Genomic DNA, 55125 nt, shown 5'->3' on the forward strand with positions numbered 1-55125 from the left:
CGGCACCATCGCCACGGCGTTCCATGAGCGCTATTCCACCGACGAGCAGATGAAGGGCATGGTGGCCACCATTCCTCAAGGGCGAGCCGGCGCGCCGCAGGATTGCGTCGGCGCCTATCTGTTCCTCGCTTCCGCGCTGTTGAGCGGCTACATCACCGGCCAGGTGATCGAGGTGAATGGCGGCCAGTTGATGCCTTGATCCGCGATCTGCATACTCCCGTCGCAAAAACCGGAATGGAGACAAGGGCGATGTACGGACTGATCGGCAAGATGCGGGCGACGCGCGGCCAACGCGACGCGGTCATGGACGTGCTGCGCGCCAGCACCGGCGCCCTGCCCGGCTGCCTGAGCTACATCATCGCCACCGACCCGGCCGACGCCGACGCGATCTGGGTGACCGAAGTGTGGACCGATCAGGCAAGCCACAAGGCATCCCTGCAACTGCCGGAAGTCCAGGCGGCGATTGCCAAGGCGCGCCCCTTCATCGCCGGCTTCGAATTCCAGGTCGAAACTCACCCCGTCGGCGGTTTCGGCCTGACCGACGGCAAAACCGGCTGACACCTGCGCGCCGACAGAAATTCGGCATTTAATGCGCCAGCGCAAAATCGGCGCTAAAGCCGATCACGGAAGAATTGTGCTATTTTCACCTCGATGTCGGCCTGAACAGCGGCACGGTCGACATCTTGTGCGTCCTCACACACCTCTGGCGCTTGCTTCATCAGCGCCACCGGACAGATGTCCGTGAGGACGAAATGCCCACCCGGCACGTATTGAACCCGCGGAGGTTGGGGAAGTCCTGCCACAAGGGCACGCGTATTTTCTTCCCCCAACCTGCTCTGCTTCGGCCGAAACAGCAGAACCGGCATCTTCACGGCCACCAGGCCATCCCGTTCGAACAGCACGCCAAACGGATCGAGCAAGGCAAGCGCCTTCAAGGGAAGGCGAGGCGGCGGAAGATCGGCTGATTGAACTCGTTTCGGCGGGGCCGTGTTGCTGTCGCCGCTGGGGCCTGGATTGCATGATTGGACGTCGTCCGGATGCATTGCGCAATAGGCGGCGAGGTGCCTGAAGTTGGGCACTCCGCCCGCAAGTTCCAACGCGACCGCTCCACCGAGCGAGAAGCCGAGCATGCCCAGCTTGGCTGGGTTGGCATGAGCCTTGAAGCGAGGATCGGCCATCATCGCTTCAAGCGCTGCCATGATCTGAAGAGGCCTGCCTGAAAGGCGGGTCTTTCCGTGTGACGGCGAGACCACAATAAATCCCTGCCGGGCGAGATAGGCTGCGAGACCTCGCAAGACGAGGGGACCACCACCGGTCCGGCCGCCGCCATGTGAGAGCAGAAGGACCGGAAATTCGCCATCGGCAATCGCCGCATTGCGACTGGCGGAAACGGTGAAAGGGCCTGCCTGCCACGGCACTTCTTCCGCGCGCGTCGGATACCAGACGAAGGTATCGAACGGCTCTTCGGCTGGAACAGAAATGCGTGCAATCCCGGCGTGGAACGGGACCGGCTGCGCCCACGCCATCGAGACAGAAAAGACGATCAGGAAAGAGACTATGAAGGAAAGTGCGCGCATGGCCGTCTCCGAAGACAGGTTGACAGAATAAAAATTCCCAAGATTCCGACGGTTGCAGGCGGCCAAGGCTACGGCGCCTGCACTATGCTGCCGCTGCCTCTTACCTGCGAACGCCGCATGGTCGGATGCCCGTACAGCTCGACATCACCGCTGCCGGAAATCGAGACGTCCGCGTCCGCCTGTGCGGTAATTTGCGCATCGCCGCTGCCGCGAATCTCGATCCGTGCGGATTGGGCGATCAGGTTCTTGAGCCTCCCGCTACCCGAACCGGAGATCTCCAGACCGACAGTCTGTGCGACGCCAGTGGCGGTGACACTGCCGCTTCCCCGGATACTCAGCCGCAGTTCAGGTTGATTGATCTGCGACAGAGCAAGTTCTCCGCTGCCGAGCACTTTCCAATCGGTTATCGCCGGCCCCGACAGGCTGACATCGAGCCGGGACGCAAACCAGCCCGGTTCACAATCGAGACCGAGCCTGCCGCTTTCCATCCGCACATGGTCGAGCAGAGCCGAATCGCCGCTGACGACAGCCTCGGCCTTGTCTCCCGGCTGGTAGTGGACCGCAGCCGGCAGATCGATCGTCATGCTGTCGCTGGCGCTGAAAGGCAAGGTAACCTCTCGTCTGGTGGACGTGGCCGCTCCGCAGGTAGACTGGCCGGCAATCCACCACCCTCCGGCATCGGCCCAACCCGGCCAGGAAAGCCCGACGCCCAGCGTCAGAAAGACGACGGCGCCAATCAGTCCTGCTGTCGCGACGAATGCCAATTTTCCAGTCATTGTCCGGTTCCTTCAACGTGATGACACAACGCTCAAACGCGGTCATGGCCCGGTTGAGCCAGGCGGGAATGCAGCCGGGCATAATGCCCGAGGACGCGTATGCCCGCGCCCAGCCCCAGCAGCAGCAAAGCGCCGCCGCCCAGAAGGCAACTTACCAGTCCGGCACCGATGAAGAGGCGCCCCAAGGTCGCCGTGAACGTGCCGCCACCGTCGAACAGCAGAGTGGTGAGGATGATCTTGAGGCCGAGCGCGCCGACGGCGACAAGCGCGATGGCAAGGCCGAGCGCAATGACGATCGTGACGATAAGCAGCGGCAGCAGGAAAAGGATGTCGACGACGGCAAGGCCAGCCAGAGCGAGCATCGCCGCCAACAGGTTCGACACGCTCCAATGGGCTTCGAAGCGACGCAGCCCAGCCTCGGCTCGCAACTCGCGGGCGAGCCTGGCCGGGTTGCCCAATGCAGACGCGACCTCCGCTTCGCTGCGGCCCGACGCTTCGGACTCGGCGAAATGGGCGGCATAGTCGCCAACAATATCCTCGATCTCCTGAGGCGGCAGACCGGCGAGCCCCAGTCTCAGCGTGCGCAAGAAAGCATCCCTGGTCATGGCAAATCCTCAAGAAGTTTATCGACTGCGCCCGCGAAGGAGCGCCAGTCGCGGCGATGAGCTTCGAAAGCCGTCCGGCCCAGAGGCGTGAGCCGGTAATATTTGCGCGGCGGCCCGCTGCTCGACTCGACGATACGGGTGGCGACCAGGCCGTCGTTCTGCATCCGCCGCATCAGCGGATAGATCGTGCCTTCCCCCATGCTCACGGCGGCAACCAGCGTGCTGGCGATTTCATAGCCGTAGCTTTCACCTCGCGACAGCACGGCCAGGACGCACAGATCGAGGGCGCCTTTTCGCAACTGAACTTGGATAGAGTCGGTCATGGCAGGTCTCGAATGCAAGATGTGTATATAGCACGCTACCTGTTTATGCAAGGTAGTGAATTCAGCCGTGACTATCGAGCAATCTTGGTGCGGTAGCTGCTTGCCGCAAAATCCCAAAACCCGCTACGAACGAGTCTTATGATTTCTCCGGCAACGGGCTTCGCATTCTTCCTGCATGAGTCTAAGACGCGAGTATGGATTCCTCGCCAGACCAGCCGCCGACCGTTGAGCGCATGGCGCGAATACACAAGGGCTGGCAGTGGCTGGCCCTCCTGGTGCTCTCGATCCTCCTCGCCGGCGCGCTGGAACTCGCCGCCTTGCCGGCGGCGCTGCTGATCGGACCTATGCTGGCTGCGATCCTGGCCGGCACCAATGGTGCCACGGTGCGCGTGCCGGTTCCTCTGTTCGGTTCCGCGCAGGCGATCGTCGGCTGCCTTGTCGCCAGTTCGATCTCCACCGACATCTTTGCCGTCTTCTACAAGGAATGGCCCCTCTTCCTCGGCGTCGTGCTGGCAACCGTCGCGGCCTCCAGCCTGCTCGGCTGGCTGATCAGCCGCTGGCGCATCCTGCCCGGCACCACTGCCGTCTGGGGCTCGTCACCGGGCGCGGCCACCGCCATGGTGCTGATGGCCGGCGCCTTCGGCGCGGACCAGCGCCTCGTCGCCTTCATGCAATATCTGCGCGTCATCTTCGTCTCGATGACGGCAGCTCTCATCGCGCGCATGTGGGTCGACACATCGGGTATCGAGATTCCGCCCATCGTCTGGTTTCCACCGATCGATCCGCAAGCCTTCGCCGCCACCATCGGCATCGCGCTTGTCGGCGGCCTGATGGGAAAGCTGTTCAGGCTGCCGTCGCCTTTCTTTCTCGGCACCTTCATCTTCGGCGCGGTGATTCACCTCGGCCTTGGCGTGCCTATGCAATTGCCGAACTGGCTGCTGGCCCTCAGCTACGCGATGGTCGGCTGGTCGATCGGGCTGAACTTCACGCGGCCCATCCTGCGTCACGCGGCGCGGGCGCTGCCGCAGATCATCGGCTCGATCATCGCGCTGATCGCCTTTTGCGGCGGCCTCGGCTTCATGATCAGCCATGTGCTTGGTGTCGATCCGCTGACCGCCTATCTCGCGACCAGCCCCGGCGGCATGGACAGCGTCGCCATCATCGCCGCCGCCGCGCAGAACGTCGACATCTCCTTCGTCATGGCGCTGCAATCCGCCCGCTTCCTGGTCGTGCTGCTGGTCGGGCCGAGCGTGGCGCGCCTGGTGGCGCGAGCGGTCAAGGAATAGGCAAAGCCGCCTCGCCTGAACTCTCCTAGGCTGCCCTCGGATGATGGCAGGCGACAAAATGGGCTTTGTCCACGAGGGAAAGAACAGGGCGTTGGTTGCGGCAGACCGAAGTCGCCGCCCCGCAGCGTGTATGGAAGCGGCAGCCCGACGGCGGATCGAACGGGCTTGGCGGATCGCCCTTCAGCACGATCCGCTGGCCCGGACGATTGTCGACATCGGGAACCGGCACCGCCGAGCGAAGCGCCGCGGTGTAGTGATGCCGCGGCGCTGAAAAGACCGCGTCGACGGGCCCGGTTTCAACGATCGAACCCATATACATCACCGCCACCCGCGACGAGAACTGCCTGACCACCGAGAGGTCGTGGGCGATGAACACATAGGTCAGGCTGAACTCGTCGCGCAGGTCGCAAAGCAGGTTGATGATCTGCGCCTGGATCGACACATCCAGCGCCGACACCGGTTCGTCGGCAACGATCAGGCGCGGCTTCAGCGCCAGGGCGCGGGCGATGCCGATCCGCTGACGCTGCCCGCCCGAAAATTCATGCGGGAAACGCTGCGCGTGTTCCGGAAGCAATTCGACACGGACAAGCAGCTCCTCGACGCGGTCCATCATTTCCGATCGCGAAAGCTTTTCGTGCACGCGGAACGGGTCCGCCAGCAGATCGCCGACGCGCCTGCGCGGATTGAGCGAGGCAGCGGGATCCTGAAACACCATCTGCATCTGGCGGCGTAGCGGGCGAAGCTGCCTTTGCGAGGCACTGGTGATGTCCCTGCCTTCGAATTCCAGCACCCCGGAAGTGATTTCGGTGAGCCGGACAAGGCAGCGTCCCAGCGTCGACTTTCCGCAGCCCGACTCGCCGACGATGCCAAGCGTCTCGCCGGGGAAGATGTCGAGCGAGACCTGCTCCACGGCATGGACGATCCGCCTTTGCGCCGGAAAGGGCGAACGCCCCACACGATAGCGTTTCGACAGATCGCTGGTGCGCACGAGCGGTTGCGGCCTGGGCTCGGTCATGCCGGTATCCTGCCGGTCAGGGTTCGGCGCAGATCCTGGCGGCTGTCCCGTGGAAGGAAACAGGCCGACCGGTGCCCTCCCGCTCCGCCGAGCGAAGGCTGCGCGGCGCAGGCTTCGTGCCGGAACGTGCATCGCGGCCCGAAGGCGCAACCTTGCGGCATCTGGCTCAGTTTCGGCGGGCTGCCGGGAATGGCCGTCAGCCGCGCGGGACGCGGACCGTGCATTGGCGGGATCGAGCCGAACAGGCCCCATGCATAGGGGTGAAGCGGCTCGCGGAAGAGCTGCCCCTTGCCGCCTTCCTCGACCACGCGCCCGGCATACATCACCAGCACGCGATCGGCGACTTCAGCGACCACGCCGAGGTCATGGGTGACCAGGATCACGGCGGATCCGAACGTATCGCGCAATCGTCCGATCAGCTCCAGGATTTGCGCCTGCACCGTCACGTCGAGCGCCGTCGTCGGCTCGTCGGCAATCAGCAGCGCCGGATTGCATGACAGCGCCATGGCGATCACGGCACGCTGGCGCATGCCGCCGGAGAGCTGGTGCGGGTAGCGGTCGACGGCACTTTCAGGGCTGGGCAGGCCAACCGCATCGAGCAGTTCCACCGACCGCTTGCGCGCGGCCGAGCGCGACACGCTCTCATGCGCCCGGATCTGCTCGACGATCTGGTCGCCGATCGTATGGACAGGCGTCAGCGCCGTCATCGGATCCTGGAAGATCATTGCGATCTGCCGGCCGCGGATGGCGTCGAGCGCACGGCGCTTCAGCCCCAGCAACTCCTGGCCAAGAAAGCGGACCGACCCGGTGACGACGGCATTGGGGCTGCTGATCAGCCCCAGAATGGCAAGCAGGGTCTGGCTCTTGCCCGAGCCGCTTTCACCGACGACACCGACGATCTCGCGCCGCTCGATCGAAAACGAGACGCCGCTGACGGCAGGCACCACGCCACCCTCCGTGCGGAACGAGACGCAAAGGTTCTCGACGACCAGCAGCGGCGCATCAGTGGGCATCTCTAACCCTCGGATCGATGAAGACAAAGGCGACGTCGACGATGAAATTGGCCATGACCACGAAGAACGAGGCATAGATGACGGTCGCCAGGATCATCGGCAGATCGAGCGTCTGTAAGGCTCCGTAGGTGAGTTTGCCGACCCCTTGCAGGCCGAAGACCACCTCCGTCAGCAAGGCGCCTCCCCCGACCAGGGCGCCGAAATCGAGCCCGAACATGGTGACGAAGGCGACGAGCGAGGTTCTGAGCCCGTGGCTGAGCAGCACCCGCCGCTCGCCGATGCCCTTGGCGCGCGCCGTGCGGATGAAATCCTCCTGCATGGTCTCGATCATGCTGGCTCGCAGCACCCGGCCGTAAAGTCCGATGTAGAGCGTGGCCAGCGTGAACCAGGGAATGATCAGCGCCTTGAACCAGCCCCAGGGGTCTTCGGTGAAGGCGATATAGCCCAGCGGCGGCACCCACGAGAACAGCCAGGTGTCATGCCAGCGGCTCTGCGTGACCAGATTGGCGACCTCGCCAAGCCAGAAGACCGGTATCGATACGCCGATCAGGCTGAGGATCATCAGTGTCCGGTCTAGCCACGTGCCTCGCGTCGCCCCGGCGACCACACCGACGGTCAGCCCGCCGAGAACCCACAAGACAGCGGCGCCAAGCACCAGCGACAAGGTGACCGGGATCGCCTCGAGCACCGTTGGAACGACCTTCTGGCCGCGATTGACGAAGGAGGTGAGGTCGCGGCTGATGAAAAGCCGCTCCATCATCAGCGCGTACTGGACAGGCAGCGGCCGGTCGAGGCCGAAATCGTGCCGCACCTGCGCCAGTGTCTCCTGCGAGGCGTTGCGCCCGGCAATGCGCGCCGACGGGTCGGCGCCCGGGGTGGCGAAAAAGATCAGGAAGGCAACGACGCTGATGCCGAACATCACCAGCACCATCTGCCCCAGCCGGGAAACGAGCGCCGCCAGCATCAGGCGACCCTGATCGAGGATTTCGGATCGAGCGCGTCGCGTACTCCATCACCCAATATGTTCAGCGCCAGCACCGAGATCACGATTGCCAGCCCCGGCGCCAGGGCGACGATCGGGCGTGAATAGAGCAACCCCTGCCCGTCCTGGATGATCGTCCCCCAGCTGGCATCGGGCGGCTGGACGCCGATGGACAGGAAGGACAGCGAGGATTCGGTCATCATGTTCAGCGCTAGGATGAGCGGCACGAAGACGATGACCCGGGTAATGACATTGGGCAGGATATCGTAGAGCAGGATGCGCCAGGGCGAGGCGCCGATGCCGATTGCCGCGGTGACGAACTCGGCCTGCATCAGCGACAGGACGTGGCCACGGATGGGCCTGGCGACGTAGGGCACATACACGATGCCGATGATGAAGATCGGCAGCCAGAGACTGCCGGAGCGGATTTCGATCGGCCCGATGGTGATGCTCTGCGTGATCAGCACGATCGACAGCGAAATCGCCAGCAGGAAGATCGGAAACGCCCACAGAACATCGAGAATGCGCGACAGCAAGGTGTCGACCAGACCACCGAAAAAGCCGGAAACGACGCCGAGCAATGTCGCCAGGCCGAGGCATATCAGCGCCGCGGCGCCGGCGATCAGCAGCGAATTGCGGCCGCCGTAAAGCAGCCGGGCAGCGACGTCGCGGCCCTGATTGTCGGCACCCAGCATATAGGGTCCGAAATCCCAGGTCGGTCCGAGCGGCGTGAAGCCCAGGCCGAGACCTTCGGTCGAAGGTTCCAGCACTTGCCTGGTCTCGCCATGGATGACGACCTCGCCGTTGAGATTGGTGGCGAAGGGATCGGTCTCGGCCACATAGCGGGCATAGAGAGGCGCCGCCAGCGAGGCGGCGGTGATCAGCACCAGCACGCCGAACGCCATGATGGCGGCCCGATCCGCCCTGAGCTTGCGCCACGCCGTGCGCCATGGCCCCTCGGCGCCCCGGTGGCTCCGAACCAGCGCTTGCCCGGCACTCAGATTGTCCATGATCGTGTGAATTTCAGCGGCTTGGACTGCAAAAGCTCGGACTCGAAAAGTGCACCGATCAGCGGGAAAAGCAACCGCGGCGGAAGATTGCGCACCGTTCCGCCGCGGATCGGATTGGCCGGATCACTCAACCCATGACTGGCTCATGATCCAGTAGAATTGCGGGCTGAAGACGAAATTCTTCAGCCGCGGCGAGATCAGGTCGATGCGCTTCGGTGTGAAAAGCACCGCTACGGGTGCCGCGTCGGTGACCGCCTTGTCGACGGCCGTCCACAATTCCGCGCCCTTGGCCGGGTCCGCGATCGTGGCGGTCTGGGCTTCTACCATCTTCTGATCGATCGCCTTGTCGCAGAAGCCTGAAATGTTGACCGAGGCATCCGAACCGGGGTTGAACGAAGCGCAGCTGAACAGGACCTGCAGGAAGTTCGAGGGCGCCGGATAGTCCTGGAACCATTGCGAGACCGAAATCTGCACCTTGTTGTTGGTGTTCTGGATGTAGGTGAACTGGATGTTCTGCGAGATCGGCTTGACCGAGGTCTTGTAGCCCAGCCCGTTCAGCACATCCTGGAGATAGACACCGATCGACTTCGACACTGCTGTGTCCTCGGTGATGATCGTCACCTCCTGGCCCGCGGTGCCGGAGGCGGCAACCAGCGCCTTGGCCTTCTCCAGGTCAGGCGCCGACCATTTCTCGCCGGGATTGGCGGTGAACGGGCAATAGGGCGCGTAGGATGGGAAATTCGGAGGCAGGATCTGGCAGGACGGCTGCGCCAGATTGCTGCCGCCGAACAGCTTGACGACGGCCGCCCGGTCAATGGCGTAGTTGACCGCCTGCCGGACACGGATGTCGTTGAACGGCGCCAGATTGGTATTCATCGGCGCATACCACATCGCCGTCAGCGGATGCACGGACACCTGCTTGGCATATTTGGTACCCAGTTCCGCCAGCCGGTCGGCCGGCGGAGGGTCGAACATCCAGTCGGCCTGGCCGTTCTCCACCGCGGTGACCGCCGCCTCGTCGGTGAGCCCGAAGCCATAGTCTATCTCGTCGGGATAGCCGGCCGGCTGTGCCTCCTTGCTCCATTCCTTGAAATGCGGATTGCGCACCATCTTGAGCAGGCTGTTGGGGTCATAGCTGGCGATCATATAGGGTCCGGTGCCCGGGATGGGCACGGTGCCGGCGTCCTTCAGCGGCGCCTCGGCGGGCAGGATCGCCGCATGCGGAATGGAGATCTTCTGCAGGAAATCGGGATCGGGCGCCACCAGATTGAAGGTTACGGTGCTCGCCGCCTCATCGGCGACGACGCCCCCTTCGAGCGTGCAGGTCGCCGGCGTCTTGAGACATTTGTCGGCGCCGACGATGCCGTTGTAGAGCGTGCCCGTCGTCGGACCGCTGATCTTGAACATGCGCTGGAACGACGCCACCACATCGGCCGTGGTCAGGTCCGACCCGTCCGAGAACTTGATGCCCTTGCGCAGCGTGAAGACGTATTTCTTGCCGCCGTCATCCGGCTTGGGGAGGCTTTCGGCCAGATCGGCGACCACCTCGAAGCCGGTCTTGTCGCCGGTCTTGCGGAAGGTCACCAGCCCGTCATAGAGGATGTAATTGATCTGGAAATATTGCAGCGTGTAGTTGATATGCGGGTCGATCGTACCGGCAGCGGCGTTGGCTAGGAGCTTGAGCGTTCCGCCAGCCTTGCCTTCCTGCGCGGCGGCGCCGGTCAGAGGCGCCATCAGCGTGAGGCCGGCCAGGCCGACACCGGCCATCATTGCACTGAAAACCTTCCGGGATCGCATTGTCTTGCTCCTCTAGGGAAGTGGGTGATTGCAACCGCGACGGATGCCAAGTGACAAGCGCCGGCGGACCGTAATCCATCGCACATAGCCTATGGCGCGACAAACCAGCCGGGATAGCTGTGAATTAAGATAGTTTTGGACCTCCAAACCCGTCGGAGCCAGCAAGCTGCGATCGCGCCCTGCTTATTTGTTGAGCATTCCGCGAATATGCCCGTTTGACAAACATTAGCGGGTGAGTAAGCTTTTGCTCATGCAGGGCCTGTCCGGCGATTTCGAAAGTGAATTTCATACGGGAATGCGAGTCGATGCCGCGATGGCGGCAGCGATGCGCGTGCTTGCGCCCGCCGGGTTCACCTCGCTGATCTACGACTATACGCCTGTCCCGGTCAGCCATGACGGCGAGTTGATCACGCCGTCTCTGATGGCGCTCGCCAATGTGCCGTCCGACATGCAGGATCTCTGGTGCAAGGGTGGCTACTATCAGCTCGATCCGGTGCAGGAGGCGGCGCTCGCAGTGTCACGGCCGTTCCTGTGGTCGCACAGGGGGCCTCAGAGCCCGGTCATGCGGCGCGTCCTGCAGCGCAAGCACGATCCGGTAATAAGCTACCTCCTGGACACCAAGATGACATGCGGCGTGACGGTGCCGATCCGCTTCGACGGCGGCGATCTCGCCACCTTCACCGCCATCCGCCTCGATCCGGAGCCGGATTTCGAAGTCGAGGCACAGATGCTTCTGCCCGGCATTGGCGACCTCGGACACCTGTTCCACGATTCCGTCTATGCCGGCTTCGATCAGCGCACCAGGACAAGCCAGTATTTCCACCTGACTTCGAGGGAACGCCAGTGCCTGAGCATGGCGGCTTGCGGGTTGACGGCCAAGCAGATCGCCCATGAAATCTGCCGCAGCGTGCCGACCGCGACGCTGCATCTCAACGCCGCAAGCCGCAAGCTCGGCGCCCGCAACCGCTTCCACGCCATCGCCTTGGCGGCTCACTACCGGTTGCTCGGACCGATCAGTCAGGGCCAAAACCTGTCCCGGCAGCACCGTCAAAACTAACGTTATTGCTAGCTGGTCGCCTGCCGGTCCGCCTCTGTACCCTTCACCGCGAATAACGTCGGAGACCGCTGATCGGCGGTCGCCGCCGAGCCAGCGGAGGGACTAATGAACGATCTTGCAGTAGCGGAAGGTTTCAGCGCCTACGGGCCCTACAAGACCTGGTACCGCGTGACGGGAGACCTGGGCTCGGGCAAGCTGCCGCTGGTTGTTGCCCATGGCGGGCCCGGCTGCACCCATGATTATGTCGACAGCTTCAAGGACATTGCCGGCTTCGGCCGCGCGGTGGTCCACTACGATCAGATCGGCAACGGGCGCTCCACGCATCTGCCGGACAAGGGCGGCGACTTCTGGACGGTCGAATTCTTCCTCGGCGAACTGGATGCGCTGCTCGCTCATCTCGGCATCCAGCGTTACGCCCTGCTCGGACAATCCTGGGGCGGCATGCTCGCCGCCGAGCACGCGGTGCGCCGCCCGCCCGGCCTCAAGGCGCTGGTGCTCGCCAACTCGCTTGCATCGATGAAGCTGTGGGTCGAAGGCGCGGGTCAGTTGCGCGCAGAGCTGCCGGCGGCGGCGCGGCAGGCTCTCGACCGGCACGAAGCCGACGGCACGATGGACCATCCGGATTACCTCGCGGCGACCCGGGCATTCTACGACCGGCACGTCTGCCGCGTCACCCCATGGCCGGCCGAGGTGGCGCGCACCTTCGCCGCCATCGACGCCGACCCCACTGTCTATCACACCATGAACGGCCCCAACGAATTCCACGTCGTCGGCACCATGCGCGACTGGACGATCATCGACCGGCTGCCAACAATCGAAGCGCCGACACTGGCCTTTCGCGGCTTTCATGATGAAGCCACGCCAGCCTGCGTCCAGCCCTTCCTCGACCGTATTCCTACGGTTGAAGGCCATGTCTTCCCGCAATCGAGCCACATGCCGCATGTCGAGGAAAGGCAGGATTGCATGGCTGTGACCGAGGCATTCCTTGCCCGCCATGACTGACCGCCGTTCGCGCGATGGCGCGAACAACGCAGGAGATCGACTATTTCTTCGCCGCCAGGTTCAGGTAATCACCAGGCTGGAGATGAGATCGCCGTCCAGCGTGAAGGTCATGTCGCCCTCACCGTTGAAGCCATTGCCCTTCACGGCAATGCGGACCTGATAGGTGTCGTCCACAGCTGCGCGATCTCTGCGCGCCCGTTGAAGGTGCGGCCCCAGTCGCTCAGCAACGCATCCGCCGTGAACGTGTCGAGAAACGCCGCGGTGTCACCTTCATTGGTGGCCTCGACGAAGCGTCGGATGGGATCGGGCGGGGTCATCAATCCAGCCTGTGCATCAGGTCGTCATCCAGCCAGCGGGCGAAGAAATAGACCAGTTGCTTGTGCCACCATGGCCAGTCATGGCTGACATCGCCGCCCCAATAATCGACCCAGGCGGGAATGGACTTTTCGCGCAGCACCTGTTCCAGCGCCCGCGTCTCGACCAGCATCCGTTCTTCCCACGCCCCCTGCCCGCAGCAGAAGATCAGCCTCAGCGCCTTCAGCCGGCCAAGCAGTTTCTGATCGACGATGCCAGGCAGATAGTCGAGTGGCGAGTTGAGGAAGATGTTGCCGTCGAGCGCCTCTCCGAAGAAGTCCCGTGTCGAATAGACCCCCGACAGCGCGATGACGCCGCTGCTCAGTTCCGGAAAGCGGAAGACGAAATTCGATGCGTGGTAGCCGCCCATCGAACAGCCTGAAAACAATGGCTTCAATGCCCGCCCGCCATTGGCCTCGGCGGCGGTCGCCAGCAATTCGGGCAGCGCCTCCTCGCGCACATAGCGGAAATAGGCCTCGTGGCGGGCGATGCGGTCGGCTGGGTCGGCATGCTTGGCGAAGAAGGATTCCGAATCGATGCCGTCGAGGGTGAACAGTTGGATACGGCCGGTGTCGATGAACTCCGAAAGCGCTGCGACCCCGCCGGAATCCTCGAACTGGTAGAACCGTCCTTGCGAGGTCGGGAACACCACCACCGGCCGGCCGGCATGGCCGTAGCGCTTGTATTCCATGTCGCGGCCAAGGTTGCGGGCAAAACCCTTGTGATAGGAGATATCCATCCGCTTCACGCCCTTTCCGCGTGGATGTAGCCGACCGCCTGGCGCAGCGCTTGGGCGTCTTTGGAGCGCATCTGATAGGCGTAGTGTCCCATGGCGCGGCTGAAAACCTCTTCTATGGCCTGATGGTGGACGATCTTGTCGCCATGGGCGGCTAGCACGTCGGCATGGCTATGCAAATAGTGGAGGTGCCGCTTGCGGCTGGCATAGGCGGTGAAATACTTGCCCTTGTAGGGCCCGCCGGCGGCATCCCTGACCACCATCTCGGCCCACGCCGCATAGACGTCGACGTCGAACGTGTAGTTGATGGCGTCGGTCATCCAGGCGCCGGGTGGCCGCATGTTGACCTCCAGCGCGATGATACGATCGTCCTTGGTCTCGAACAGTTCGATGTGGAAGAAGCGCTCGCGCACGTCGAAGGCCCTGAGGATTTTTCTGCCGGCCTCCTCCACCGCCGGGCTGACCTCGGGAAAGCAGGTGTAGCTCATATGGCGGTCGCGGTTGACCACCTCCATGACGCTCTGGTCGTAGCGGTGGCTGGCCGCCAGCACCACCTCGCCGTCGCGGTTGACCAGCCCGTCGAAGGTCACCACCAGCCCCTCGATGAACTGCTCCATGACGAAGCTGACATCTTCCGGCTTGTCCTTGAAAAACTGGTCGAGTTCCCTCGTATTGGAAATCTTGAACGTGTTCGAGGCGCCGGAGCCGGAATCCGGCTTGACCACCACGGGATAGCCGACACGGCGGATGAAGGTCATGGCGCCGGCCCGGTCGGAGCATTTGCGCTGCGGGATGGTCTCGACGCCGCTCTTGCGGAAGAAAGCGCGCATGCGGCTCTTGCGCTTCAAATTCTTCACGAAATCGAGTTTGGTGCCAAAGATGTTGAAGTCGGTGCGGATGTTGGCTTCCAGTTCCAGCCAATGCTCGTTGAGTGACTCGAAACGGTCGATGCGGCCCCATTTGTGGATGAAATGGCCCATCGCCCGGAACACCGGCTCGTAGTCCTCCATGTCGGCGACGCGGTAATATTCCGACAGTGCCGTCTTCAGTTTTCCGTTCAGCGCTTCATAGGGCGCGTCGCCGATGCCGAGCACGGTGGCGCCGGCCTTCTTCAGCCGGTCGCAGAAGTCGGCGCCATTGGCCGGAAAATGCGGCGAGAAGAACACGAAATTCACTGACGACCTCCCCCGGCATTGTCGCCTCGTCGACAGCCAAGTCTGACGCATTTGCCGCGTGTGGGGAAGAGCGCCCAAGACAAGCAATGGTGCAGCCCCACTTGCCTCGCTTTGCCCGCTCCTGTATGAGAACCGCCATGAACACGCGCGTTCCCTTCGTTGCTTCCCGTCAGACCGGCTTTGCCGGCGAGACCGTGCGCGCGCTTGCTTCCACCCTGCTGCTTCTCGGCCTTATCGGCGATCGCCGGGTTCGCTGAAGGAGCGCCCGGCGGTCGAACCGCCGCTCACGCGCACGCTCCTTGGCCAGTCAAATTGGCAAGTCACATCAAGCGAACGAAACTTTGGTAAGGCGCCGCTCGCCACCGAATCCGCCTGAAGGCGGATCCGCGAGCCGCCGGGAGAAACGACGATGAACGCACGAGAAGACATCCGCGATGGCGGGGAGCCCATGGCAAAGGGCATGCCTGACGCTGCCCGCAAATATCAGCCCTATCCGACCGTTGGCCTCACCGACCGCACCTGGCCTTCTAAAATCATCGACAAAGCGCCGATCTGGTGCTCGGTCGACCTGCGCGACGGCAATCAGGCGCTGATCGACCCGATGGGCCACGAGCGCAAGGCGCGCATGTTCGGCCTGCTGCTCGACATGGGTTTCAAGGAGATCGAGATCGGCTTCCCGTCGGCTTCGCAGACCGATTTCGACTTCGCCCGCTGGTGCATCGAGGAAGGCAAAGTGCCCGCCGATGTCTCGCTGCAGGTGCTGGTGCAGTGCCGGCCGGAATTGATCACCCGCACCTTCGAGGCGCTGAGGGGTGCTACCAACCCGATCGTGCATTTCTACAACTCGACCAGCGAATTGCAGCGCCGCGTCGTCTTCGAGAAGGACGTCGCCGGCATCAAGCGGATCGCCACCGACGCGGCCAAGATGATCACCGATATGGCGGCCAGGGCCGGCGGCGGCTACCGGTTCGAATACTCGCCGGAGAGCTTCACCGGCACCGAACTCGACGTGGCGCTCGAAATCTGCAACGCCGTCACCGAGATCGTGAAGCCGACTGAGCAGAACAAGCTGATCATCAACCTGCCGTCCACGGTCGAGATGTCGACGCCCAACATCTATGCCGACCGCATCGAATGGATGTGCCGCAACCTCGACAACCGCGAAAACCTGCTCATTTCACTGCACCCGCACAATGATCGCGGCACCGGCATCGCCACCACTGAACTCGGCCTGATGGCAGGTGCTGATCGCGTCGAAGGCACGCTGTTCGGCAATGGCGAGCGCACCGGCAATGTCGACATCGTCACACTGGCGCTCAACATGTACACGCAAGGCGTCGATCCCGAGCTCGATTGCTCCGACATCAACCGGATGAAGGACGTCTACGAATATTCCAACCAGTTGAAGATCCCGGAGCGTCATCCTTATGTGGGTGAACTCGTCTACACGGCCTTTTCCGGCTCGCACCAGGATGCCATCAACAAGGGCATGAAGGCGTTGCGCAAGGCCAACACGCCGCATTGGGAAGTGCCTTATCTGCCGATCGATCCGGCCGATGTCGGCCGCAACTACGAGGCGATCATCCGCATCAATTCGCAGTCCGGCAAGGGCGGCATCGCCTATGTGCTGCAGGCGGACTACGGCCTCCATTTGCCGCGCAACCTGCAGATCGAGTTCAGCCAGGCAATCCAGGCCATCACCGATGCCGAAGGCAAGGAGGTGCCGGCCAAGCGCATCCACGAGCGTTTTCTCGACACGTATGTCGACCAGCCCGGCGCGCGGCTGAAATTCCTCGACCATAACACCTATCCGGATACGGAAACCAAGGGGCGGCGCGTGGTGGAGGCGGTCATCCTCGACAGCGGCAAGGAAGTGACGATATCAGGCACCGGCACCGGCCCGATCGACGGCTTCGTCGATGCGCTGTCGCGCCATATCGGCATCGAGATGTCGGTGCTCGACTATTCGGAGCATTCCATGCAGCGCGGCTCCAATGCCTCGGCCATCTCCTATGTCGAGATGGAACATCCCGGCGGCAAGCTGTTCGGCGCCGGCATCAACACCAACATCGTCGCCGCTTCGCTGGAAGCGGTGGTTTCCGCCGCCAACCGCATCATCGGCCGCAAGGCGGGCTGAAAAGCTCCCCGGCAAGAGCAAGATGAACCCGGACGGGATCATCTTGCTCCGATCCTTGGCACCATTAACCACCGGGGGATTATCCGGTGGGGTACGCGATCGCATAATGGATGCATGCTTGTATGGCAGTGCAAGCGCTATATGATCGCGCACATAACCTGTGCCGACTTCGGAAGGATCGACACTTGCAGCATGCCACGCCTGCCGCCCCCGCAGTGCGCGAGACGTTGGAGCGATTGCTAGCCAGCGAGACGTTCGGGCGATCCGAGCGCGCGCGTAAATTGCTTCGCTACCTGGTCGAGCGCGAGCAGGCAGGCGAAGCCGACAAGCTCAAGGGCTTTTCCATCGCGATGGATGTTTTCGGCAAGGACGGCGATTTCGATCCGTCGACCGATGCCGTGGTGCGGGTCCAGGCGGGCAGGCTGCGCGAGCTTCTGCAGCATTACTTCGCCAATGAGGGCATTGCCGAACCGATCCGCATCGCCATTCCGCGTGGCGGCTATGTCCCATCCTATGAACTCAACGCGATCCGCCTGCCGGTCGACCCCGAGCCGGCGGAATATATCGAGACGGCCGCCGAGTTGCCGGGACCGTTCGAAGGCGCCGGCATGGCCGCGCCTCCTGCATCGTTGATGTCCTCTGTCGTCCCCGAGCCGGGACATGCGCTGCGGCGCCATCTCCAGTTCTTCTGGGCGGCGATCGCTCTGGTCATCGTCATGCTGGGCGTGTTGATCCTTCGTCAGGGAAGCGGCGCATTGCTGGCCGGAGGCGATGCCGCATCGACGGTCGAGAGCGGAGTGGCGACCGGCAGCATCGCGCCATTGGCCCCGATCGAAGCCCTTCCGCTCGTCTACATTGCCGTGAAAGCCAACAGCGCCAAGGCGACGCGCGTCGCCGCGTCGCTGCGCGCCGGCCTCAGCAGCTTCGATACGGTCAACTTCATCGGTCGCGACGCCGACAGCCCACCCGATCCGGTCGCGGACGCAACCAGTTTCATATTCGATGTCTTGCCTGGACCGACGGCGGGCGATGTCACTGTCGAGTTGCAGAGCGTGGCGACCGGACGGGTCTTGCTGTCACGCAACCTTACTGCCGCCGACAGCACGCCCTCCGCCGTCGAGGACAGTGTCGCCGACATTTTGAGTTCGGCCGTTCCGGCCTCGGGCACGATCTACAACTATATCGAACAGAGCGGCATCCAAAACGGCCTGACGGAATGTCTGCGGCTCAACGACAAATACTATCTCGACCAGAGCGCCAAGACCCATGAGACTGCGTATCGCTGTCTCGAAAACCTGGCCAATCTGGATGCGAAGTCGTCGCTCGTCTATTCGGAACTTGCCTCCCTGCATCTCGAGGCGGTCACCGATCATTACGCCTATCCCCCCGGCGCAACAATCGAACAGGCGATGGCGCTTGCCCATCGCGCCGCGCAGATGGGGCCGACCAGTCCCTATGCCCATCGCGTCTATGGCTACCTCTACTCGCGCCTCGGCAATTCGGAGGAATCGATCCGCTGGATGCGCAAGGCCCATGAGCTCAACCCTTATGACCTCAGCATGGCGGCCGCCTATGGCTACGGACTGATCTTCGCCGGCAAGTACAGCCAAGGCACGCCAATTCTTGCTCACGCCGTCGAAATCTCCAGCGGTCATCCGACCTGGTGGGACTACGGGCTTTTCGTCGGCGCGTTCATGCTGGGCGACATGAACAGGGCCACGATCGCCAGCGATGCGCTGCGGCCGACGGCGGCGAAATCGCACTATCTGACCGCGCGGCTGATCGGTGCGAAGGCCGCCGGCCGCGATCAGCTGGCGCAAAAACTCGCCGACGAACTGACCGCCAAGTTCCCGAAATTCGCAGCCGATCCGCGCGCGACTTTCGTCGACAGACGGTATCCCGCCGATCTGACCGACCGGCTGGTCGAGGCCCTGCATGCCGCCGGGATCGGCAGCGGCAGCTAATCATTCCAAGCTGGCGCCTGATCGCGAAAATTTTACTGGCTATGGATCTAGACAAAGAGCAATCCAGCCACAATTTCAGATCCGTTCTCCCGCCCGTCTTGCAATACACCATAAAATTTCATGATTTCATCCCTTTACGCTGTCGAACGGGGCACCGGCCCGAAGACGATCGTCTTCCTGCATGGCTTCGGCGGTTGCCTCGATGACTGGCGCGAGGTGATTTCGACACTCGCACCAGGAGCACGCACGCTGGCCTATGATCTTCCGGGCCACGGACTGTCGCTCGATTTCTCCGAGGGCGGTACGGCCAAGACGGCGGCTCGCGCCATTCTTGCCGATCTCGCCGCGCGCAAAATCAGGAGAGTGCATCTCACCGGTCATTCGATGGGCGGTGCAGCAGCGGTGCTGATGGCATTGGCCGAACCCGAAAAGATAGCGTCGCTGACGCTTCTGGCCCCAGGCGGCTTTGGGACGGAGATCAACGGGCCGCTGTTGCGCCGCTACGCCGCTGCTGCCGACAGAAACGAAATTCGCGCTTGCCTCGCCGCCATGTCCGGACCGCAAAGCCCGCCCTCGGAGCGTATTGTGGATGTCCATGGCGAAATGCGTGCGCGTCCTAGCCAGTTGCAGAAACTGGTCGAGATCGCGGCCGCCATGACCAGGGATGATCGCCAAGGTGTCATCCCGCGCGAACGGCTCGAGACGCTGACCATGCCGGTGATGGTGGTTTGGGGGACCGACGACGCCGTGCTGCCCTTTACCCAGGCCGATGGCCTGCCGGCGCATTTCCACCTGCACCATGTGCTGGAGGCCGGCCATATGCTGGTCGAGGAAGCGCCCGGCGTGATCGCGGAGACCGTCCGCCACAACATGAAACGCCGCAGTAGCCCTCTTCGGCCAAAATTTGCCGCCGCGGCGAACTGATCCCTTCGCTGCAAAGACGTCGAGCTCTTGGACGCACCAGGTGACCTCCGGCACTCTGACGTTCTGTTTTGGCGTACTGCTCTCCTACTCGAAACTCGTCCAGCGTGCATTTTGCCGGCGATTATGTTAACTCGCTGTTAACCAACCCCGCGAGGCAAACGCCGATGAAGGACGCAGGCGAGAACATCACCCAGATCGATCAGTCGCGAAAATTGTCCGACGCCATTCGCGACGTGAAAAACGCCTTCGCCGACCGCGATGACGTTGTGGTCGACATGCGCGAGGCGCATCGCATGCGGCTCGAGTTGCTTGCCGCCGAACTCGCACCCGTCTTCGCCGACGTGCCGGCCGACATGGACAATTTCGACTTCGCCGTATCGTCCGGGCTGCAGCCGCGTCTGTGGATCGATGCCGTCAGCCACGTCGCCATGGGGCGCGACCGCCGCACCTACCGCTTTCTCAAGGACACGCGCATCGGCCGTGTGGTGCTCGCCGAATCGACCGACATGAAACCGGTTGCCGATCAGGTGACGCGCTACGTGGCGGAGCGCGTCGTAGAACGCCAGAGAATGCTGGAAGGTGGCGTCGAGCAGGCTATCGCCGGCCTGAAACGCGCTGTTGTGCCGGAGGCCGAGCCGCCGTTGCAGGCCGCCCCACGCCGCAAGGGCTGGTCGGCTTTCCTGTCCGGCCTAGGATTGATCGCCGCGGGCGCCCTGGTCGGGCTGGTTGTCTCGGTCGTATTGTTCTGGGACCGCATCGTTGCGATGGGTTGGGGCTTTAAGCCATAGCTTCGGCGTTCGCGCCAAGTTCCAGCGTCTCCAGGTCGGATGGCGCTATGGCCGGCCCGGTCAGGCCGCGCCGTGTCAGCTTGATGCGCCAATTGCCCTTTTCGCCGTCGATATCGAGCAGATTATACTGTGCTGCCGGGCGCCTGCCGCCGGGCGACTGCCCCGCGGCGGCAACGCCGACCACGGGAATCCTGCGACCTCGCCCGCCGATGAAGAACAGCGACGGCTCATGCGAATGGCCGTGCAGGATGAGTTCGGCTCCATGCCCACGAACGACCTTGCTGAAGCGGGCAATGCCGAACAGCCGCTTGGGCTGCGACACCGCGCCGCGCACCGGCGGGTGGTGGATCATGATCACCCGAAACAGCCCGCGCTTGGCGGCCGCATCGAGCACACCGCGCAGCCTTTCGGCCTGACCTTCCAGAAAGAAGCCGTTGGCCATGAACGGGGCCGTGGCGCGCGCCGTCGTCACACCGATCAGCGCAATGTCGCCGCGCACGCGCAGATAGGGAAAGGCGTTGCGGTCGACCGGCGTATTGACGCCGTCGCCGGTCATCCACGCCGCCCATGACCGGCAGGCCTTGTCGAAGGCGCCCGGCACATAGGCGTCGTGGTTGCCGGGTACGACCGACACGTCATGCGGCGAACCCAGCGTCTCCAGCCAATGCTTGGCCATCTCGATTTCGCCGTCGAGCGCCAGATTGACCAGATCACCGGTGACGGCGATGTGATCCGCCCCGCTGGCTTTCATGTCGGTGACGATCGTGTCGAGGACAGCATCGCGCATGTGGCGGCGGCGGTTGCGCTGCCAGTTGACGTAGCCGACCACGCGCTTGGAGGCGAGATCGCGATAGGTTACATCGGGGAGCGGTCCCAGATGGATATCGGAAATATGCGCGAGCCTGAACATCCTTCCTTCATAAGCGACACGCGCCCCGCTTTCCACCCACGGTTTCGTGGCTGATGACGCAGCCCGATCCGCAACAAGCCTTTCGCCAGGCCGGCTGGCCCGGTCTCAGAGCAAGGCTGTTTCATCTCTATTTCGTGCTGCGGCGGCCAATGACGCTGGGCGTGCGCGGCCTGGTCCACGACCGCGCCTCCAATTCCGTCTTTCTCATTCGCCACACCTATGTCCCGGGCTGGCAGCTTCCGGGTGGTGGGGTCGAGGTCGGCGAGACGCTGGTTGAAGCGCTCGCGCGCGAACTCGCCGAGGAGGGCAATATTGCGCTCAGCGCGCCGCCGCTGCTGAAGTCGATGCATTTCAACCGCCGGGCCAGCCGCCGCGATCACGTCGGCCTGTACCTGATCGAGGGGTTCAGCCAGACCGCGCCGAAGCTGCCGGACCACGAGATCGCCGAAGCCGGTTTCTTTCCGCTCGACCGCTTGCCGGAAGGCACGACACCGGCGACTTTGCGACGCATCGCAGAGATTTTTGGGGGTCAACCGGCATTACCCTATTGGTAGGCTTGCTTTGGTTGTTTGAAAAATTCCAAGCTATCGCTCAGGCACTATACGGGGGCGATACCATGGATGTCGGACAAGCAAGATCGGTGAACGTCTGGCCCTATGTCGGGCTTTATAGTCTTATGATGATAGGCCTGACCGTCGTGTTCATGGGCATATCGGTCATATTCCCTTCACTACCGGACAGCTTCCTGAAAGCGGAGCTTGCCAGACAGGCCCGTATCAACACCGAAATCTTCCGCTAGATCGCCGACCTCACGCCGCCTTCCTGAACCGCGCGCGATCATGCGGCGCGGCGTAGTCGAGCTCCGGTCCGACAGGCACGATGCGCGTCGGATTGATGGTTTCATGGCTGCGGTAATAGTGCGCCTTGATGTGGTGCAGGTTCACCGTCCCCGAGACGCCGGGCACCTGATAAAGATCGCGCAAATAGTTCGACAGGTTCGGATAGTCGGCGATACGGCGCAAATTGCACTTGAAATGGCCGACATAGACCGGATCGAAGCGGACCAACGTGGTGAACAGCCGCCAGTCGGCCTCGGTGATGCGGTTGCCGACGAGATAGCGCTGTCGCGACAGCCGGTCCTCCAGCACGTCGAGCGCCGAGAATAGGTCGCCAAACGCCTCCTCATAGGCTGCTTGCGTGGTGGCGAAGCCGGCACGGTAGACGCCGTTGTTGACGGAGGGATAGACCAGCGCATTGACCCTGTCGATCTCACCGCCCAGCGCCTGCGGATAGAAATCGAGGCTTGCATCGCCCCATGCGTCGAAGGCGGAGTTGAGCATCCGGATGATCTCGGAGGATTCGTTGGAGACGATGGTCTGCTCCCTCTTGTCCCACAGCACCGGCACCGTCACCCGACCGGAATAGGCGGGATCGGCTTTGGCATAGACCTGGTGCAGGAAATCGAGGCCGTAAAGCGTATCGCCGGTGGCACCGTCCTCGGCCAGGAACGTCCAGCCATTGGCGCCCATGAAGTGGTGGACGACCGAGACGGAAATCACGTCCTTGAGCCTCTTCAGCGCGCGAAAGATCAGCGTCCGGTGCGCCCACGGACAGGCAAGCGAGACGTAGAGATGGTAGCGGCCGGGCTCGGCCTTGAAGCCGCGCGTGCGGCCCTCGGCCGGCGCGCCGTCGCGAGTGACCCAATCACGCCATTGCGACTGCACCCGCACGAACCTGCCGCCGCTGTCCGCGGGGTCGTGCCAGCGATCATGCCACCTGCCTTCGACCAGCAATCCCATACGAAATCTCCTTGCGTCCTCATCAACCATTTTAGGCGCAAGGCGGCGGCACCGAAGTCGTCATGTGCTGAACAGACCGTCACTTGGCCGAAACGGCGGACGAAAACGGCCGATTGCAGCGGCTGAAAATTGATGCTAGCGGACAATCCGCATGTTCGACTTTGCTTTGATCCGGTTCGACCGACGACGAAAGGGCGCCCGCGCTTGATGAAGCGCTGACTGGCGAACGCTGCCGTTTGCAGCAAACCTTTCCCCGTACCGGAACGCAAAGACCATGAGCCTTGCCGACGTAAGATACCTGCCGGAAACTCCGGCCCATGACTCCGAAATCGAAGCCATCAACGACGAGGTCTTCGGGCCCGGCCGTTTCGTGCTGGCCGCCTACAAGATCCGCGAGGGTGGCCCGCACGAGCGCTCCCTGTCCTTCGTCGCCGTCGATGGCGATACCGTAATTGCCTCGGTGCGCATGACGCGCATAGCTGCCGGCGCCGGCCGTGCGCTGATGCTCGGTCCGCTTGCGGTGCGCCCGGCCTTCAAGAATCTCGGCATCGGCCGCCGGCTGGTGGCGATCGCGTTGGAGGCCGCCGCCAAGGCCGGCATGTCAGCCGTGATGCTTGTCGGGGACGAGCCCTATTACGGCCCGCTCGGTTTCAAGAGAATCCCGCGCGGGCAGATCTCCATGCCGCGTCCGGTCGATCTCGACCGGCTTTTGGCGCACGAGATCGTGCCGGGCGCGGTGGCAAGGCTGGCGGGAGAGGTCTGCCACGCCGATCAGGCGAAGATTGCCGAGCCCATCGCCGTGGTGGCATGACCATGACGCGCATTAGGTGGGGGACACCGAGATGAATCCGAACGGCCAGATTGCGATCGTCACCGGAGGTGGATCCGGCCTTGGCGAGGCGACCGCGCGCGCCCTGGCTGCAAAGGGCGCCAGCGTTGCCATCCTCGATCTCGGCATCGAGCGGGCGGCAAAGGTGGCGGCCGACATCGGCGGCATCGCCATCCAATGCGACGTGAGCAGCGCCGACAGCGGTGCCGCTGCCGTGATGGAAGTGGCGGGAAAGCTTGGCGAACCGCGCATCCTGGTCAACTGCGCCGGCATCGCCATCGGCATCAAGACGATCGGCAAGGACGGTCCGCATCCGCTCGACCAGTACCGCAAGGTGATCGAGGTCAATTTGATCGGCACCTTCAACATGATCCGCCTCGTCGCCAACCGGGTCGCCAAACTCGAGCCGTTGCAAGGCGGCGAGCGCGGCGTCATCGTCAACACGGCATCGGTCGCCGCCTACGACGGTCAGATCGGCCAGGCAGCCTATTCCGCTTCCAAGGGTGGTGTCGTCGGCATGACGCTGCCCGTGGCGCGCGACCTTGCCCGCTCAGGCATCCGCGTTTGCACCATCGCGCCCGGCATCTTCAAGACGCCGATGATGGCCGGCATGCCGCAGGAGGTGCAGGATTCTCTGGGCGCCGCGGTGCCCTTCCCGTCCCGCCTGGGCGAGCCGTCCGAATATGCGGCACTTGCGCTGCACATCGTCGAAAACCAGATGCTGAACGGCGAGACTATCCGCCTCGACGGCGCCATCCGCATGGCCCCGAAATAGCCAAGGCATTTTGCGGCCAAGTGGCATCACTTGCTCTCGCACAAATGCGGCTAAAACAAACAGATAGAGCGGGATGCCCCGTTCAATCCAACTGCATCCCGCTCTATTGCCAAATCGGGCTCGTCGTCTGATAGGTGGATGATCAAAATCAACTTACCAGAGTGATCATTTTGGAAGATCGAAGCAAGGACATGATCCGCGAGACGGACGCCGAGGCGATCAGGCTGGCCAAGACGCTGATGCGCAGCGCCCGTTTCGGCGCGCTTGCAGCGATCGAGCCCGGAACCGGTTCGCCTCTGGCCAGCAGGGTGGGCGCGGCGACCGATACCGACGGCACGCCACTGATCCTCGTGTCGATGCTGTCCGCCCATACCGGCGCGATCCTGGCCGATCCGCGCTGTTCTCTGCTCGTGGGCGAACCCGGCAAGGGCGATCCGCTGGCGCACCCGCGAATCACCCTGGTTTGCCGGGCGGTGCGGCTCGAGCGCGGATCAGGCGCACATGCCCGCGCCGAACGGCGCTATCTCAACCGCAATCCCAAGGCAAAACTCTATGCCGGGCTTGGTGACTTCTCGATCTTCCGCCTCGAGCCCGAGCGTGCCAGCCTGAATGGCGGCTTCGGCAAGGCCTATTTGCTCGACCGCGCCGACCTTGTCACCACCACACCGATCGTCGAGGAACTCGCCGCCGTCGAACAATCCGCCCTTGACCATATGAATGCCGACCATCGCGATGCAATTGCCATCTATGCCAGACATTTTGCCAAGGCCGCGGACGACGATTGGGTCGTCACCGGCTTCGATGCCGACGGCATGGATCTGGCATCGGGCGACGATATTTGCCGGATACTCTTTCCCGAGCCATTGCAGGCCGCGCGGGAGCTGCGGCCTGTCCTTGTCGACATGGCAAGAACCGGCCGGGCGGCAGGCTGAACGACATGCATAAAAACAAAGACCTAGAGCGCGTCGCACGAATCCGTTCAGACGCGACGCGCTTTAGACACAGCTCCACAGTTAATCGCGTCGGATCGAAAGCAAGTCTTGAGATTTGGAAGAAATGTTCTACCTTTCCCGCTAGCGTTGAATCGCCAGCGCACATCAATGAGTGAGTCTATGGAATCAGACGCTATTGCCCCCGTAGTGTCTGATGAGCAGGAAAGCATGGGGGATCGATGGTCTCGACAAAGCTAATCGCCAACGCCGAATCGGCGGCCATTTTTCTGACGCTGATGGGCAACGAGAAACGGCTCTTGATCATGAGCTATCTTGCCGACGGTGAAATGTCGGTCGGCGCCATTGCCGAGAAGGTCCAACTCAGCCAATCCGCCCTGTCGCAGCATCTGGCCAAATTGCGGGCGCTCGATCTCGTCGAGACCCGCCGCGACCGGCAGATGATCTACTATTCCTGCAAATCAGAGGCCGTGCGCGAACTTCTCACCATGCTGGACGGGATTTTCGGCGAAGGCGAGCTGTCGCAGATGGCCAATCGCCTGCGCCGCGCCGGGACTTGACCGGAAAGTCCAATCGTTCCTACGTCGCTGATGTTTTTCGTTCGCCGAGGAATGCATGGACCCTATCCGTATCGATGACCCGCAGGACCCGCGCGTCGCCGCCTATCTCGACATACGCGAGCGCGATCTTGCTGGCCGGCAAGGCCGTTTCGTTGCCGAAGGCAAGGTCGTGCTGGACATGCTGCTCTCAACCGGGCGCTTTGCTGCCGAATCGGTGCTGGTGCTCGAAAACCGGCTGGCCGGCCTCGACGAAATCCTGCGCAGGGCGCCCGTGGACCTGCCGGTCTACGTCACGGCCGGCGAGATCATGGACAGGATTGCCGGCTTCCACATGCATCGCGGCATATTGGCGATCGGCCGCAAGGGCGTGGCACAACCTGCGGAAGCCCTGCTTGGCGCCCTGCCCGCCCACGCCCTGATCGTCGTGCTGGTCGGCATCGCCAATCATGACAATATGGGCTCCGTCTTTCGCAACGCCGCCGCCTTCGGCGCCGATGCCGTGTTTCTGGACGCGACCTGCTGCGATCCGTTGTACCGCAAGGCGATCCGCGTCTCGGTCGGCGCGGCGCTGAAAGTGCCCTTTGCCTCCTTCACCGATGCCGTCGGCTTCATTGCGACGCTCGACCGGCAAGGCTTCGACCAGTTGGCCCTGTCGCCGCGCGGGCAAACCGAAATTCGTGACGCGAAAAGGACGGAGCGGCTGGCGCTCTATCTCGGCACCGAGGGCGAAGGCCTGCCCGAAAACCTGCTTGCCCGCCTGCGAACACTGCGGATCGGCATGGCCGAGGGGTTCGACAGCCTGAACGTCGCCGCGGCGTCAGCCATCGCACTGCATCGTTTTTCCGCAGGCAGGAGATGAGCTGCAGAAGACGGCCTTCATCGTCCGGGTTTCAATTCGTCAAAGCGGCCTTCTGCAACGCCCGCACACGGTCGGCAAGGCTGCGTTCGCCGCTTGCCGGCTGCTTGGGTGCCGCAAGCACCTTGGCGATCGGCGACTCCGGCCCGTCGAGCTGCGCCGTCAGGGCGACGACCTGCGCCGCCAGGTCGCTCATCTGCTCGCGCAATGCCGCACTGGCGTTGCGCGCATCGTTCCCACCCTCTGATCTGGCGGTTTCGTAGGCGGCAAGGTCGGTCTTCAGCCGCTTGTTCTCGCGGGCCAGCGCCGTCAGCCTGGCTTCCAGCCGCTCCCGGTCGACATCGAGCTTGGCGATCGCCTTTTCGATCTCGTCACCCTTGGTGGCCGCACCGACGGGATCGCCTGCCCCGCTGACAAGCCGCACCGAGGACGTGTTGCCTTCGCCTTTCGACTTTTCGCGAAGCCGCGCGATTTCCTTTTCGCGGCGCTCAAGCTTGTCCTCGCGATCGGCAAGCGTGGCGAGCAGGCGCTCGACCTTTTTGTCCAGTTCGCCGGTTCTTTTCTTCTCGGCTTTCAACGCGTCGCGCGCGGCTTTGCTCTCGGCCACGATCTCCTGTTGGCGCCTGTCGGCTTCCTTGCGCTGACCGCGCAGCAGCGAAATGTCGCTGGCCAGCTTCTGCAGCTCCGATTCGCGCGCCACCAGCTCGATCTGGCGGTTGCTGGAGGAAAAACTGGCGTCATCATACATGTGCTCCAGCTTTTCCAGCTCGAGCGCGCGCTTTTCCAGCACACGCTCGGTTTGGGCAAGCCGACCTGTCAGAACCTGCAACTGGTCTTCGCGCTGCCGAACTTCCTCGCTCTTGGCTTCAAGCTCCAAAAGGGCCTGCTTCTTGTCCTTCCGCTCGATTTCCAGCCCCTTCAGCGCCTCGCGGCCACGGCCGATCTCGACAAGCTGTTCGGCCGATTTCTCGCGCAACGACTTCACGCTCATTTCGAGCCGGCGCGTCGACATGGCGAACTCGGCGCGGACGCGGTCCTTGTCCGCCCGGATCTCAGCCAGCGTCAACGGCATCGAACCCTCGACTCGTTTGCGCGTCAGCGCCACGGCCCTTCGCCAGATCGCCGGGGCAATCATCAGCGCCAGAAAGCCGGCGCAGAGAAAACCGAGGACAAAGAACAGGATCGACTGAACCAAGGTGACTATCCGTTATGGATGGCAAACAATCGCAGGGAATTGTGCCACGTTCGCATGACGGAATTCCAGTGCTGCGGCAAGGATCTGCCGCGGCACTGTTCGGATCGCGGACCCAAGGTCCGATCGAGATGATGCAAATGCCTGCTCAGAACGGATTCCAGGTTGCCCGCTGGGTAAGCTTGAGGTAACCGAGATTGACGCCGAGCCGGGCGCCAACGCCGGTACGGATCGGCACCAGCAGCACATTGTTGTTCTTCATGACGTTGAAGCCGACGCCGGCCACGATATAGGCCGAGCCGGCAACGCCGCCGAAACGATTGTAGAGGCTGTTCACATCATCAAGGTTATAGACCAGCATCATCACCCGCGAGCCCTCGCCGCCGAAATCCCAGCCAAGCGACGGGCCCTGCCAGAACACTTTGTGATCGCCGGCATTCTTGGTGTAGAGCGTGCCTTCGCCATAGGTCAGGCCGCCGATCAGCGCGCCGGACCCCTCCTCGCCGAGCAGATAGCCGTTGGGCAAGCCGTAGGAGGCGAAGATCTTCTCGACGACGGTGGCGAGTCCGCCCGATGTCGCTCCAAAGAATTTGTGACCGGAATCAACAATCTCCTGAGCGGTGTATTCCTGGGCCCGCGAAGCCGAGGGTGAAAGAACGACAAGGCCCATGAGAGCGATCGTCATTGCGAGGACACGGAAAAAGTTCCGGTCTGAGATGACACGGACAAGGGTCCGGTCGGGGATGACACGGAAAAAAGTCCGGTCGTAGAATCGGGAAAACATGCTTCCAATCTCCGTCAGGGAGCACTTTCGCCGACGCCTCGCATCCGTGCGGCTCTTCGGCGGCCGTTAAGGATGACTGTTACGGACAAACTATGCCGTAATTCTTTTTCAACCATTAAGCTTTCACATGAAGATGGCGGTTCGAAGGCTGGTTTCGGCCTGGTTTGGCTCGCCCGCGCATCCACTTGCGTGAACGCACCATTTTCTATCACGACAATTCTGGATTTGTTGATGCGCGCACAAGCGCTGTGTATTCAGAATGCCTTGGAGCGAGCGTGATTCGTGTGGACAGGCGTGATTGTCGATCGCCCGGCCATTGGTTGTGAAATTTTGCAGGGACTTTTCGCTGATGGCCGAGCTTTTTACCCTTTCCGCACCCGATCTCGCGGCGCTTTTGTGCAGCCGGGTCTGCCACGACATCATTTCGCCGGTCGGCGCCATAAACAACGGGCTTGAGCTGCTCGATGAAGGCGGCGCCGACGAGGACGCCATGAAACTGATCCGCCAGAGCGCCAGAAATGCTTCGGCCCGCCTGCAATTCGCCCGTATCGCCTTCGGCGCGGCTGGTTCCGCCGGCATGATGATCGACACCGGGGACGCGGAAGCCGTTGCCATCGCTTTCCTCAAGAACGAAAAGCCGGAACTGGTCTGGAACGGAAACCGCGAACTGTTGCCCAAGAACAAGGTCAAGCTGCTGCTCAATCTCATTCTCGTCGCCAACGCCGCCATCCCGCGTGGCGGCAAGCTTGTGGTCACGCTTCAAAACCTTGACGCCGAGCCGCGCTTTGCCCTGGCCGCGAGCGGCCCGATGCTGCGCGTGCCGCCGAAGTTCCTCGAACTCCATTCCGGCCACCGGCCCGAGGAGCCGATCGACGCGCATTCGGTGCAGCCCTATTACACGCTGCTCCTGGCGCGCGAAGCCAACATGACGATATCGATCCACGCAACCGCGGAAGAAATCGTGCTTTCGGCAGCCTGAAAGCCTGAAACTTCCTGCAGCGCTGCACAGCGCTTCGGACGCATGATCCTCTCCCAAACCTGTGATTGGGGCCATTCGCCAGCCGGCAAGCACAGATAAAGAACTTTTCCAACAATACCTAGTGCCGTCGCGGCAAAATTTGCCGATCTGACAAAGTCGAAGTATCGACGAAGAAGAACATGTAAATAGCGCCTTTACAAAAATTTTACCCAATGGCTTTTCGGCTTCTTTACCGGATTGAGCCTATGGTGCCTTTCAGCCCCCGCGACGCCGCCGGCAAAGAAGGCCCGGAAATGAAACGCTGCATGTTCATCGACGATTCGAGCGTCATCAGGAAGGTTGCAAAGCGCATCCTGGGTGGCCCCGACATGCTGGTCATCGAAGCCGCCAGCGGGTTTGAAGCGGTCGAGATGTGTGCAGCCGATATGCCGGATATCATCATCGTCGATGGCGCCTTGCCGGATATGCAGGCGGCGGACGTCATCCGCCGCGTGCGCGCCATGGCAAGCCCGGTACAGCCCCAGATCCTGATTTCGCTGGTTGAGGTCGAGGTCGCGTCGATCATGAAGGCAAAGCGCGCCGGCGCTCAAGGCTATCTGCTGAAGCCGTTCAATCGCCCGCAACTGCTCGAATGCTTCCGCAACTTGAAAATCGCCGCCTGACGCCGGTTCACGAGCAGCTGTTCAAAAAGCAAAAACCCGGCAGAAGCCGGGCTTTTGTGGGAAAACCAATCGAAAGGGCGTTTCAGGCGCTGACGCGGATATCCTCGGGTTCGCGCAGCACATAGCCGCGGCCCCAGACCGTCTCGATGTAATTCTGGCCGCCGGAAGCGGCGTCGAGCTTCTTGCGCAGCTTGCAGATGAAGACGTCGATGATCTTCAGTTCCGGTTCGTCCATGCCGCCGTAAAGGTGGTTGAGGAACATCTCCTTCGTCAGCGTCGTGCCCTTGCGCAGCGAGAGCAACTCCAGCATCTGGTATTCCTTGCCGGTCAGATGCACGCGCTGGCCGCCGACCTCGACGGTCTTGGCGTCAAGGTTGACCACCAGGTCGCCGGTGGTGATGACCGACTGGGCATGGCCCTTGGAACGTCGCACGATGGCGTGAATGCGGGCAACCAGCTCATCCTTGTGAAACGGCTTGGTCATGTAATCGTCGGCGCCGAAGCCGAGACCGCGCACCTTGTCCTCGATGCCGGCCATGCCGGAGAGGATCAGGATCGGCGTCTTCACCTTGGAAAGACGAAGTGTCCTCAAGACTTCATATCCCGACATATCGGGAAGATTGAGGTCGAGAAGGATGATGTCGTAGTCGTAGAGCTTGCCTAGATCGACACCTTCTTCGCCAAGATCGGTCGTATAGACATTGAAACTTTCCGATTTCAGCATCAGCTCGATGCTTTGTGCGGTTGCACTGTCATCTTCTATCAGCAGAACACGCATTTCATTCCCCTTTTCTGCTGCCGGACCATTTCATGACCCGTCCAGGACCGGAGCAGTGATTGCCTAGAGCAGAGGCTGCCATCGAATGGTTAACAAAACCTAATTCCGTGCTGATGACGGTATCAGATTTTTTAACCCCTTTCTACACCTTGTTGAATCTAATGATGAATCACAGAACCAAACCGCTAATGCAACACATTAATAAGCCAGACTAAGTGACTCCAGGGACTCGCTGGCCACGCTTCCCAGCCGAGAACCGGAATTTTTACCCGGCCTTAAGTCCTGAGCCGTATGATTAACAATGCCCGTAAACGAATGGTTACCGACGGCAAAAAACTTTAGGGGTTTGTTTCCCATAGTTCCGGGAAAGCCGGTGGAAACGGGTGAAGCCTCGGCTTGCCGGAGCGGATTGGACGATATGTGCAGGTGTGCGTTTCCAGGAGTACCGAATCATGAAGTCACGTGAAAACCTCGTTCGACTGAAGCAGTTTCAGGTGAACGAGAAGCGGCGGCAGCTGCTGCAACTCGACATGATGATCGCCGAATTCGAGCGCATGGCTGTCGAACTGGAACTTCAGATCACCGCCGAGGAAAAGAAGGCTGGCATCACCGACATCAACCATTTTGCCTATCCGACCTTCGCCAAGGCGGCGCGCTTGCGTCGCGACAATCTCAGAAATTCGCAAAGCGACCTCGCTCAGCAGCGAGGCATCGCCGAATCACTGCTCGGCGAAGCCGAGGCGGAGCTTTCCAAGGCGGAAATGCTCGAATCGCGCGACACCAAGATCCGCGACGCCGAGACCGGCACCCGCAGCGCCATGATCGGCTGAAAACAGGGCCTCAGGCCCAATCGGCACGCGGCAATCAGGGCTTCGACCATGGAAAGCCACCACTCGCCAAACGGGCGCCAGTTTCAGCCCACCAAATCCCTTTCCTGTCCCGCGACCGCGCGCGCGCGGGCATCCTTGATGTCGGGGGCATGCTGCTCCGACCAGGCCCTGATCTGGCTGAGCAGCCCCGCCAGGTTCTGACCGAGTTCTGTCAGTTCATATTCGACCCGCGGCGGGATGACCGGAAAGATCTCACGCCGCACCAGACCGTCGCGTTCGAGGACGCGCAGCGTCTGCGTCAGCATTTTCGGCGTGATGCCTTCGAGTTTGCGCGCCAGCTCGCCGTTGCGTAGCCGTTCGCGGCGCAAGGCGCAAACCACCAGATAGACCCATTTGCTGGCGAGCATTTCGAGCACGGTGTGCGACGGGCACGTCCGGCGGAACGCGTCATAACCGAAAGGGGATCTGTCTTCGCTATCCATGAGGTGCCTAGATATCAGGAAGGTACATACTAGACAACGGAATATTACTATCCAAATGATAGCGGCACACCAACCAGCAGGAGACTCCCATGCGTGCCGTTGTCCAGAATTCCGTCGGCGGACCTGATGTCCTCGTCATCGCAAATCGACCCGACCCGATACCTCAGGCAGGCGAAGTGCTTGTTCGCATCAAGGCAGCAGGCATCAATCCGGTCGATGGCGCCGTGCGCGGCGGCCATTATCCGCTGCTCGGCGAGCCGCCCTTCATTCTGGGCTGGGATTTTTCGGGAACCGTGGAGGCACTAGGCTCGGGCACGACTGGCCTGAAGATTGGCGACGCCGTGTTCGGCATGCCGCGTTTTCCCAAGCAGGCGGCGGCCTATGCTGAACTGGCCGCCGTACCGGCGGACGAGATTGCACCGAAGCCGGAAGGCATCGATCACGTCCACGCAGCGGCGCTGCCGCTGGCCGGCCTGACGGCCTGGCAAGGCCTTGTCCGCCATGGCGGGCTCAAACAGGGCCAGCGCGTGCTGATCCATGCCGCGGCCGGCGGCGTTGGGCATCTGGCACTTCAGATCGCCAAGGCGCGCGGCGCCTATGTCATCGCCACCGCCAGTCCGCAAAAGCTCGATTTCGTCCGCTCGCTCGGCGCCGATGAGGTTGTCGACTACACCAAGGGCGATTTCGTCGACAGCATCGGCAACATCGATCTCGTCCTGGAAACGGTCGGTGGCGACCATGCGCAGCGCTCGCTGAAGGTGCTCAAGCCCGGCGGCGTGCTGGTGTCGCTGCTCAATGTCGGCGACGCTGCCAAGGAGGAGGCCAAGACACGAGGTATCCGGGTCGAACGCATGTCTGTCGTGCCCGACCGCGACGGCCTTGTCGAGCTTGCCAGACTGGTCGACGCGAAAGAGCTTGCCATTCACGTGGCGAAAGCCTTTCCGCTTGAACAGGCTGGCGCCGCGCATGCCTTTCTTGGCACCAGGCCAATCGGCAAAGTGGTGCTTACGGCCTGATACGGGAGAATCGTTCCGGCAAAACAAAAGGGCGCGAATTGCCGCGCCTTCCATAGTCCTGGAATCAGTTCAATGGCGGTATTGCTGGATGCGCGTCGTGCGCAGCCCGGCAAGGCCGTATTCATCGATCGATGCCTGCCAGGACAGGAATTCCTCGGTGGTCAGCTTGTAGCGCTGGCACGCTTCTTCGAGGCTCAACAGCCCGCCGCGCACCGCGGCGACCACTTCCGCCTTGCGCCGGATAACCCAGCGACGTGTGTTCGTCGGCGGCAGATCGGCGATCGTAAGAGGGCTGCCGTCAGGCCCGATAACATATTTGACTCGCGGTCTAACTAGATCGGTCATCGTACTCTCTACTAAAAACTCAAAGACCCAATCCCCACCACATTACCACCACAGCTTTAAAAATTGCCTAAGCGAACCCTAATAGCTAGGTAAGGATCATGAACGCCGCGTTAGTGTTTTCGTCGGCATTTGAAACATCCGCCGGCAAGCGCGGAATTTGATCGAAAAAATCGGCGCCGCCGCAAAGCTGGCGCACCCGCAGTGCTTGACCTATATTCCGGCCATTGGCATTCAAGCCCCGTCAATCGGGCGCCGCGCAGAACGAAAGAACCATGAACAGCCTCGACCTTCCCGAAAGCCCGCAAAACACCCGCATCGTGGTCGCCATGTCGGGGGGCGTCGATTCGTCTGTTGTCGCCGGTCTTTTGAAGCGTGAAGGCTATGATGTCGTCGGCGTCACGCTCCAGCTCTACGACCATGGCGCGGCCACGCACCGGGCCGGCTCATGCTGCGCCGGTCAGGATATCGACGATGCCCGCCGCGTTTCCGAGACGCTCGGCATTCCGCATTATGTGCTCAACTACGAGGAGCGCTTTCGCAAGGCGGTGATCGACCCGTTCGCCGAGAGCTATGTGGCCGGCGAAACGCCGATCCCTTGCGTCTCCTGCAACCAGACGGTGAAGTTTGCCGACCTTCTGGCGACCGCGCTGGAGCTCGGCGCCGACGCGCTGGCCACCGGCCACTACATCCGTTCTAGCGCCAACGGCGCCCATCGCGCTCTCTACCGGCCGGTCGACGCGGATCGTGATCAGAGCTATTTCCTGTTCGCCACCACGCAGGCACAGATCGACTATCTGCGCTTTCCGCTCGGCGGCCTGTCGAAGCCGCAGGTTCGCGCCATTGCCGAGGAAATGGGGCTGGCGGTCGCCGCCAAGCAGGACAGCCAGGACATCTGCTTCGTGCCGCAGGGCAAATATTCCGACATCATCGCCAAGCTTAAGCCGGCCGCGGCCAATTCGGGCGACATCGTCCACATAGACGGCCGCGTGCTCGGCCGCCATGAAGGCATTTTGCGCTATACGATCGGCCAGCGCCGCGGCATCGGCATCGCTTCGGGCGAGCCGCTCTACGTCGTCCATCTCGATGCCGATCGCGCCCGCGTCGTCGTTGGTCCGCGCGAGGCGCTTGAGACGCACAAGATCTACCTGCGCAACATGAACTGGCTGGGCGACGGGCCGCTGTCCGACATTCCGGCGGCCGGGCTCGAGCTGTTTGCCAAGGTCCGCTCGACGCGTCCGCCGCGCCCGGCCGTGCTGCACCACCGGGCCGGCGGCACCTTTGTCGAGCTGGTCGACGGTGAGTCCGGCATCGCGCCTGGTCAGGCCTGCGTGCTCTATTCCGACGACGGCAACGAGGCCCGCGTGTTCGGCGGTGGCTTCATCGAGCGTTCCGAGCGCGGCGCCGAGGCCGAGGCGATGCTGAACCGGCTTGCGGCCCGGCCGGCGCAGGTTCCCGCCGAATAGGGCAGCGACAGCACTTTTCTCTCAGGAAGGCGATCCGGAATGGGCGACCGTACCGGCGGTCAGGATGCGCAGCACCCGGATGGCTTCCTCGCCGCTGGTGCGGGGTTCGGCCCGCGTCTCGATGCACTGGATGAAATGTTCCAGCTCACGCGTCAGCGGCATGCCCTCGCCGACCGCCACATAGGACGGCTCGTTGGCGGTGAAGGCCCATTGCCCGCTGTCTTGCCACACCGCGTGGCGGTAGACGGCGAGCTTGCGCTCCCACGGTTCGACATCGTCGAACACCGCCATCGCCTTGGTGCCGACCACGGTCAGCCGCCGCTCGCGGTAGGGATTGAGCCGCGAGGCGAAGAGATGGCTGCGCAAGCCGTTGGGAAAGCGCATGTGCAGATGCGCGAAGTCGCTGAGCTTGTCGAGCAGGGCGGCTCCCTCGCCGCGCACCTCGACGGGCTCCGAGCCGGTGATCGCCAGGATCATCGACAGATCGTGCGGCGCAAGATCCCACAGCGCGTCGTTTTCGGTATGGAACTTGCCGAGCCCGAGCCGATGCGAGTGGATGTAGCGCACCTCGCCAAGCTCGCCATTATCGATCAGCGCCTTCAGCGTTTCGAAAGCGGGATGAAAACGCAGCACATGGCCAACCATGAAGACGCGGCCATTGTCGGCCGCCGCCTTCACCGAGCGCTCGGCATCGGCCACCGTCAGCGCGATCGGCTTTTCCACCAGCACATCCTTGCCGCCCTTGACGGCACGCACCGCCATGTCGGCGTGGAACTGCGGCGGCAGCGCCATGACGATGGCGTCGACATCTTTGCGGCCAAACAGCGCCTCGGGCTCGATCGCCAGGCAATCCTGCTCGCTGGCGAACCCCTCGGCACGGGCAGGATTGACGTCCGAAACCGCGTGCAGCGCGCCGAGCGCCTTGAGGGTGCGGATGTGGTTGCTGCCCCAGTATCCGCAACCGAGGACTGCAATGCGCGGTTTCATCAATTTCAGACCATGACTTTCGTGGCCGAGACATAGCGACGTGCCTCATCGAACTCAACCCCGGTAGCTCTGCTCAAATGTCTGCCCGGCAAAGCATTTCGGCGACGCCGATATGTCGGCATGCCGGCTGCATCGATGCTTGACAGGCTTGGTGTCCCAACCTTATATCCGCGCGACCTTGGCGAACGCCTCGACATGCCTTTCGATTTAAGGCGGATTTCGGGCCTTTCGCCGCCCTGGCGGGGTAGCTCAGTTGGTTAGAGCACGGGAATCATAATCCTGGGGTCGGGGGTTCAAGTCCCTCTCCCGCTACCACCTTACCCCCCACTGCTTTGACGCCGTTGGGGAAGGCATTCTCGCCCAGGAGTGCGGTTAGACGCCCGGCGATTTCAACTTCGATTCCGCCGATCTTCAATGGATCTCGAAACACAGTGACGGTTTCGATCAAGTCCCGCATCGCCTCTGCGGATTCGGCATCGCCTGCCACAATGCCTTTTGCAAGTCCCGCTTGCAGTTGATTTAGTTGTTCCTCGTAGCGTGCCAGCACCGCAGGATGCAGCGCGATCACAGTGGCCGCCGCGGGCACTTGGTCCAGTTCGGCCACAATGCCCTTGCGCTCGAAGGCGGGCGCCGCGACGACGGGAGGAAGAAGCCCCTCGAACCGCTCGCCCGTCTCGGGCAGCTCGGCCGAGACGCGTGGGGCGCCGGCATGGACTTCGGCACAGACATGATGAGCGACGAGGCGAACGATGCGCTCGCCGTCCGCCGCCGACAGACGCTCTCCTGTGTCGGATACGCCCTCCGACAGGCGATCGATCCACAAACGTCCATCGGGGGTGAGCATCACTTCGACGATGCCCGCGTCGTCGAGATAGCTCGCGATCGCAGGCCCGAGCGCCGTGCGCAACATGCGTGCGCCGCGCGCCAGACCTTCTGAATTGCAAGGCGAAGCTGCCATCCTGTCCCCCGTTTCGATCCGGGGGAACATGGGCGGCCCCTGGACGGGGATGATTAAGAGAGCCGTATCTCGAGTGGATTCAACACCTATGTCGAGGCGTAGTGGCGTAGCGTGCAAATACAGGAGATTGGCGGTGCCGACGTAAACGGCGCAAGGCGACGATTATTTGTTCTGCTTCAGGTACTGGCTTAGAGAGCCGACGCCGGCGCGCTGCAACACCGTCGATAGCTTCGCGTCGCTGCGATCCCAGCTGCGAAATTGTCGCCGTAGGTCTGACGAAGGGTGTCCACCTTCGTGTTCCCGTGCTTTTCGCTAATCCTACCGTCCTGGTCGCGGTGGCGCCCATCCAACCTGGAAAGTCAATTGTCCGCTCGTCGGCAAAGCCGCTGATCAAGCGGCCTCAGCACGAGTTGACCGTCGAGGCTTGTGACGAACCACCACGTCGACCTTGTAGTCGAGCCGGTCCAGACAGCGAACCAGCCTGTCTATTGAAAACTTACCCGTGCGCCCGGTGGCGATCGCGGAGACGTCGGGCTGTTTCATTCCGAGCAGTTCAGCCGACTTCGCCTGGGTCAGGCGCCGGCGCTTGATAATGGCGCGGATCTCGCGGGCCAGCTTGGCCTTGAGCAATTCCTCTTCGGGATTGTCAAAGCCGAGGTCCGCAAACACGTTGCCGCTGCTCACTTCGGCGGTGATGTCTTCTGTCATGACTTTGTTCCTTTCCCATAATTTTCGCGGTAGTGCGCCTCGGCCGCCTTCAATCGCGCCGTAACGAGATCGATTTCGTGCTTAGGTGTCTCCCTGCCCTTCTTCGACTTCTTCTGGAAGCAATGAAGCACGTAGATCACCCCGGCAAAGCGCACCGCATAGACGGCCCGGTAGGTATCTCCGTCGAAGTCGTCGACCACCTCGAGGATGCTGCGGCCCCCAAAGCCTTTCAGGGCTTTGACAGCCGGGTGCTCCTCACCATTCTGGGCGTCGTTGATTGCGACACCCATCAACCGGCGAACATCGACCGGAAACTTCGCGCAGGTCGCCCTTCGACGACCCCATCCATACTGCGAGCTTTTGGTTTTTCATTCTGCCTTGCCTTATAGCATACAGACTATAATTTTCAACGAAAAATCCTGACACCGCCTAGCCACTGAAAAATAACTGATTCGGGTCAAACGGCTGTTTTTTCCAAGTGATCATAGAAGCTCATGAAGGCGTGATCCCTCATGTAATCACGGATCTTAAATTGCGGATTTCGCGCCAGATCCGTCCCGTTGTTGCCGCAGCGATGACTCAACGTGGTTCCCGTGCAAGCGACCCAACCCTGCGGCTGTCTTGTTCTCTTCTGCTAAACTCGACAGGTTGGCAAAGCGTGATCTATGAAAACATATCATTCCAGCGCTCAGATATGTTTTTACATATCGAGGCTTGCAAAATCTCAAGGCGCTCGCCGAGGAGACCGCCATGTCTTGCTCGCCGGCGGCTTATCGGGTGTATTGGCCCGTGCTGCAATCCACCGTGAAGAGCTGTTAAAATCCCTTACGACAAAGGTTTTCGAGATCCGCTTTTGCCATTCCCTCGATGCCGAGCGCAGGAAGAATATCATTATCTCCCTTGAGATCGCGACCATAAGCTGCCGACAATATGGAAATTCCAGATTCATGGAGAACCGCTGGATTTCCGCTGATCTTCCCCAAAAATACGGTCGGCAGCAGTCCGAACGGAACATCCTCAAGAATATAGCGGCTTTCGATAGTTGTCGGGCCAAAGCCGCCACGGCCTTGGCGATCCATCTCCTGGTTCATTTTCGAAACAGTGCTCATGGGGACATGGAACGACAATGAAAAATGCTCTTCGACGGTGCGCACGGCAATTCCAAAAAAGGCGGCGATCGCCAATCGTTCGGCGTCCAGAGCCTCGATAAAGCGTCCGACGGCCGGCGTGACGTTCCCAGCCTGGCTCCACTGCTCTCCCTTCTCCATGCGTGTGAGATTAAGAAGAACGATTCCCAGATGGTTCTGCGGATTGAGGTTGCTGAGCGCGATAGCAAGCAAGCCGTCGCGCTTGACGAAACGATCGCCGAACAAGGCCGTGCAAAGCTCTAACCCTTGGTCCAGCGCATTAAAAGGCAGCGTCGCGACATCAAGCTTTTGGCGAATGGTGGCAACATCGATTTCAGTCGGTCCGCTCTGGCGGCCGGTCACGAGCGTTGTACCCCAGACGACGATCGGCAGGCTGACCTTGCGCTCCGCCAGCTGCTTGGAGAGGTACAGCGCCCCGAAGGAACTGTGCGAACTGATGATGACCGGCACACCCTCGCTCAGATAGGGAGTGGCAGCATCCATCACCATCTTGTGGCCGTTAGCCGGCAGCGCGATTACTACGACGTCTGCATTGGCAACGGCATCTTTGCAATCCTTGGCGATGCGCACCGGCACCCTTGCCTCGATAGCCCCCGTGGCCTTCAGCAATTCGCCGGCAGCTAACTTCTTGGTGCGCTCTCCCGACGGCGACCAAAGCATAGGGTCGTGTCCCGCTTCCGCCAAATAGGCGGCAAGGCCGTAAGCAATCGCTCCGGCGCCTAGAATACTCACCCGCATGGTAATGCTCCTGTTGCAGTCATTGGGGATCCAAGGCTGTCGCGGCCCTCAACCCATGCCGAACTTGCAGCCGCGTCGTTGACCACCTGATGTGTCGCCCGATTGCTCATTGAGATGGCGCCGGCTGATCGGCGTCGGGTGACGGCCGGCCGCCAGCTCATGAGCAGCTTCTTCGCCGCCTTTCCCGATGCCGTGGGGTCATCCCACGTTCCCTGTAGAGGATGCGATTCAGCTGAACGAATGCCGCTCAAGAGAGCTGCGAGGAGGCTACCCTTAGGTCCGCACCCTCAGCGCCTGCTCCAGCCTGTCGGCAATCTGGGTGACGATATAGGCAATCAACATGTAGATCACGACGGCAATCACGAAGGCTTCGAGGTAGTAGTAGTTCAGCGCGGCGGTCAACTGGGACTGGGCGAAGATGTCGACAACCTCGATGGCGAATCCGAGAGACAACGCCTTCATGATGACCATCATCGAGGTTGTAAGATCGGGAATTGCCGTGAGGACCACCTGGGGAAATAGAATCCGTCGGAACAGTTGGCCGTTTGTATAGCCCAGCGAATGGGCGGCGTCTGACTGACCGGTGTCGAAGGCGTTCAGGGCGCCCTTGATAATCTCCGATTGGAACGCAGCAATACAGCCTGTCACCGCAATAACAAGGATGACCCAGTTGGGTGTTTCATGGGCGTTGAAGTTGATCCCGAGCAACGAGAGCAGGAACTGGAATGCCGGGGGCAGACCGAAATAGGCGAGGAAAATCACGATGACCATCGGAACGCCCTTGAAGACGATTTTGTAAGCCATGATGAGCTCTCGCAGCACCGGGACTCGTCTATATTCGACGAGTGCAAAAATGCTGCCGACTATCGTCGACAAGACGAAAATCGTGAGCGCCATTCCAAGCGTTACAGGTACGGCGCCCAGAATTTCCTGCGTGTCCTGGAGCAAAATATCGGTATCGAACATGGTTGAATACCCTTTAGGTCAGACGCTGGCGATGAGCGCGTTCTTGATCTGAGTTGTTGTCATCGCCTCAGGAGCTTGCATCGGCGAGCGAAGCTCGAAGAAGCGCACGATGAACCACGCGATCAGGCACATCAGCGCATAGATGACCGCCAGGACGAGGTATGTTTCGAACTGGTACTGGTTATAGTCGCGCTGCATGATCAAGTGCGCGGTCGCCATCACGTCCGCCGCCCCGATGTACATGACCAGCGCAACGTTGTGGATCAGGTAGATGATGGAGTTTCCATAGCCCGGCAATGCAAAGTGCACCGCCTGAGGACCCACTACGCGAGCGATCTTCTGGCGAAAGGTATATCCCAGACTGTCGGCGGCATCATGCTGGCCGCGATCGACGGCCAGGTATGCGGGCCGCATGACTTCCGACAGATACCCGCCGTGGTAAAAGCTCAGTCCGACCATCGCAGCGATCGTCGGCGAGAAGAAATCTTCAGCGCCCATCAGGGCCACCAACAAGGGAAGCCCGTAGAATGCTACAAACAACTGGAGGACGACGGGAACGCTCCGGGCATAGGACACGTAGAGGTCGGTCAGGTGGCTGACCACTGGTATCCTGCGAACCCGGAGTGTTGCCGCGACGAGCGCCAAGCAAAAGCCGACGAACATGGCCGTAAACGTGATGGCGAGCGTCAGCGGCAACGCCGAGAGCAACTCGGGAATCATAGCAGAAACATCCACTTTGAAACATTCCTTCTTGCAATTCAGCCTTGCCGCTGACTAACAAATATCTACGTCGATGGTCGTGTTATTTCATATACTTGACGATGCCTTCGCCGAACCACTTCTGCGAGAGCTTTTCGATCGTGCCGTCGTCTTTTAATTCCTTGAGAACTTTGTTCACATCATCGACCAAAACCTTGTTTTCATCCGAGTTGTGAATAAGCATATAGGTGTTGTTGCTAAAGACTGGCTCCGACGCCACGATGTCGAGCTTCTTTTCATCGATGACAGTCTGCTCACCCAGGTTTGAAGGCAGGACCAACGCGTCGAACTTGCCGTTCTGAACTTCGTCTAGTCGGTTCGGGTACGGAATACCGGCACTCGATGCCGTGACATCAAGCTTGTATTGCGGATTTTCTTTTTGCCAATTCATAATAAACTTGTAGGTTCCGCCGCCGGCCGTGGTCGGAACGATCCTCTTGCCGACCAGGTCTTTCATTTCATTGATGCCGCTGCCTTTCTTGCTGTAGATCTTCATCAGGCTGGCACCCATGGGGTTTTCCGGAATGAAGAACTGCTTGGCGCGCTCGGGCGACTTGTAGTAGCCACCGACCGCGATGTCGTACTTGCCTGTGGCCAGGCCGGTTTCCTGCGCGATATCAGAAACACCTTCCATTTCGAACTTGTACTGCGGCAACTTTGCGTTAATCGCCCTCAGGAGGTCGGGTTCATAGCCTTGCGGCTCGACGCCGAGCGCGCCCCATGCCAGCGGCTTGGATTCGGCCGACGTCGCGATCTTGATTGCCCGAACGGTCTGACCATAACTGATCCCTGCTGTCGCAAGGCCAATTGCGATTCCGCCGACGACGGCCAGGGCATAACGACGGGAAAAACCGGATTTGATTGCAGACATTTCTTAAGTTCCTTCTTGTTGAGCTATTGAAAAGCAAGTTCTGACTGTAGGAATTGAGCAAGTCGTGGGCTGGAAGGCGCATCGAAGATCTCAGCCGGACTGCCGTCGGCGGCAACCACGCCACGATCCATGAAGACGATCCGGTTTGAGATGTTCTTGGCGAATTGCATCTCGTGGGTCACAAGCAGCGAAGTGATCCCGGACGACGTGACGTCTTTGATCACCTTCAGAACTTCACCGACCAGTTCAGGATCAAGCGATGATGTCGGTTCGTCGAAGAGCATCACATCCGGCCGAACCGCTAGCGCTCGTGCGATTCCAGTCCGTTGGAGCTGTCCGCCTGACAGTTGGGACGGATAGCTGTCCCGCTTAGCGGAGAGGCCAACTCGTTCAAGCTCCCTAAGCGCGATATCACGGGCCTCGTCCGTGGATTTGCGCTGCACGACGACCAGCGGATCCATGACGTTTTGGAGGACGGTCATGTTCTTGAAGACGTTGAATTGCTGAAAGACCATCGCTGTCCGGAGCCTGATCGCCTGGATAGCTGCCTTGTCGGCGCGCTGGTAATCCATCCGAATCTGATCGAACGCGATGGTTCCAGATGCCGGCTTAACCAGGTAGTTGATGCATTTCAGCAGGGTGGTCTTGCCGGTGCCGCTGGGGCCGATGATTGACACAACGTCGCCTCGCTTTACCGAGAGATTGACGCCGTTCAGGACCTGCGTGCTTCCGTACGACAGCTTTATATCTTTGAGTTCAAGCATTTCTGGTTGGTGCCCTTCAGAGTGTGGGACGGAGTGCCTTGACCGCATGCAACATCATCACCCGCTCTCCGCATGGCCGAGAACGTGCATCAGCCGGTTTGCCCAGCCGAAGATCGATATGGCGTGGATCAGGTCGATGACCTCGCAGTCATCCATGCCGACTGATCGAAGCGCGGCGATATCGTCTGCCGTCGCTTCCGACGGTGCCGCCGACAGGCGGCGGGCAAAGCTGTAGATTGCCGCATCGCGCGGGCCGAGCGCTTCAGGTTTGTCGAGATACAGCGCGGTGACCACTTCGTCGCTCTTGGTCAGTTCCGCGTGCCGGCGGGCGTGAACAACGGCACAGAATTTGCAACCGTTGACGATCGACGCACCCAATGCACCAAGTTCGCGGTCGGGACGGGCAAGCCCGCCTTCGACATACATGATTGCGTTGAACAAGATGGTGCGGGCAAGATAGCTCTCTGGGTCATGCGCAAGGGTGCGCACATATTCCGAAACTTTCTTGGCCGATGGCGTGACCTTCATCGCTTCCAGCTGTTCCGGCGTGGCCCCGGATAGCTCGACCGGCGCGATGTACGGATGCCAATTCAATGGCTTCAGACGAACAGAGGAAATCATGTCGACCTCATCAGGCGCAACCCGGCCGCCACCCGTGTCTGGAAGTTGACAAAGGCAATCAGCTCGGAGAGCGCGACGATCTGAGGATTGTTCAATCCGGCCTTAACGAGGAGGGCGATATGGCTCGCTTCCGCCTTTTTCGGCGTCAGGGTGATCAGGTCAACATGACGGACGATGGTCGCCAGGGGTTCGTTCAAATCCGTTTCACCCTGGGCCAGGGCCAGAAGCTGCTCAGTTGGACCAAGCTGAGCCAGTTGCACATCATATTCGGCCATTAGGACCGGATCGCCATTCAGGGCGGCCATGCGACGGGCAAGGGCAACCCTTAAATTCGGCGCCAGTCCCTGATCGTTTGCCGGCTGCAGGACGGAGAGGCGACATTCTTCCGCCCCCTGCACGAATTCGGGCCGAAACCGCCGTGCGGCGAAAAGGGCATCATCCGGTGAAAGACCGGCGGCCTTGTCCATCGCGTCGATCACAACGCGGCCTCCTTATGTGGCAAGGGTGTTGAATCCACCCACTCATCGCCTAGAAGTTCTGGGGTGTCGTAAGCCATGAGATTGGCGAAGTGGGTTTCGACGTCTTCGACAAAAAGCGATGCGGCAATGCCGCGGACCAGACGGTCGGCGCCGGCACTGACAGCCGGGATGTCGCCGGAGACCTTGCCGTGGGTCAGCATGGCCGCGTCGTTGAAGCAGTGGATATGCGCCAGCATCGGGCAAGAGCCTGGAACCCGTTCCCGGAATTCGAAGGCAGGACCGAGATCCGGGGCATCCGACATGCCCCTACGCGACGGACCCATATCCGGCGTATATCGACCATCCGACCAGGTGCGGATGTATGGGGCGAGTGCTGCAAATTCCGGGCGGTCGCTGAAGTCGTTCGAAAAGCCGGTTGCCGCGATCATGAAATCGTAGCGCATCGGCCCTTGTGTGGTTTCGACCAGAAGGCCTTCCGCATCTTGCTTTACCGCGACTATGCCACAGTCGAGAAAGAACCGAGCATTCGCATGACGAGACACCCGAAGCGTCGATGAACGCGGCGGCGGCGTCTGGGTCGAGGCGGTGTAGTCGAAAAACTTCCACTTCCAGTCATCGGGCAAATGGTACATGCCGAGGACGACACCCTGGCTGCCTATGCCGGTCAGCTTGTTGATGCGAGGCATTTCCTTGCGCCGGATCAACATGTCCACAGAGCCCGCGCCCGCTTCGAGCGCCGTTGCGGCATTGTCCATGGAAGAGGCACCAGCGCCGATGACCGCCACGCGCTTACCTTTCAGCGCACCGAAATCGATGTCGTCGGCGGAATGGGCCCAATAGGCGCGGTCGATACCCATGAGGAAGTCGGGCACGGCAAAACCGCCCAGACCGGACCGACCTGTGGCCAGAACGAGATGACGAGTGAGAACCCGGTCCGTTTCGTCACCATCGATATCGATTGCGATGAGATCACCAACTGGCGATATGCCCATCATCCGCACGCCATTGCGCACCGGCAGACCGAGCAGCTTGCGGTACCAGATCAGGTAATCCATCCACTGCCCTTTGGGGATCTTGTCCAGCGACTGCCAGGCCTCGACTCCCCACTGCGCAGTGAACCAGGCGCGGAACGTCAGTTGCGGTAGGCCGAGCGCCGGACCGTGGAGGGTCTTCGGCGACCGAAGCGTTTGCATGCGGGCAAACGTTACCCATGGTCCTTCGAGCCCGGCAGGCGCCGCATCGTAGGCGACGACATTGGTGATCCCGGTCAGCACCAGCTTTGCCGTCGCCGCAAGTCCGCACATGCCGGCGCCGATCACCACGACGTCACGGACCGGCACGCCATCGCGCGAACGCTCGGGGACCCAGGGCTTGGCGGGCAGCTCGAGAAAGTCGAGATCTTGAGTAAGCTGTGCTTCCAGCGCAGCAAGACCTGTCGACATCGGCTGGGTGGGGGTATGCTTCATATTCCAGTTCCGTGATTGGTGCCCGATTCAGGATCGGTCACCAATTGTCCGGCTAAGGCCGGATCGAGCTTCCTGAAACCGGCGATCGACCGTTCAGCCACCGCTTCGACCGCCTCCATCAACGCCTGCGCGACTGGTCGAAGGGGACGTTTTTCGGCAGCCACAACGCCCCAATAGAAGAGAACGGTTACGTCGATCGGGCGAATGACGACCCCAGGCAGGGCCACGCCGTAGGCGGTGAGGGGATCGATGACGGCCGCGACACCCGTATGGCGCACGATCTGCAACGCGCCATATGCAGTATTGGTCCGGATCACTGGTCCGGTGTCGATGCCCCGGGCAGCCAGTGCCTTGGCGACATGCATCTGAAAACGCAGCGGATTGAGCAACGTAGCGACGCGGCGACCGGCAAAGGCCGAAAGCGGTATGACGTCAAGTTCAGCCAGCGGGTCGTCCTCCCGCACGGCAGCAACATCAGGTGCCGAATACAGCCGTAGAACATCCAAACCGGGCGTATCGAGCGGCAGGCTTGAAAACCCGATCTCGGCACGTCCGCTGCGCACTTCCTGGGCGACGATCGAGGGAAGAAACTGCCCAAGATGCGTCTCGTGCGGAAGCTCGACGCCCTTGAGCTCAGCCATGGCCGTCGGGATCAAGCCAGTCCCGATGGCGGAGGTTGTGACAATCTGCAGGATCCGCCCCCTGCCGGCGGCGATCATCTTGGCTCGCGCTGCGAGTTCCGTGAAGGACATCAGCAAGCGCCGCGCTTCCTCTTCGAAGGCGACACCCTCTTCGGACAACTGCACCCGTCGACCGACCCGGTGCAGCAATTCGAAGCCAAGCTCGGCCTCGAGATCCTGAATGGTGCGTGTCACCGCTGGCTGGGAACGCCCGAGCATATCAGCCGCCTTGGTAATGCTGCCGCTGGCAGCAACCGCAAGGAAGGTCTGAAGGTCCCGGGTTTCCATCTTCGCCTACATGCATATTTCGTATCATTAGCATCATCTCATCCACTTTTAGCATGTGTCAAGCCGAAACAATTATTCAAAGGGCATGTGTTTTAGCGCGGCTGTGATGATTGCGGCATTCGCATCCGGCATCGCGATCGTGGCCGGGTCCATCTAGGCGGGTGGTCGAGCGACTGCTCGGCAATTTCAACGGGCTCGCCGCATATCCCCGTTCGTCGAGGCCTTGCTCGGCGAACCGCTGCGATATGTACCGATCGCGGCGACGAGACTGTCCGTGATCGACATTGAGCCCGCGACGATGGAGCGGTGTCTGAGAAGCCAATGGGCAACCTAGCAGGGACACGATGATCGGTTCATACGATCGCAAGCATTCCCTCGGCCCTCACGCGAAAAGACCTGGCCGGAACAACTATCCTTACCCATCGAGGTCGTGACGGTCACATTCTTGCCGATGGAGGACAACGGAAATCTGATCGGTTACGCCGATCCAGCCATAATACCATTTGAAATATGGGCGGCGGCGAAACTGATCGGGCGCCGCCTGGGCATATCACCGCCAGATACTGCGGTAATATACGGACCCTCTCGGGCTTCTCATTCCCTGGAGAATTATTTCCCAAGTGCGGCTCGATATCCGAAGCCTGCCAATTATCTTCCACATCGAGAATATCCTCAGATATGTCAAATGAGAGTGTTGCGGTGCCGCTCCGAAAGTACGGTTTCATCGAGGGTGACTCTATATTCGCCAGGAAGGGTTCGTCCAGCGCCGCGGGCCGCGATCTTCCCGTACGCGCGGTACGGGATTCTGACCGATCTTCGCCTTGCGCTTGATGATCACAACTGACCGGAGCAAGGGTAACGCTTTGATCAAGCCACAGGGCGCTCAACAACAACGCCTGCGACGAGGCCAGGAAGACGCCCAGCGCCTTCGACTCTCTTCGCTCAGCCGCAGCAGCGAAGCCGGAACCGGCAGTTCGACGAGTGGGGGGAAAGGCGGTAGCGCCCTCCCGCTACCAATCCCTATAGCCAACTTTCGGCCTGCCGGCGGGATTCAACGCCCTCGCCGAGCAGTGCCGCGAGGCGGCCTTTGATCTCGATCTCAATCGGCGAGAAGGGTTCCGAGAGATAGATGAGGATTTGCCTGTAAGCGGCGATTGCTCCCCGGATGAAGCTGCACAGCGCTGATCGGTGGCGAGACGACAAGATCGGCTTCAAGGCGCGCGATCCAAGAAATCCTTATGGGCCGCGGGGGCCAAAGGCCCCCAGCCCATGCGTGTCATCTGCGGCCGTCATGTCGAGTGGGATGGCCGTCTATCTCAACAACCCTATCCCACTCTTTTGCGCAGCCATCGGCAAGAAAGACGGTCATCCGCATGTTGCGCAGCAACGTGCGCTCCGGCTTGGAATTGTCGGCGGCTAGGCTTGGACCTTCCTGCGCCCAACGGAGCAGCCGCACGGCGGCGACGACGGTGTCTTCCGACAACACAACATCGGGGATTTCGGCAGCGTGGCGGCCTGTCACCTCGCGCAACTGATGCAGCGCTATCTCGCGCGGACCACGGCGCGGCTCAATCTGCATGATTGCATGCGCGATCTCAAGAATGCGGGGCGCGAGCGAGCGGGCGAAGGCTTCGCCGTCGAACGGATCGAGCCCGCGCGCCGCCGCGATGCGGCGCGCTGCGTTTATTGCCCAGGTTATTGGACGCATCGTCATTGTCTGTCCTCCTGCTGCTAGCCCATCGGGAGTTGTGCAGCGTCCATCATTTTAGCGATCTGGAAGACTGCTTCCGTGAAGGCGATCACGCTGACCAAATTGGCATGCGCCCACTTCTCATGTGTCGCTGGCTGAGTGTCCTCGGTCGACATTTCCAGCCTTAACTCGACTGCAATTGGTGCGTGCTAGTCGTGATTGATGAGACCTCATTTCTCGCCGATGGCTATCACATCTTACGCGATTGTGATCGCGAGCCTTTTGTTGCGTCCCGTCTATCCGAAGAGCGTCTTTGTGGGGCTCTTCTTCGGGTGCGTATTGATCGCAACATACGGGACGTGGATATGTGTCGAGGGCTGGCAACGTTCGACCTCCACGGGCCAAAGGATCGGTATCGCAATGCTGCTTTCGATGTTCCTCGGGCTCAGTGCATGGGGCGGATACATGTCGCTGAGGGACATTCTCAGGTAAGTTCGACCGCCTCCTTATGGCCGGCAGCAGCTCAAGCTGCCTGATCCTTATCAGGTGAGGATGCTGCGCGATCGAGCAGGGACGTGGACCCGAACAACCTTGCGCTTTGAGGCATCAACCATGCTGGTGGCCCCTATCGCAGGGTGTCGCCGGCCGCTCCATAAGCACTTTGATCTGCTCAATATGGATCAGCAGGTAGTTGCGGATCCGAGTCAGACCTGTGGTGTCCTCCAGCGCGGGTATCTGATACCGAGATGCTGCTTGCGGGAGATGTTCCATGGCTCATGCACCTTCGACTCAGACTGCATATGCCCCAGTGGCAGGGCGGAAACCTGGCGGAATATCATCTTGGTTCCCAGATGCTGTCGTGGCTCCTGCCGCCGACGGACGGTCCGGAAGAAACGGTTGCGATTCCCTTGGCCGGGAAAGGAACGCTGAAGATCGAAGACGGCATTCTCGCGAAGGCACCACTGTTGAAGCAGGCACGTGCGGCGCGCGTGGCTATAGAAAGACACCGACCCGACCGCGTGCTTACGATCGGCGGCGATTGCCTGGTCGATCTCGCGCCCATCGTTTCGACCGATCCTCTTCAACAAGCCCAACGCGAAAACTGGATTCCTGGACGGTGTGCCGCGAGGCCGGCTCGAACCAGAGCAGGTCATCAGTTTGCTTCAAGACGTCTCGGGAGTGTGTCAAATGGTGGGGCTGGCCATCACGGAATACATTTCCTGGGACGCGATCGAGACGCGGCGGCTATTGAGTCAGCTGCCGCTCGTCGGTGCTTAGACGTTCGGCGGAAGCGCTCCCAGTGGGGGCCTCTTGACCAGGACATCAAGATCTTCGAACGCTCACGGCTCGCTGAAAAACGCGCCTTCAGCGAGCTGGTTTTCTATCTCGGCCAGCAGCGCGCGATCGACCCCGGTCGCGATCCCTCTCGACGCGAAGTGCTCCACCAGCGCGCCGCTGCGAAGATTGCCGGCGGCACCGGGTGCATAGGGGCAGCCACCCAGGCCACCGGCGGCGGAATCGAAGACCCTGAGCCCGAGCTCCCAGGCGGCATCGACATTGGCGAGCGCCAGGCCGCTGGTATCGTGGAAATGGCCTGCGAGCCGCGCAGCCTCCGCTTCCTCGAGGGCCGCCTCCACCATGGCATGCACACGCTCTGGCGTCGCCTTGCCGATCGTGTCGGCGACGGCGATTTCGGCGCAGCCGAGATCGCGCAGCCGGGCGACGATTTTCGCGGTCGCGCCGGGTTCGACCGGGCCTTCATAGGGACAGTCGACGGCGCAGGAAACATAGCCCCGCACCGGCAAGGCATGTTCGGCGGCCAACGTCAGCACCGGCACGAAACGGGCGAGCCCCTCCTCGATGGTACAGTTGGTGTTTCGTTGCGAAAACGTCTCGGAGGCGCTGGTGAAGACCGCGAGTTCCCGCGCGCCGGCCGCGATCGCGGCGCGGGCACCTTGCTCGTTGGGCACCAGGGCGGACAGCACGAGACCCGGACGCCGCGTCGCGCCCCGCATGACCGCATCATGGTCGGCCATCTGCGGCACCCATCTCGGCGAGACGAAAGCCGTCGCCTCGATGCGGGCAAAGCCGCAATCGGCCAGCATGCCGATCAGGCGCAGCTTCCCGCCGGTCGAGACCAGCCGCTTTTCGTTCTGCAGCCCGTCGCGCGGGCCGACCTCGACGATCGTGGCCTGCCGGTCCCTGCCGGGCGGTTCAATGGACGGCCGCATACATGATCTTTTCTTCGGAAGCCTCGTCGATGGTCATCTCCTCGACGATGCGGCCTTGGCGCGCCACCAGGATGCGGTCAGACAGATTGAGGATTTCGGGCAGATAGGATGAGATGACGACGACGGCCGCGCCCGCATCGGCAAGCCGCTCGATGATCCGGTGGATCTCGGCGATGGCGCCGACATCGACGCCGCGCGTCGGCTCGTCGAAGATGATCAGCGACGGTGCCTGGATCAGCGATTTGGCGATGACCACTTTCTGCTGGTTGCCGCCGGAAAGCTCGACCACGCGCACATTGGCGCCGATCGAGCGGACCTTCATCGTCTCGATCCATTCGGCCGATTGCCGGCGCGCTTCACCGAGGCCGATCACCGAGACCGGGTTGGAGCCCTTGGCCAGCTTGCCGAGGAACACGTTCTGGGCGATGCCCATCGTGTCGAACAGGCCGTCGAGCTTGCGGTCCTCGGTGATGTAGGCGACGCCGCGCCGCACGGCCTGCCGCGGCACGCGGAAGCGCACCGCCTCGCCGCGCAACGTGATGCGGCCGCCATGGAAGAAATCTCGTTTCAGCACACCCGCCGCTATCTTCATCATTTCGGTGCGGCCGGCGCCGACCAGGCCGAACAGCCCGGTCACCTGGCCGGCAAAAACCGACAGCGTGGCGCTGCGCACCGCCTTGCCCATCGAGACGTTTTCGAGTGCCAGGACCTTGTCGCCCGGACGCCGCGCGACACGCTTTGCGGCAGCATCGCCGTAGAGCGCATCGGTCAGTTGCCGGCCAACCATCGCCTGGACGATTCTCTCGCGGGTGAAATTTCGGGCCTCGTCGGTGGCGATCAGCGCGCCGTCGCGCAGCACGCTGATGCGGTCGGCGATCGACAGCACCTCTTCCAGCGCATGCGAAATGAAGATGACGGAGGCCCCCTCGCCTTTCAGGCGCTCGACGAGGGCGAAGAAGTGCTGTTTTTCCTCCGGCGTCAGCGTCGCCGTCGGCTCGTCGAAGATGAAGATGCGGGCCTTGTGGTGGACCGCGCGGGCGATCTCGACCATCTGCTTTTTGGCCGCGCCGAGCGTCGACACCAGCGCCGTCGGCTCGACATGGAAGTTCAGCCGCTGCAAGTGCTGCTGCGCCTTGATGTTGACGCCGCGCAGCCGGTTGAAGAAGCGCTCCTCGCCCAGGAAGATGTTCTGGGCGACATTCATCGACGGGATGAGATTGGTTTCCTGGAACACCATGGCGATGCCGTGCTTCATGGCATCGGCCGGCGACGAAAAGCTGACCGGCTTGCCGTCGATCAGCATCTCGCCGGAGGTCAGCGGATAAAGGCCGGCCAGCACCTTGGTCAGCGTCGACTTACCCGCGCCGTTCTCGCCGAGCAGCGCATGGACCTCGCCTTGCCGCAGCGTGAAATCGACGTCGCGCACCGCCGCGTTGCCGGCGAAAGCCTTGGTGGCCTTTCGGAACTGGACGATTTCAGTCATGCCGGGCTTCCGCCGGATGTCGCGCCGGGCAAGCGCAGCAGCGTGCCGGAGCCGCGCGAGGCGGCGTAGACTCTGCCGTCATGCTCGCAGACGGAAGTGATGCCGTGCATGCCGCCGTCGGCGCGGCTGTGCCAGCTTTCCCTGGGCAGGCCGCTGTCGTAGCAGCGCGCGACGAGGCCGTAGGAGCGTGACGGCGCCCAGGGTTTCAGCACGCCCATCTGCCGGACCGAGCCCTGGCTCAAAGGCTGGTCCGGCCGGGCCGACCCGGCGAGTTCCGGTCCGATCCATTCGGCGGGATCGATCGTCGCCATCATCTCGCGACGATAATCGTCCTCGCGCAGCACCAGTTCGAAAAGCTGGCGGCGCGGCGCAAACAGCGCCATCCAGAAACCGCCGCCGGAGGCGGGCGACAGGCGCGACGGATAGGCCGGCAGATCCTCCAGGATCGCCACCTTGTGCGGGGATTTCGGATCGATGACGACGACGCGGTGGCGCCAGCTTTCGCTGACCGCCAGATGGCCATTGCCGAGCATGACCGCGCCGTTGGGAAATGCCAGTCCGGCTGCAAGTTCGCGATGGGAGCCGTTGGCCGGATCGATGGCGAGGACCATGCCGCTGCTGCCGCCTTCGATCAGGTCGCGCTTCCAGTCGCGCGCCGGGTGCTTGCGCGAGCCAACACACACGTAAAGCGAGCCATCCGCCGCAAAGACCCCGGCGGTCAGGCAGGACGCCATATCGCCTGGCAGGTCGATGCGCTTCGAGGCGCCCGGCTGCCCGATCCGCACGCCCTCACCCTCGATGCCGACGGCAAGGCTGCCGTCGAGCGCCGATGCGACAAAGCTGATCGGCGCCGCGAACTCCGCTATCGCGACAGTCGAAACGCTGGCGCCGCCAGAATCAAGCTGGAAAAGAGTCTTGCCGCTGCTGCACAGCAGTCCGGCCGGCGACGAGACAAGATTGTCGATCGCCGGAAGCAACAGCAGCCGCTCCGCCTCTTCCAGCCGGTTGTCCGGCTTGAAGACGCCGTCCATGGCCGGCACGCTGATGCCGGCATCATCAGCCGAAAACAGCCGGCGGACGAATGCGCCGAGCCCCGCCATCAGCGCTTCCCCCAATAGTCGTCATGCGCCGTCCATTGCGGATCGGCGCCGGCGATGCGGACACGGCCAATGCGGTTGTTGGAGACGCCGCCCAGATAGAGCCAGCCCTTGTGCTCGCAGGTCGAGGTGATCGAGGGATGGTTCTCGCCGGCCTCGTCCCAGAGCGCATCCACGATCTCGCCGGTTTCCGACACACGCAGCACGCAGCCGCGATTGATGTTGGGGAACAGCCATTCATCGGCGGCGATACGCTTGGCCATGCGGCGGCGAAAACCCGGCTTGCGCATGGCGAGATCGAAGGTTTTGGTGCGCGTGCCGAGCAGCGCGACCCAGTAGGTGCCGTCCGACCCGCGGTTGAGATTGTCCGGGTAGCCCGGCAGATTGTCGCGGAATATTTCATGCTTGCCCTTGTCAGGTCCGTCGAACCAGTAGCGGCTGATGCGGCACGCCCATGTCTCGGCAAAGAGCAGCGACTGGCCGTCGCGGCAAATGGTGACGCCGTTGGGGAAGATCAGGCCGCGCAGCATGGTGCGGGTGGAGCCGGTCCTGGGATCGTGGCAGATCAGCCGGCCGTTGCCCCTGCCCTCCAGCGCATCGACCGCCCATTCCGACATCTCGTAGCGGATCGTCGCCTCGCTGAAGAAGATGCGTCCATCCGGCGCGATGTCGAGGTCGTCGGGAAGCCGCAGGCGCGAATCGTCGATCACCGACAGCAGGCTGCGGTTGGTTTCGTCGGTGACCTTCGCCACCTTTCCGTCCGGCGAGACGCGATAGACGCCCATGCCGCCGACGCAGGTGAGAAGATCGCCGTTCGGCGCAAAGGCGAGACCCAGCGGATGACCGCCGATGCGGGCGAAGACCTCGCTCCGCGCATAATCGGGCGCCAGGAAGCGGACGATCGTGCCGTGCCGCGTGCCGGTATAGAGATTGTCGTCGCGGTCGAGCACGACGTCTTCGGGACCCTCGACCGCGCCGAGCCCGATGAGCTCCGCCGCGCCAAGCCTGTCATTGACGGCAAGCACGTCGGTTCCGGTCGGCGGTGTCAAATTCGGCAGCTTCAGATAGGTCGGCGAGACATAGACCTTGCTCAACAGCTTGCCGCGGTTCTTCACCCATTTTGCATCGAACAGCACGGCGGCGATCAACACCAGGCCGAGGATCAATTGGTTGACCGAGCCCGGCATCGACAGGCGGATAAGCCCGCTGGTCAGGATCAGCACCAGGATGGAGCCGATCACCGCATTGCCGACCGAACCGCGGCCGCCACCCAGCGAAACGCCGCCAAGCACCACGGCGGTCAGCACGGAAATCTCCAGCCCGATGCCGGTGTCGGCGCCGGTGCTGCCGAGCCGGGCGGAAAAGAGAAAGGCGGCGATCGCGGTCAGCAGGCCCGATGCCACATAGGCGAGGCAGACGGTCAGCTTGACGTTGATGCCGGCATTGTAGGCGGAGCGGCG

General features: G+C 61.8%; 58 protein-coding genes, 1 tRNA gene and 2 pseudogenes (2 of these 61 running past the window's edge). 22 read left to right on the top strand and 39 right to left on the bottom strand.

Annotation, left to right across the window (positions count from 1 at the left end):
• Both MESS4_RS27920 and MESS4_RS27925 read left to right on the top strand, forming a co-directional pair.
• On the top strand, positions 1–199 hold the final stretch of the coding sequence (locus tag MESS4_RS27920; protein ID WP_006338623.1) for an SDR family oxidoreductase. 602 nt of this gene lie to the left of the window's left edge; 199 of the gene's 801 nt are visible here — the last part of the coding sequence; its start codon lies beyond the left edge, outside the window; the stop codon is at positions 197–199.
• Positions 200–249: 50 nt separating this feature from the next.
• Positions 250–558, top strand: coding sequence for a putative quinol monooxygenase (locus MESS4_RS27925; RefSeq protein ID WP_036242449.1), 309 nt, complete (start codon positions 250–252; stop codon positions 556–558).
• Positions 559–611: 53 nt separating this feature from the next.
• Here MESS4_RS27925 and MESS4_RS27930 read toward each other — a convergent pair whose 3' ends face one another.
• The 4 genes from MESS4_RS27930 to MESS4_RS27945 all read right to left on the bottom strand — a co-directional run bounded on the left by MESS4_RS27930 (position 612) and on the right by MESS4_RS27945 (position 3281).
• Positions 612–1577 carry an alpha/beta fold hydrolase gene (locus tag MESS4_RS27930; protein ID WP_006338626.1) on the bottom strand — a complete coding sequence of 322 codons (966 nt, stop codon included), beginning with the start codon at positions 1575–1577 and terminating at the stop codon, positions 612–614.
• 68 nt (positions 1578–1645) lie between these two features.
• Entirely contained in the window at positions 1646–2353 is a 708-nt protein-coding gene (locus tag MESS4_RS27935; RefSeq protein ID WP_006338627.1) for a DUF2807 domain-containing protein, read from the bottom strand.
• A gap of 32 nt (positions 2354–2385) precedes the next feature.
• Positions 2386–2958, bottom strand: a complete 573-nt coding sequence (locus tag MESS4_RS27940; protein WP_006338628.1) for a DUF1700 domain-containing protein — start codon at positions 2956–2958, stop codon at positions 2386–2388.
• Positions 2955–3281, bottom strand: a complete 327-nt coding sequence (locus MESS4_RS27945; RefSeq protein WP_006338629.1) for a PadR family transcriptional regulator — start codon at positions 3279–3281, stop codon at positions 2955–2957. Before MESS4_RS27945 ends, MESS4_RS27940 begins: the two co-directional genes overlap by 4 nt.
• A 194-nt stretch (positions 3282–3475) precedes the next feature.
• Between MESS4_RS27945 and MESS4_RS27950 the strand changes: the two genes are divergently transcribed.
• Entirely contained in the window at positions 3476–4567 is a 1092-nt protein-coding gene (locus tag MESS4_RS27950; protein WP_006338630.1) for an AbrB family transcriptional regulator, read from the top strand.
• 25 nt (positions 4568–4592) lie between these two features.
• On the opposite strand, the gene MESS4_RS27955 is transcribed toward MESS4_RS27950, so the two are convergent.
• The 5 genes from MESS4_RS27955 to MESS4_RS27975 form a co-directional block, all read right to left on the bottom strand.
• Entirely contained in the window at positions 4593–5582 is a 990-nt protein-coding gene (locus tag MESS4_RS27955) for an oligopeptide/dipeptide ABC transporter ATP-binding protein (RefSeq protein WP_006338631.1), read from the bottom strand.
• Complete coding sequence (locus MESS4_RS27960) at positions 5579–6595, bottom strand: ABC transporter ATP-binding protein (RefSeq protein ID WP_006338632.1); 1017 nt, start codon at positions 6593–6595, stop codon at positions 5579–5581. The genes MESS4_RS27955 and MESS4_RS27960 overlap by 4 nt, the downstream gene beginning before the upstream one ends.
• Positions 6585–7559, bottom strand: coding sequence for an ABC transporter permease (locus MESS4_RS27965; protein ID WP_006338633.1), 975 nt, complete (start codon positions 7557–7559; stop codon positions 6585–6587). The genes MESS4_RS27960 and MESS4_RS27965 overlap by 11 nt, the downstream gene beginning before the upstream one ends.
• On the bottom strand, positions 7559–8587 hold the full coding sequence (locus MESS4_RS27970) for an ABC transporter permease (RefSeq protein WP_006338634.1): 1029 nt from the start codon (positions 8585–8587) through the stop codon (positions 7559–7561). The genes MESS4_RS27965 and MESS4_RS27970 overlap by 1 nt, the downstream gene beginning before the upstream one ends.
• 123 nt (positions 8588–8710) lie before the next feature.
• Positions 8711–10384, bottom strand: coding sequence for an ABC transporter substrate-binding protein (locus MESS4_RS27975; protein ID WP_006338636.1), 1674 nt, complete (start codon positions 10382–10384; stop codon positions 8711–8713).
• A 232-nt stretch (positions 10385–10616) separates the two neighbouring features.
• On the opposite strand from MESS4_RS27975, the gene MESS4_RS27980 reads away from it, so the two are divergent.
• Both MESS4_RS27980 and MESS4_RS27985 read left to right on the top strand, forming a co-directional pair.
• Positions 10617–11441, top strand: a complete 825-nt coding sequence (locus tag MESS4_RS27980; protein ID WP_244441233.1) for a LuxR family transcriptional regulator — start codon at positions 10617–10619, stop codon at positions 11439–11441.
• Between the two features lie 105 nt (positions 11442–11546).
• The gene (locus tag MESS4_RS27985; RefSeq protein WP_006338638.1) at positions 11547–12443 is read left to right on the top strand and encodes a proline iminopeptidase-family hydrolase; all 897 of its coding nucleotides are present in this window, start codon (positions 11547–11549) and stop codon (positions 12441–12443) included.
• A gap of 140 nt (positions 12444–12583) precedes the next feature.
• On the opposite strand, the gene MESS4_RS27990 is transcribed toward MESS4_RS27985, so the two are convergent.
• From MESS4_RS27990 to MESS4_RS28000, 3 genes are read right to left on the bottom strand one after another with little or no spacing between them, the layout of a single operon-like run.
• Complete coding sequence (locus MESS4_RS27990; protein ID WP_006338640.1) at positions 12584–12760, bottom strand: nuclear transport factor 2 family protein; 177 nt, start codon at positions 12758–12760, stop codon at positions 12584–12586.
• Positions 12760–13536 (bottom strand): alpha/beta hydrolase-fold protein, encoded by a 777-nt coding sequence (locus MESS4_RS27995; protein WP_006338641.1) that lies wholly within the window; start codon positions 13534–13536, stop codon positions 12760–12762. The genes MESS4_RS27990 and MESS4_RS27995 overlap by 1 nt, the downstream gene beginning before the upstream one ends.
• A 5-nt stretch (positions 13537–13541) precedes the next feature.
• Complete coding sequence (locus tag MESS4_RS28000) at positions 13542–14708, bottom strand: ATP-grasp domain-containing protein (RefSeq protein ID WP_006338642.1); 1167 nt, start codon at positions 14706–14708, stop codon at positions 13542–13544.
• 409 nt (positions 14709–15117) lie between these two features.
• Here MESS4_RS28000 and leuA point away from each other — a divergent pair, with 409 nt between their 5' ends.
• The 4 genes from leuA to MESS4_RS28020 all read left to right on the top strand — a co-directional run bounded on the left by leuA (position 15118) and on the right by MESS4_RS28020 (position 20521).
• Positions 15118–16845, top strand: a complete 1728-nt coding sequence (gene leuA, locus MESS4_RS28005; RefSeq protein ID WP_006338643.1) for a 2-isopropylmalate synthase — start codon at positions 15118–15120, stop codon at positions 16843–16845.
• Between the two features lie 185 nt (positions 16846–17030).
• Positions 17031–18809: a tetratricopeptide repeat protein gene (locus MESS4_RS28010; RefSeq protein WP_006338644.1), complete on the top strand. Its 1779-nt coding sequence runs from the start codon at positions 17031–17033 to the stop codon at positions 18807–18809.
• Between the two features lie 120 nt (positions 18810–18929).
• On the top strand, positions 18930–19733 hold the full coding sequence (locus MESS4_RS28015) for an alpha/beta fold hydrolase (RefSeq protein ID WP_006338645.1): 804 nt from the start codon (positions 18930–18932) through the stop codon (positions 19731–19733).
• Between the two features lie 164 nt (positions 19734–19897).
• Positions 19898–20521 (top strand): hypothetical protein, encoded by a 624-nt coding sequence (locus MESS4_RS28020; RefSeq protein WP_006338646.1) that lies wholly within the window; start codon positions 19898–19900, stop codon positions 20519–20521.
• Here MESS4_RS28020 and MESS4_RS28025 read toward each other — a convergent pair.
• The gene (locus tag MESS4_RS28025; RefSeq protein ID WP_006338647.1) at positions 20511–21431 is read right to left on the bottom strand and encodes a metallophosphoesterase; all 921 of its coding nucleotides are present in this window, start codon (positions 21429–21431) and stop codon (positions 20511–20513) included. The two genes, MESS4_RS28020 and MESS4_RS28025, sit on opposite strands and share 11 nt — an antisense overlap.
• Positions 21432–21484: 53 nt before the next feature.
• Here MESS4_RS28025 and MESS4_RS28030 point away from each other — a divergent pair, with 53 nt between their 5' ends.
• Complete coding sequence (locus tag MESS4_RS28030) at positions 21485–21985, top strand: NUDIX domain-containing protein (protein WP_006338648.1); 501 nt, start codon at positions 21485–21487, stop codon at positions 21983–21985.
• Between the two features lie 62 nt (positions 21986–22047).
• Positions 22048–22230, top strand: coding sequence for a hypothetical protein (locus MESS4_RS28035; RefSeq protein WP_006338649.1), 183 nt, complete (start codon positions 22048–22050; stop codon positions 22228–22230).
• Positions 22231–22240: 10 nt separating this feature from the next.
• Here MESS4_RS28035 and MESS4_RS28040 read toward each other — a convergent pair whose 3' ends face one another.
• Complete coding sequence (locus tag MESS4_RS28040; protein WP_006338652.1) at positions 22241–23230, bottom strand: glutathione S-transferase family protein; 990 nt, start codon at positions 23228–23230, stop codon at positions 22241–22243.
• A 274-nt stretch (positions 23231–23504) separates the two neighbouring features.
• Here MESS4_RS28040 and MESS4_RS28045 point away from each other — a divergent pair, with 274 nt between their 5' ends.
• The 5 genes from MESS4_RS28045 to MESS4_RS28065 all read left to right on the top strand — a co-directional run bounded on the left by MESS4_RS28045 (position 23505) and on the right by MESS4_RS28065 (position 27203).
• On the top strand, positions 23505–24041 hold the full coding sequence (locus tag MESS4_RS28045) for an N-acetyltransferase (RefSeq protein WP_006338655.1): 537 nt from the start codon (positions 23505–23507) through the stop codon (positions 24039–24041).
• A gap of 31 nt (positions 24042–24072) precedes the next feature.
• Positions 24073–24834 carry a 3-hydroxyacyl-CoA dehydrogenase gene (locus tag MESS4_RS28050; protein WP_006338657.1) on the top strand — a complete coding sequence of 254 codons (762 nt, stop codon included), beginning with the start codon at positions 24073–24075 and terminating at the stop codon, positions 24832–24834.
• Positions 24835–25025: 191 nt separating this feature from the next.
• Positions 25026–25766, top strand: coding sequence for a HugZ family protein (locus MESS4_RS28055; protein WP_006338659.1), 741 nt, complete (start codon positions 25026–25028; stop codon positions 25764–25766).
• A 239-nt stretch (positions 25767–26005) separates the two neighbouring features.
• Positions 26006–26344, top strand: coding sequence for a metalloregulator ArsR/SmtB family transcription factor (locus MESS4_RS28060; protein ID WP_006338661.1), 339 nt, complete (start codon positions 26006–26008; stop codon positions 26342–26344).
• 55 nt (positions 26345–26399) lie between these two features.
• Positions 26400–27203 carry an RNA methyltransferase gene (locus MESS4_RS28065; protein ID WP_006338662.1) on the top strand — a complete coding sequence of 268 codons (804 nt, stop codon included), beginning with the start codon at positions 26400–26402 and terminating at the stop codon, positions 27201–27203.
• A gap of 31 nt (positions 27204–27234) precedes the next feature.
• On the opposite strand, the gene MESS4_RS28070 is transcribed toward MESS4_RS28065, so the two are convergent.
• Both MESS4_RS28070 and MESS4_RS28075 read right to left on the bottom strand, forming a co-directional pair.
• Positions 27235–28395, bottom strand: a complete 1161-nt coding sequence (locus tag MESS4_RS28070; protein WP_006338663.1) for a hypothetical protein — start codon at positions 28393–28395, stop codon at positions 27235–27237.
• A 145-nt stretch (positions 28396–28540) separates the two neighbouring features.
• Positions 28541–29077, bottom strand: a complete 537-nt coding sequence (locus MESS4_RS28075; RefSeq protein ID WP_051070945.1) for an EipA family protein — start codon at positions 29075–29077, stop codon at positions 28541–28543.
• A 448-nt stretch (positions 29078–29525) separates the two neighbouring features.
• Here MESS4_RS28075 and MESS4_RS28080 point away from each other — a divergent pair, with 448 nt between their 5' ends.
• Both MESS4_RS28080 and MESS4_RS28085 read left to right on the top strand, forming a co-directional pair.
• Positions 29526–30155 (top strand): histidine phosphotransferase family protein, encoded by a 630-nt coding sequence (locus MESS4_RS28080; RefSeq protein ID WP_006338666.1) that lies wholly within the window; start codon positions 29526–29528, stop codon positions 30153–30155.
• Between the two features lie 293 nt (positions 30156–30448).
• Positions 30449–30817, top strand: coding sequence for a response regulator (locus MESS4_RS28085; protein ID WP_036242458.1), 369 nt, complete (start codon positions 30449–30451; stop codon positions 30815–30817).
• 82 nt (positions 30818–30899) lie between these two features.
• Here the strand turns inward: MESS4_RS28085 and ctrA are convergent, their stop codons facing one another.
• Positions 30900–31595, bottom strand: coding sequence for a cell cycle two-component system response regulator CtrA (gene ctrA, locus MESS4_RS28090; RefSeq protein WP_006203583.1), 696 nt, complete (start codon positions 31593–31595; stop codon positions 30900–30902).
• Positions 31596–32047: 452 nt separating this feature from the next.
• Here ctrA and MESS4_RS28095 point away from each other — a divergent pair, with 452 nt between their 5' ends.
• Positions 32048–32425, top strand: a complete 378-nt coding sequence (locus tag MESS4_RS28095) for a hypothetical protein (protein ID WP_006338669.1) — start codon at positions 32048–32050, stop codon at positions 32423–32425.
• Between the two features lie 83 nt (positions 32426–32508).
• Here the strand turns inward: MESS4_RS28095 and MESS4_RS28100 are convergent, their stop codons facing one another.
• Entirely contained in the window at positions 32509–32907 is a 399-nt protein-coding gene (locus tag MESS4_RS28100) for a helix-turn-helix domain-containing protein (protein ID WP_036242354.1), read from the bottom strand.
• An 89-nt stretch (positions 32908–32996) separates the two neighbouring features.
• On the opposite strand from MESS4_RS28100, the gene MESS4_RS28105 reads away from it, so the two are divergent.
• Positions 32997–33923 carry an NADP-dependent oxidoreductase gene (locus MESS4_RS28105; protein ID WP_006338673.1) on the top strand — a complete coding sequence of 309 codons (927 nt, stop codon included), beginning with the start codon at positions 32997–32999 and terminating at the stop codon, positions 33921–33923.
• Positions 33924–33992: 69 nt separating this feature from the next.
• On the opposite strand, the gene MESS4_RS28110 is transcribed toward MESS4_RS28105, so the two are convergent.
• A complete protein-coding gene (locus MESS4_RS28110; RefSeq protein WP_006203587.1) occupies positions 33993–34268 on the bottom strand; it encodes a DUF1153 domain-containing protein in 276 nt (91 codons plus the stop codon).
• 272 nt (positions 34269–34540) lie between these two features.
• Here MESS4_RS28110 and mnmA point away from each other — a divergent pair, with 272 nt between their 5' ends.
• Positions 34541–35731 carry a tRNA 2-thiouridine(34) synthase MnmA gene (gene mnmA / locus MESS4_RS28115; RefSeq protein ID WP_006338683.1) on the top strand — a complete coding sequence of 397 codons (1191 nt, stop codon included), beginning with the start codon at positions 34541–34543 and terminating at the stop codon, positions 35729–35731.
• 21 nt (positions 35732–35752) lie between these two features.
• Here mnmA and MESS4_RS28120 read toward each other — a convergent pair whose 3' ends face one another.
• Entirely contained in the window at positions 35753–36718 is a 966-nt protein-coding gene (locus MESS4_RS28120; RefSeq protein ID WP_006338684.1) for a Gfo/Idh/MocA family oxidoreductase, read from the bottom strand.
• A 238-nt stretch (positions 36719–36956) separates the two neighbouring features.
• On the opposite strand from MESS4_RS28120, the gene MESS4_RS28125 reads away from it, so the two are divergent.
• A tRNA-Met gene (locus MESS4_RS28125) sits at positions 36957–37033 on the top strand.
• A gap of 304 nt (positions 37034–37337) precedes the next feature.
• Here the strand turns inward: MESS4_RS28125 and MESS4_RS34150 are convergent.
• From MESS4_RS34150 to MESS4_RS28225, 19 genes and pseudogenes are all read right to left on the bottom strand, one after another.
• Positions 37338–37676 (bottom strand): annotated as a pseudogene (locus MESS4_RS34150) (P-type conjugative transfer ATPase TrbB); the annotation flags it as partial.
• 162 nt (positions 37677–37838) lie between these two features.
• Positions 37839–38026: pseudogene (locus tag MESS4_RS34845) on the bottom strand (hypothetical protein).
• A 40-nt stretch (positions 38027–38066) separates the two neighbouring features.
• Complete coding sequence (locus MESS4_RS28135) at positions 38067–38384, bottom strand: helix-turn-helix transcriptional regulator (protein ID WP_006338687.1); 318 nt, start codon at positions 38382–38384, stop codon at positions 38067–38069.
• Positions 38381–38674 carry a type II toxin-antitoxin system RelE/ParE family toxin gene (locus tag MESS4_RS28140; protein WP_006338688.1) on the bottom strand — a complete coding sequence of 98 codons (294 nt, stop codon included), beginning with the start codon at positions 38672–38674 and terminating at the stop codon, positions 38381–38383. Before MESS4_RS28140 ends, MESS4_RS28135 begins: the two co-directional genes overlap by 4 nt.
• Before the next feature lie 525 nt (positions 38675–39199).
• Complete coding sequence (locus tag MESS4_RS28145) at positions 39200–40270, bottom strand: NAD/NADP-dependent octopine/nopaline dehydrogenase family protein (RefSeq protein ID WP_006338691.1); 1071 nt, start codon at positions 40268–40270, stop codon at positions 39200–39202.
• 273 nt (positions 40271–40543) lie between these two features.
• Positions 40544–41236: an amino acid ABC transporter permease gene (locus MESS4_RS28150; protein WP_006338692.1), complete on the bottom strand. Its 693-nt coding sequence runs from the start codon at positions 41234–41236 to the stop codon at positions 40544–40546.
• Between the two features lie 18 nt (positions 41237–41254).
• Positions 41255–41971: an amino acid ABC transporter permease gene (locus MESS4_RS28155; protein WP_036242364.1), complete on the bottom strand. Its 717-nt coding sequence runs from the start codon at positions 41969–41971 to the stop codon at positions 41255–41257.
• A gap of 67 nt (positions 41972–42038) precedes the next feature.
• Positions 42039–42866 carry a transporter substrate-binding domain-containing protein gene (locus MESS4_RS28160; protein WP_006338694.1) on the bottom strand — a complete coding sequence of 276 codons (828 nt, stop codon included), beginning with the start codon at positions 42864–42866 and terminating at the stop codon, positions 42039–42041.
• A gap of 23 nt (positions 42867–42889) precedes the next feature.
• Positions 42890–43630, bottom strand: coding sequence for an amino acid ABC transporter ATP-binding protein (locus tag MESS4_RS28165; RefSeq protein WP_006338695.1), 741 nt, complete (start codon positions 43628–43630; stop codon positions 42890–42892).
• A gap of 57 nt (positions 43631–43687) precedes the next feature.
• Positions 43688–44251 carry a peroxidase-related enzyme gene (locus tag MESS4_RS28170; protein ID WP_006338696.1) on the bottom strand — a complete coding sequence of 188 codons (564 nt, stop codon included), beginning with the start codon at positions 44249–44251 and terminating at the stop codon, positions 43688–43690.
• Positions 44248–44730 (bottom strand): hypothetical protein, encoded by a 483-nt coding sequence (locus tag MESS4_RS28175; RefSeq protein WP_036242366.1) that lies wholly within the window; start codon positions 44728–44730, stop codon positions 44248–44250. The genes MESS4_RS28170 and MESS4_RS28175 overlap by 4 nt, the downstream gene beginning before the upstream one ends.
• Positions 44727–46196 carry an NAD(P)/FAD-dependent oxidoreductase gene (locus MESS4_RS28180; RefSeq protein ID WP_006338701.1) on the bottom strand — a complete coding sequence of 490 codons (1470 nt, stop codon included), beginning with the start codon at positions 46194–46196 and terminating at the stop codon, positions 44727–44729. Before MESS4_RS28180 ends, MESS4_RS28175 begins: the two co-directional genes overlap by 4 nt.
• Positions 46193–47164, bottom strand: coding sequence for a LysR family transcriptional regulator (locus MESS4_RS28185; protein ID WP_006338703.1), 972 nt, complete (start codon positions 47162–47164; stop codon positions 46193–46195). Before MESS4_RS28185 ends, MESS4_RS28180 begins: the two co-directional genes overlap by 4 nt.
• Before the next feature lie 1020 nt (positions 47165–48184).
• The gene (locus MESS4_RS28190) at positions 48185–48379 is read right to left on the bottom strand and encodes a hypothetical protein (RefSeq protein WP_006338709.1); all 195 of its coding nucleotides are present in this window, start codon (positions 48377–48379) and stop codon (positions 48185–48187) included.
• A gap of 61 nt (positions 48380–48440) precedes the next feature.
• Positions 48441–48878 (bottom strand): hypothetical protein, encoded by a 438-nt coding sequence (locus MESS4_RS28195; protein WP_006338710.1) that lies wholly within the window; start codon positions 48876–48878, stop codon positions 48441–48443.
• Positions 48879–50194: 1316 nt separating this feature from the next.
• On the bottom strand, positions 50195–51085 hold the full coding sequence (locus tag MESS4_RS28210) for a hydroxymethylglutaryl-CoA lyase (RefSeq protein ID WP_006338716.1): 891 nt from the start codon (positions 51083–51085) through the stop codon (positions 50195–50197).
• Complete coding sequence (locus MESS4_RS28215; RefSeq protein WP_006338717.1) at positions 51069–52568, bottom strand: sugar ABC transporter ATP-binding protein; 1500 nt, start codon at positions 52566–52568, stop codon at positions 51069–51071. The genes MESS4_RS28210 and MESS4_RS28215 overlap by 17 nt, the downstream gene beginning before the upstream one ends.
• On the bottom strand, positions 52565–53668 hold the full coding sequence (locus MESS4_RS28220; protein WP_006338718.1) for a hypothetical protein: 1104 nt from the start codon (positions 53666–53668) through the stop codon (positions 52565–52567). The genes MESS4_RS28215 and MESS4_RS28220 overlap by 4 nt, the downstream gene beginning before the upstream one ends.
• Positions 53668–55125 carry the 3' portion of an SMP-30/gluconolactonase/LRE family protein gene (locus MESS4_RS28225; RefSeq protein WP_006338719.1) on the bottom strand. 657 nt of this gene lie beyond the right edge of the window, so only the last 1458 of its 2115 coding nucleotides appear in the window; its start codon lies beyond the right edge, outside the window; the stop codon is at positions 53668–53670. Before MESS4_RS28225 ends, MESS4_RS28220 begins: the two co-directional genes overlap by 1 nt.

It is taken from the genome of Mesorhizobium sp. STM 4661 (assembly GCF_000359125.1).
In the GTDB taxonomy this organism is placed as follows: Bacteria; Pseudomonadota; Alphaproteobacteria; order Rhizobiales; family Rhizobiaceae; genus Mesorhizobium.

What these genes read in the sequence shown, in the direction of transcription:
- MESS4_RS27925 (WP_036242449.1), top strand. Translation starts at nt 250, where the DNA reads ATGTACGGACTGATCGGCAAGATGCGGGCGACGCGCGGCCAACGCGAC.
- MESS4_RS27930 (WP_006338626.1), bottom strand. Translation starts at nt 1,577, where the DNA reads ATGCGCGCACTTTCCTTCATAGTCTCTTTCCTGATCGTCTTTTCTGTC.
- MESS4_RS27935 (WP_006338627.1), bottom strand. Translation starts at nt 2,353, where the DNA reads ATGACTGGAAAATTGGCATTCGTCGCGACAGCAGGACTGATTGGCGCC.
- MESS4_RS27940 (WP_006338628.1), bottom strand. Translation starts at nt 2,958, where the DNA reads ATGACCAGGGATGCTTTCTTGCGCACGCTGAGACTGGGGCTCGCCGGT.
- MESS4_RS27945 (WP_006338629.1), bottom strand. Translation starts at nt 3,281, where the DNA reads ATGACCGACTCTATCCAAGTTCAGTTGCGAAAAGGCGCCCTCGATCTG.
- MESS4_RS27950 (WP_006338630.1), top strand. Translation starts at nt 3,476, where the DNA reads ATGGATTCCTCGCCAGACCAGCCGCCGACCGTTGAGCGCATGGCGCGA.
- MESS4_RS27955 (WP_006338631.1), bottom strand. Translation starts at nt 5,582, where the DNA reads ATGACCGAGCCCAGGCCGCAACCGCTCGTGCGCACCAGCGATCTGTCG.
- MESS4_RS27960 (WP_006338632.1), bottom strand. Translation starts at nt 6,595, where the DNA reads ATGCCCACTGATGCGCCGCTGCTGGTCGTCGAGAACCTTTGCGTCTCG.
- MESS4_RS27965 (WP_006338633.1), bottom strand. Translation starts at nt 7,559, where the DNA reads ATGCTGGCGGCGCTCGTTTCCCGGCTGGGGCAGATGGTGCTGGTGATG.
- MESS4_RS27970 (WP_006338634.1), bottom strand. Translation starts at nt 8,587, where the DNA reads ATGGACAATCTGAGTGCCGGGCAAGCGCTGGTTCGGAGCCACCGGGGC.
- MESS4_RS27975 (WP_006338636.1), bottom strand. Translation starts at nt 10,384, where the DNA reads ATGCGATCCCGGAAGGTTTTCAGTGCAATGATGGCCGGTGTCGGCCTG.
- MESS4_RS27985 (WP_006338638.1), top strand. Translation starts at nt 11,547, where the DNA reads ATGAACGATCTTGCAGTAGCGGAAGGTTTCAGCGCCTACGGGCCCTAC.
- MESS4_RS27990 (WP_006338640.1), bottom strand. Translation starts at nt 12,760, where the DNA reads ATGACCCCGCCCGATCCCATCCGACGCTTCGTCGAGGCCACCAATGAA.
- MESS4_RS27995 (WP_006338641.1), bottom strand. Translation starts at nt 13,536, where the DNA reads ATGGATATCTCCTATCACAAGGGTTTTGCCCGCAACCTTGGCCGCGAC.
- leuA (WP_006338643.1), top strand. Translation starts at nt 15,118, where the DNA reads ATGAACGCACGAGAAGACATCCGCGATGGCGGGGAGCCCATGGCAAAG.
- MESS4_RS28015 (WP_006338645.1), top strand. Translation starts at nt 18,930, where the DNA reads ATGATTTCATCCCTTTACGCTGTCGAACGGGGCACCGGCCCGAAGACG.
- MESS4_RS28020 (WP_006338646.1), top strand. Translation starts at nt 19,898, where the DNA reads ATGAAGGACGCAGGCGAGAACATCACCCAGATCGATCAGTCGCGAAAA.
- MESS4_RS28025 (WP_006338647.1), bottom strand. Translation starts at nt 21,431, where the DNA reads ATGTTCAGGCTCGCGCATATTTCCGATATCCATCTGGGACCGCTCCCC.
- MESS4_RS28030 (WP_006338648.1), top strand. Translation starts at nt 21,485, where the DNA reads ATGACGCAGCCCGATCCGCAACAAGCCTTTCGCCAGGCCGGCTGGCCC.
- MESS4_RS28035 (WP_006338649.1), top strand. Translation starts at nt 22,048, where the DNA reads ATGGATGTCGGACAAGCAAGATCGGTGAACGTCTGGCCCTATGTCGGG.
- MESS4_RS28040 (WP_006338652.1), bottom strand. Translation starts at nt 23,230, where the DNA reads ATGGGATTGCTGGTCGAAGGCAGGTGGCATGATCGCTGGCACGACCCC.
- MESS4_RS28045 (WP_006338655.1), top strand. Translation starts at nt 23,505, where the DNA reads ATGAGCCTTGCCGACGTAAGATACCTGCCGGAAACTCCGGCCCATGAC.
- MESS4_RS28050 (WP_006338657.1), top strand. Translation starts at nt 24,073, where the DNA reads ATGAATCCGAACGGCCAGATTGCGATCGTCACCGGAGGTGGATCCGGC.
- MESS4_RS28055 (WP_006338659.1), top strand. Translation starts at nt 25,026, where the DNA reads ATGATCCGCGAGACGGACGCCGAGGCGATCAGGCTGGCCAAGACGCTG.
- MESS4_RS28060 (WP_006338661.1), top strand. Translation starts at nt 26,006, where the DNA reads ATGGTCTCGACAAAGCTAATCGCCAACGCCGAATCGGCGGCCATTTTT.
- MESS4_RS28065 (WP_006338662.1), top strand. Translation starts at nt 26,400, where the DNA reads ATGGACCCTATCCGTATCGATGACCCGCAGGACCCGCGCGTCGCCGCC.
- MESS4_RS28075 (WP_051070945.1), bottom strand. Translation starts at nt 29,077, where the DNA reads ATGACGATCGCTCTCATGGGCCTTGTCGTTCTTTCACCCTCGGCTTCG.
- MESS4_RS28080 (WP_006338666.1), top strand. Translation starts at nt 29,526, where the DNA reads ATGGCCGAGCTTTTTACCCTTTCCGCACCCGATCTCGCGGCGCTTTTG.
- MESS4_RS28085 (WP_036242458.1), top strand. Translation starts at nt 30,449, where the DNA reads ATGAAACGCTGCATGTTCATCGACGATTCGAGCGTCATCAGGAAGGTT.
- ctrA (WP_006203583.1), bottom strand. Translation starts at nt 31,595, where the DNA reads ATGCGTGTTCTGCTGATAGAAGATGACAGTGCAACCGCACAAAGCATC.
- MESS4_RS28095 (WP_006338669.1), top strand. Translation starts at nt 32,048, where the DNA reads ATGAAGTCACGTGAAAACCTCGTTCGACTGAAGCAGTTTCAGGTGAAC.
- MESS4_RS28100 (WP_036242354.1), bottom strand. Translation starts at nt 32,907, where the DNA reads ATGGATAGCGAAGACAGATCCCCTTTCGGTTATGACGCGTTCCGCCGG.
- MESS4_RS28105 (WP_006338673.1), top strand. Translation starts at nt 32,997, where the DNA reads ATGCGTGCCGTTGTCCAGAATTCCGTCGGCGGACCTGATGTCCTCGTC.
- MESS4_RS28110 (WP_006203587.1), bottom strand. Translation starts at nt 34,268, where the DNA reads ATGACCGATCTAGTTAGACCGCGAGTCAAATATGTTATCGGGCCTGAC.
- mnmA (WP_006338683.1), top strand. Translation starts at nt 34,541, where the DNA reads ATGAACAGCCTCGACCTTCCCGAAAGCCCGCAAAACACCCGCATCGTG.
- MESS4_RS28120 (WP_006338684.1), bottom strand. Translation starts at nt 36,718, where the DNA reads ATGAAACCGCGCATTGCAGTCCTCGGTTGCGGATACTGGGGCAGCAAC.
- MESS4_RS28135 (WP_006338687.1), bottom strand. Translation starts at nt 38,384, where the DNA reads ATGACAGAAGACATCACCGCCGAAGTGAGCAGCGGCAACGTGTTTGCG.
- MESS4_RS28140 (WP_006338688.1), bottom strand. Translation starts at nt 38,674, where the DNA reads ATGGGTGTCGCAATCAACGACGCCCAGAATGGTGAGGAGCACCCGGCT.
- MESS4_RS28145 (WP_006338691.1), bottom strand. Translation starts at nt 40,270, where the DNA reads ATGCGGGTGAGTATTCTAGGCGCCGGAGCGATTGCTTACGGCCTTGCC.
- MESS4_RS28150 (WP_006338692.1), bottom strand. Translation starts at nt 41,236, where the DNA reads ATGTTCGATACCGATATTTTGCTCCAGGACACGCAGGAAATTCTGGGC.
- MESS4_RS28160 (WP_006338694.1), bottom strand. Translation starts at nt 42,866, where the DNA reads ATGTCTGCAATCAAATCCGGTTTTTCCCGTCGTTATGCCCTGGCCGTC.
- MESS4_RS28165 (WP_006338695.1), bottom strand. Translation starts at nt 43,630, where the DNA reads ATGCTTGAACTCAAAGATATAAAGCTGTCGTACGGAAGCACGCAGGTC.
- MESS4_RS28170 (WP_006338696.1), bottom strand. Translation starts at nt 44,251, where the DNA reads ATGATTTCCTCTGTTCGTCTGAAGCCATTGAATTGGCATCCGTACATC.
- MESS4_RS28180 (WP_006338701.1), bottom strand. Translation starts at nt 46,196, where the DNA reads ATGAAGCATACCCCCACCCAGCCGATGTCGACAGGTCTTGCTGCGCTG.
- MESS4_RS28185 (WP_006338703.1), bottom strand. Translation starts at nt 47,164, where the DNA reads ATGGAAACCCGGGACCTTCAGACCTTCCTTGCGGTTGCTGCCAGCGGC.
- MESS4_RS28195 (WP_006338710.1), bottom strand. Translation starts at nt 48,878, where the DNA reads ATGACGATGCGTCCAATAACCTGGGCAATAAACGCAGCGCGCCGCATC.
- MESS4_RS28210 (WP_006338716.1), bottom strand. Translation starts at nt 51,085, where the DNA reads ATGCGGCCGTCCATTGAACCGCCCGGCAGGGACCGGCAGGCCACGATC.
- MESS4_RS28215 (WP_006338717.1), bottom strand. Translation starts at nt 52,568, where the DNA reads ATGACTGAAATCGTCCAGTTCCGAAAGGCCACCAAGGCTTTCGCCGGC.
- MESS4_RS28220 (WP_006338718.1), bottom strand. Translation starts at nt 53,668, where the DNA reads ATGGCGGGGCTCGGCGCATTCGTCCGCCGGCTGTTTTCGGCTGATGAT.